A 56,141-nucleotide genomic window follows, 5' to 3' on the forward strand; every position below is an offset into this window, starting at 1 on the left:
CCTAGGACACCGCCCTTTCACGGCGGTAACAGGGGTTCGAACCCCCTATGGGACGCCATTTCTTTGTTTATTTCTTTAATATTCTCTTCGCTCTTAGCCTGTCAGCAGTTACGCTTTTCGGGTATCATCTGTCGTATTTAATTAAGCAGTAATTTTATGTCTTGGTATGTGAATTATCAGCCTTCTTGCCAAATTTCAGTGGCAGATAGAGGGCTGGCATATGGTGATGGGTTATTTGAAACCCTTGCTTATCAACATGGGCACCTAAACAATCTTAATGCCCATTTAAAACGTTTGTTTTTGGGCCTTGAAAGATTGGCAATGGCTTTTTCTGATCAACAGAAGCAACAGCTGCAAACGTTTCTTGATGAACTAATTCTCACTCTTTCTGATAAGCCAAAAGTTATTAAGATTATGGTCACCCGTGGCGAAGGGGGGAGAGGCTATTTACCTCCTTCCAACTGCCATCACAATATCATTATTGGGGTGTTAGAAAGTCCAGATTATCGTGATATCCAAGAGAATGGTGTCAGTCTCACGGTGTCCAATGTGCCTATCAGTGAAAATCCCTATACGGCGGGGTTAAAACACCTCAACAAACTTGAGAACATTCTTGCTAAACAAGCACTTGTTGAACCTTACTTTGAGGCCGTTATGCTTACTCAGGAAGGCAACGTTATAGAGTGTATTCAAAGTAATATATTTTGGTTCAAAGACGGAGTGCTCTTCACCCCAAGCTTGGAGTTTTCAGGGGTGAAAGGGACCGTTCGAGAATCCGTTATTAATCAGCAAACGCTTTTCTCAGTACACCAAGGATGCTTTAAACTAACGGATTTAAAAGCTGCAGATGAAATTTTCATTACCAATAGTTTGATGCGCATTGTTCCTGTTAAGCAGTTTCAAGAAAAAGCATACTCTAACCCTGTTCAAACACAGCAACTAATATCATTACTTTATTAGGACACTTTATGAGACTACTAAATTGGCTGTTAAAAGCCAGTGTATTGGCCATTACGTTATCTGCCATCTTGGTTGCGGTAATTTATCATTATCTTTCAAAGCCCATTAACCTCTCCCAAGATGCAGTGTTTCGAGTCGAAGCGGGGGACAGCTCCATTAAAATAGGTCAAAAACTTCAAGATCAAAAAATTATTGAATACCCACAATTAACACGAATTGTGAGCCGTTTAGATCCCACACTCGTCCCTAAGGTTGGAGAGTACCAACTAGAGCCAGGCATGAACGTGTTTGACGTCATGGCACTGATTAATTCCGGTAAATCGATTTTTTACTCAGTCACCTTGTTGGAAGGTAAGACGACTCAAGAATTCATTAACTTATTGGCGGCCAGAGGTAATATTGAAATGACCTTGACCGATCTGAATAACGAGCAGATTGCTGCTAAATTAGAACTGGATGTTAACAATGCCGAGGGTGTGTTTTTCGCCAACACATATCGCTACCATGACGGTGATACAGACCAAGATATTCTGCTACGTGCTTATAAAATGCAGCAACAAGTATTGACTGAACTCTGGCAAGAGAAAGCCAAAGAGCTTCCCTATGAGTCACCTTATGAAGCGCTAATCATGGCTTCAATTGTAGAAAAAGAAACGGGTGTGGCATCAGAAAGGCCGCTCATAGCCCGCGTGTTTATTAGCCGTTTAGAAAAAAGAATGCGTCTACAAACCGACCCAACTGTTATTTATGGGCTTGGTGATGACTTCAACGGCAATTTAACTCGTAAAGGCTTAAGGCATGATTCGCCTTACAATACCTACCGAGTGTTTGGGTTGCCACCAACACCTATTGCAAATGTAGGGAAAGAAGCCATTGCAGCAGCTCTGAATCCTGGTGAAACTAAGGCCTTGTATTTTGTTGCCAAAGGCGATGGCTCTCATGCGTTCTCCAATACGTTAAAGCAGCACAATCAAGCTGTGGCCAAATATCAATATAAAAGGCGTTCGGACTATCGTTCAAGCCCTAAAGCGGAATAAGAAGAAACCAACATGAAAGGCAAATTTATCTCATTAGAAGGTGGTGAGGGCAGTGGTAAGTCCACTGCCTTAGAGCACATGGAAACCTGGCTTACAGCTCAGAATATCCCTTTTCTTATTACCCGTGAGCCTGGTGGTACCCCATTAGCAGAAGAAATTCGCGAACTTGTGCTAACTAAAAGAGCGGAACCCGTAGCAGAGATGACCGAGCTGTTATTGGTGTTTGCAGCGAGAGCTCAACATTTAACTCAAACCATCATACCTGCCTTAGAAAAGGGCCAGTGGGTGATTAGCGACCGTTTCATTGATTCAACTTATGTATACCAAGGCGGTGGGCGGGGGATTGATACAAGTTTACTAGATACTTTGACCCATCATATTGTGACGGACTTTTTGCCAGATGCTACATTTTTGCTAGACGTACCAGTGTCAGTTGGTCAGCAGCGAGTTGCTCAGCGTAATCAATCTGATCGTTTGGATGATGAAAGTGTTGCTTTTCATGAAACGGTCCGACAAGGCTTTTTAACACTCGCAAAGCAGTCAGAAGAACGTTTCAAAATCATTGACGCGACCCAGAGCATTGACGAAGTCAAAGGGGCCATTAGCAAAGAATTGGCTCTGTTACGACACGTTTGGGATGAGAGGTAGCTATGGATAATCTTGCCCCTTGGTTGCATGCTTCAATACAGCAAATACAAGCTCTTAAACACAATTCGAGCTTATCCCATGCTCTCTTAGTGACGGGTGCTCAAGGAGTGGGGCAAGAAATTTTGGCTCAGCATGTGGCTGCGGATTTAATGTGCCAAAATGCAGCCAAAGCGTGTGGCCAGTGTCATTCCTGCCAGCTAATGATGGCAATGAGTCACCCAGACTTTCATTATTTAAATGGTGAAGAGGGCGCTATAAAAGTCGATAACATTCGCGATTTGGTGCGTAAAATCAACCAAAAAGCGCAAGTAGGGCATAGTAAAGTTGTTTTAATTAGCTGTGCTCATAACATGAATATCAACGCTTCGAACGCCGTACTTAAAGCCTTAGAAGAGCCTGCAGACAACACCTACTTTATTTTAACGACGTCTTATTCTAGCACCTTACTGGCGACCATACGGAGCCGTTGTTTATTGGTTAATCTACCCACTCCGAGTAGACAAGAGGTTGAAAACTGGTTGATCAACCAGTCTGATCAAGCAGAGATTCGAACCTTATTTTGGTTAACGACCCAACCTTATCAACTGCTGGCCTTGCAAAAGGCAAATAAAGTTGAGCTTTATTCCCAGTTACTCATTAATCTAACGAACTTCCTGCAAGGCAATACTTCAGTGGAGGAGGTTGTTAAAAAATGCGATAGCAAAACAATTGCTGACTATTGTGATGGTTTATTAGCCATACTTCATGGTGCTCTTTTACATACTACGGGGGCACCATTAGACCCTACTTTGTCAGAGGTTTTTCAGGCAATGATGACTAAGATGTCCGTAAGAGCTTTAATGCAACGTTATGACGCCATACAAAAATTGAAGCAAGACCTTCAAAAAACCAATTTGAACCCCCATATTCAACTGATACACGAATTAAACCAATGGTAAATAGTTATGTTAATTGATACACACTGCCACTTAAATATGCTGGATTTAGAGCCTTATGATGGCAATTTACAAGCTGCAATAAACGCAGCGGTAGGCCAAGGTGTAGAACAGATCTTGAGTATCAGTGTTGATTTGAAAGATATGGACTTACTGCACAGTTATACCCAAAGAGACGGTGTGTTTGCTAGCTCTGGTGTCCATCCTTTACACAAAGAGGGTTTGTTAAAAAATCAAGATAAGTTAGTTGAGCATGCTCAAAAAGATAAAGTTGTCGCAATTGGTGAAACAGGTTTAGATTACTTTTATGAAGACGATAAGTCGGTGCACCTGGCTCAGCAAGAAAGCTTTGCACTTCATTTAAGTGCGGCGGGTCAGCTTAATATGCCTGTTATCGTCCATACCCGTCAGGCTAAACAAGATACTCTGTCTTTAATCCGCGAGCACGGTAATACTAGTAGTGCTGGTGTGTTGCACTGCTTTACCGAAGACTATCAGATGGCTAAGGCGGCGCTGGATTTAAACTATATGATTTCTATTTCCGGTATTGTGACATTCAAAACAGCTCAAGAGTTAAGAGAAACGGTTCAAAAGTTGCCATTAGACGCGTTATTAATCGAAACAGATTCCCCTTACTTGGCTCCAGTTCCCCATAGAGGCAAAAAAAATGAGCCCAAATACGTAAAAGACGTGGCGCAATTTGTGGCAGATATTAAAGGCGTACGCTATGAAGAGCTGGTTGCTACCACCGCTGCCAACTTTCATCGCCTTTGCCCAAAAGTTGATCCACATAATAGATTGGCGGTTGTTTCGTAAAAAAGCTTGAACTAGCGCTAGAATTTACTTCTGGCGCTTAGCTATCAGTCAGTGCTAATCTAAAAAAATATATATAAAACAACGTACAATTAAACGTTGTTGGTTCGGTATAAGCGTACCGACGAATTCTAGAAGGAAGTATTTATGTCTAGTATGGTTAAAGCTCTCCCATACGCAGCCCTTGCCGCGAAAGTTCCCAGTAATCACCTACCTTTTGATACCTTAAACGACATCGAACCTTTAAGCGGCATCCTTGGCCAAGAACGTGCTGTAGAAGCCATTCAATTTGGTGTTGCTATGCAGCGCCCCGGTTATAACGTGTATGCTATGGGCGACTCTGGAACCGGCCGCTCTTCATACGTGATGAACTACCTGAAAAGTGAAGCGAAGCGCAATACTGCGCCAAATGAATGGGTTTATGTTAATAATTTCACTGAGTCCCATCGTCCTAAAGCGCTTGAGTTTCAACCTGGTCATGCCAGCATTTTCGAAAATGAAATACGCACTTTAATCGACGGATTAATGGTAACTTTCCCAGCGGCCTTTGAAAATACCTCTTACCAGCAACAAAAAGGAGTGATTGATAGAGCTTTCAATGAGCAATATGAAGCCGCTATCAATAAAGTAGAACGAGTATCTGTGAAAATTGGTGTGGCGATGTTCCGTGATGCCTCATCAGTCAGTTTTGCTCCTATGAAGGAGGGCAAGGCTCTTGAGGAAAGTGAATTTGCTGCCCTAAGTGATGAAGAAAGAGATGCCTTTCAAGAAGGGGTTTCAACTCTTGAAAGTTTGCTCAATGAAGAACTGCTTAGCTTACCTCAGTGGAAGCGTGCTACTTATGAGCAAATTCGCCAGCTAAATAAAGATACCGTAGAAGAAGCATTAGGCCCTTTAATGGCTGGCTTATTTGATAAGTATCAAGACAACACTGAAATCAGTGCCTTCTTAACTGCGATGCGGGAAGACCTTGATAAAGTCATTATTGATCAGATGGGGGACGATAAGGCATCAGAAAATCGCGATGAGATCGGTCGTCGTCAGCTATACGAAGAACTTTATCTGCCAAACATTGCGGCCACTCATCAAGAAGATGGAGGTCAGCCTGTTGTTTATGAGCCCCATCCAACTTACCGTAATTTATTTGGACATGTAGAGCACAGTAGTGATCAAGGTATGCTCATTACAAGCTATCGCCTTATTCGTTCTGGCAGTTTGCACAGAGCAAATGGTGGCTACTTGATTCTAGATGCTGAAAAGCTGCTGACAGACCATTACTTATGGGAAGCATTGAAGCGAGCTCTCAAAAATAAACATCTTAAAATAGAGCACCCTTATGCGGACATGGGCTTAATGAGCACCATGACCCTGTCGCCGCAAGATCTGCCATTGCAAGTCAAAGTGATCCTAATAGGCTCAAGAGATATTTATTATTTACTTCAAGATGCCGATCCAGATTTTCAAGAGATGTTTCGGGTATTGGTTGACTTTGATGACACCTTAAAGCGTAACAAAGATTCAGAGCTGGCTTTCGCTCGACTCATGAAAGATCGAGTTGATAAAGAAGAATACGCCAATGTTACCCGTGATGGTGTGGCTTCTTTGATTGAATACAGTAGCCGTTTGGCCGAGCATCAAAGAGAAATGGCCGCTAAAATTGGTGATGTATTTGAGCTCCTTGGTGAAGCAGATTTTGTTCGTCAAATGGCAAAAGATGAACAAATTACACAAGTCCACATAAAACGAGCGCTGACGGCCAAAAAGCACCGTACGGGGCGAGTAAGTGAAAAGATCATAGAAGAGATCTTAGAAGGTACTGTGCTATTAGAAAGTGATGGTCTTGCAGTGGGTAAAATTAATGGACTCACGGTGATGCAAATTGGCGACAGTAGCTTTGGCGCTCCAGCACGTATTTCCACAACGGTTTACCCTGGTGGCAAAGGAATCATCGACATTGAAAGAGAATCCAACTTAGGGCAAAACATTCACTCAAAAGGGGTTCTGATCTTATCCGGCTATCTAGGTAACAAGTACGCTCAGCGTTTTCCACTGGACATTTCTGCCTCTATTGCCATGGAGCAGAGTTATGGTTATGTGGACGGTGACAGCGCTTCTACCGCAGAGCTTTGTTGCTTATTGTCTGCCTTAATTCAAGTTCCCTTGCGACAAGACCTAGCCATTACAGGCTCTTTGAACCAATACGGCGAAGTTCAAGCCATTGGTGGCGTGAATGAAAAAATTGAAGGTTTCTTTAATGTCTGCCAAGCCCGCGGTTTAACTGGCCAACAAGGAGTAATTATTCCAAAGTCCAATGCCAATAACCTGATGCTCAATGACGAAATTATTGCTGCTGTTAAAGAAGGGCAATTCCATATTTATGCCATCTCGACGGCGGATGAAGCTTTACATCTTTTGACCGGTATTGAGCCAGGTCAACTCGATGAAGAAGGTCAGTATCCTGAAGGCTCTTTATCTGCTCGTGTGATTGATCGCTTAGAAGAAATTTCCAAATTGGGTGATGACGAAGATGAAGAAGACGAGGAAAGTGATGACCAAGACAACCAAACTCAAGATAAGCACAATAACAAAGAAAGTTAGTACTTTCCTTTTGTGCGCTTGATAATTTGCCCGTTACACTGAGTATCAATTAATAAGAAAACCGTATAATAGAGGTCGTTTATCTGTATATAGGTAGCGACCTCTTTTCTTTTACTCGGTAAATGCTTTTTTAAGACAAGGGCGGCTCGAAACACCTTACCATTATATTGGCTGGTGACAATTTTATTTGCTGTTTGTCGTGCTTCAAGATCTGGGCACTCAGCGTAAGCGCTCATCGCAAGCAAACTGATGAGGCTGGCGCTCAAAAACCGTATCATGGTATTTTCTCTTTGTTAAATTCACTCTTTAGTGCTATTTAATCATTTGATTGCTCAGTTTAACAGATGAACTTGCTAGCATTGACTGATACAATGCCCGCGCACAAGAGAGGAAATTATGGCTCGTTTGAAAAAATCACGCACCATGCGCGGAAAGCTTGGAAAAACCGGTTCTAAAGAAATGATGAAAGAGCAAAATAAAGCTCGTAAGTCATCGTCTTTGCGTAAATTTGCAGCTAAAAAAGCTAAAACTCGTAAAGAGCAAGCGCATCGTAAATTAGAAAGACTGGGCTTATTGCCTGAGCAAGAACAAGAAGCTGCGCCAGTAAGGCCACGTCGTTTTGTTTTTGAAGCACCTAAAAAAGAGACTGAAGAAAACAAACAACCGGTGCAAAGCACCTCGACCACAAAACAGTCTAGTGAGTCAGATGAACTGACCATGGACGATTTGCTGTCGGCGTTTACTGAACAACAGTAGTTTGTTGTTACTAATAAAAAAGGCTGCTCTGCAGTCTTTTTTTATGCTTAAAAATCCTTAAGATAAATACATAAAATCTCTAACTTGCTTACGTCTGGATAGCCGGATGGCGAGTATAGACAATACACACACTCATTTAATTAAGCAGTTTTTATGAATTTAACTACCTCTGTTCCAATGTCTAGCGTTCGATATCTTTTGAAATCCGCGGAAAACCACGGGCTCAATAGCCAAGATATTTTACACAGCGTCGACATTGACCCTGCATTAGTTGAAGAGTCGGAACAGTTTCCGGCTTATGAATATGGCATGCTGTATCAGAAGATCATGTGGTTAATGCAAGATGAGTCTTTTGGTATGTTAAGTGGCGGTAAAATGCCAAATGGTGCATTTAGAATGATGTGTCTAAGTATCATTCATGCTCCATCGTTAGGCCATGCTTTGCATCGTTGTAGTGATTTTTATGAAATCTGCCGTGGACCTAAAATAAAACCCGTACTGATTAAAAAAGGGCGTTTTGCCCTCGTTACATTTGCTCCGGTTAGCGCCGCTCAAGCAGAAATAACCTCTTTGTTGAAAACAGAGTCAAACGAGCGCCTAAGAACCACCTTGTCCATGTGGCACCACTTTATTTGTTGGTTAATAGGTCGCAGATTAACCCTTAAAGCAGCGTATTTTACGACCAGCCGCCCTCATGACATAGAGTACGATAAAACCCTCTTTCAATCGGAAGTAAAGTTTAACCAACACGCCAATGCGCTGGTTTTTCCAGCCAGTTATCTTGAAATGCCTGTGGTACAGACTGAAGACACTCTTCGCAGCTTTCTCAAAACAGCCCCTTATCAATTACTGGTGATGGTACAAAACGATAACAGTTTGAAATCACGTGTTATAGCCATTTTAGGCAAAGATTTTTCGCGTGAAATGCCCAGTGCCGATGAAGTCGCCTCTAGTTTGAATATGAGTGTATCTACCCTCCGTAGAAGACTGAGTGAAGAATCCACCTCTTATCAGCAAATTAAAGATGAATCTCGCAAAGAAGCGGCTATCACCTATATGAATGTACCAAGGTTAAGTATTAATGATATTGCCAGTCTAATGGGATTTGACGAACCTAGTGCTTTTTTCCGTTCCTTTAAAAAGTGGACTGGAATGACACCAGGGGAATACCGCAAAAGTGATGAGTATCTTAAAAAAGTAGAAATGGACCCGCTTGGCCAACATAGCGCTTAATGATTAAGTTGGTGGTAAACAGGGCAGCTTCTGATTGAAAATATAAGTTATTATCAAAACAGAAACCTAGTCTGCATGGCACTTGAACCCGCTAGTGAGTGTATTTGTTAGAAATTTAGCCTCCTTTTGTTATTGAGACACAGCGCATATTTTACGATTCTATAGTGAATCATCCGCTCGGATAATCACTGGAGAATAATAAAATGAGCGAGTACCATTACCCACAGAACGATATTCAATTTAGCCTTCAAGCGATTGCCAAATTTGATCGCCTTGATCCCTTCTACGAAGAAGAGCTTAGCCAAGATCTCATCGAAGCCATTTTATCTGAAGCTGGCAAACTGACAGAACAAGAATTTGCTCCCATTAATAGCAGTGGCGACCAGCAAGGTAGTCGTGTTGAGAAGGGGGAAGTATATGAAGCGAAAGGTTTCAAAGAAGCATTTCAGACTTACGCTCAAGGTGGCTGGTTGGCCCTAGCAGGCTCTCCTGAATACGGTGGGCAAGGCTTACCATCCAGCTTGGCAACGGCCGTGAACGAAGGCGTTCAATCTGCTAACCTTGCATTGTCCCTATGTCCTTTATTAAGCCAAGGAGCAATCGAAGCCATAGAATCCCATGCCAGTCATGAACTAAAAGAAACTTACCTGCCAAAAATGTTATCTGGCGAGTGGACTGGCACAATGAACCTCACGGAACCCAATGCGGGTTCGGATTTAGCTGCAATTGCTTGTAAAGCTTTTGAAGAAGGCGATCACTTTAAAATCAAGGGTCAGAAAATCTTTATTACTTGGGGTGATCACCAAATGAGTGACAACATCATTCATTTGGTATTGGCCCGCTTACCTGATGCGCCAGCAGGTGTAAAAGGGATTTCTTTGTTTTTAGTTCCTAAGTTCCTACTTGATGAAAATCAACAGCCCGCAGAGAAAAATGATGTTCAGGTTGTGTCTGTAGAACACAAAATGGGGATTCATGCATCACCCACTTGTGTCATGAGTTTTGGTGATAAGGATGGGGCCGTTGGTTATTTGGTGGGTGAAAAGCACCAAGGTATCAAGGCAATGTTTACCATGATGAACAACGCTCGCCAAGGGGTAGGCTTACAAGGCTTAGCCATCTCTGAGCGCGCTTACCAACAAGCACTGGTCTATGCTCACGAACGAAAACAAGGTATGCGTGCTGATCAATCAGAGCGTGCAGCAATTATAGAGCACCCTGATGTGTTACGCATGCTGATGGTCATGAAGTCTCAGATTGATGCCATGCGTTCGCTGATCTATGTCGCCGCAGTTGAAAACGATTTATCAAGTAAAACAGAAGGGGAAGCGCAGAAGGCGGCCAGTCGTCGTACCGCTTTGCTGACTCCAATTGTTAAAGGCTGGATCACTGAGCAGGCTCAAGAAGTCACTTCTTTGGCTATTCAAGTGCATGGGGGCATGGGCTTTATTGAGGAAACCGGCGTAGCGCAACATGCACGGGATGCCCGTATTTTACCTATTTACGAAGGTACAAATGGCATTCAAGCCATTGACTTGATTGGTCGTAAACTTGCTTTTGATCAAGGCGCAGCTATGTTTGAACTATTGGCTGAAATTAAAGCTGAACTTGAAAGCTATATTGATTCTGGTGTTTCCAATAATGCTAAAAAAGTGCTGGCTTATGATGACCACATTCAACAAGCGACACAAAACTGTTTACTGGCAATGAAAGATAATGCGGTATTAGGTACTGCATCTGCTTATGCTTACATGATGGCAATGGGCTACTACATAGGTGCATGGTTGCAAGTAAGAGGACAATTTGCGGCTCAGTCTTCAAAGCTATTGCATGATGGTCAAAAAACTTCTTGGACACATTCAGCAGACTTTTATTGTGATCATGTTTTATCCAGAGTACAGGGCTTCATTCTTGCTATTGAAGAAGGCCAAAATTCGGTAACACAATTGAATGCAGCGAGCTTTGCACGAGATTAAAAGAAAAAATAAGAACGGAGTACATTGTTATGATAGACAGAGAAGTAATGGAGTTTGATGTAGTCATTGTAGGTGGTGGACCTGCGGGGCTATCAGCTGCATGTCGTATCATGCAAAAAGCGCAACAAAACGAACAAGAAATTAGTGTCTGCTTGGTGGAAAAAGGTTCAGAAATTGGCGCCCATATTTTATCTGGTGCCGTAGTGGAAACCACCGCCTTGGCAGAACTCTTTCCAGATTGGCAAGCAATGGGTGCGCCTTTAACCACACAAGTTAACAGCGACCAGTTGCACTGGTTATCGTCCGAACAAAGCAGCAAACAAATGGCGAACTGGATGGTGCCAAAAACTCTTCATAATGAAGGCAACTATATTATTAGCCTGGGTAATTTAACTCGTTGGCTTGCTGAACAAGCTGAGGGCTTGGGGGTAGAAGTATTCCCAGGATTCGCAGCAGCCCAAATTGCCTATAATGAAGCCGGTGAAGTTGAAGGTATTATCACCGGCGATATGGGGGTAGGGGCAGACGGTTCAGAGAAAGACGGCTACATGCCAGGCATGATTTTAAAGGCCAAATACACTTTATTTGCCGAGGGGTGCCGTGGCCACCTTGGTAAAGAGCTGATGGCGCGTTATGAACTCGACAAAGATTCTGCTGTGCAACATTATGGCCTAGGCATTAAAGAGCTATGGGATGTGCCTGCCGAGAACAGTAAACCAGGCACTGTAATACATACGGCTGGCTGGCCCTTAAGTAAAGAAGCGGGCGGTGGTGGCTTTTTATATCACTTAGAAAATAACCAAGTAGTGGTTGGGTTGATTGTCGACTTAAACTACAAAAACCCACACCTTAGCCCTTATGAAGAATTCCAGCGCTATAAACATCACCCATTAATTGCTCAGCACTTACAAGGAGCCAAACGCGTCGCCTATGGTGCTCGTGCTATTGCTAAAGGAGGCTGGGCATCTTTGCCTAAAATGTCTTTCCCTGGTGGGCTACTCATCGGTTGTGATGCAGGTACCCTTAACCCTGCAAAAATTAAAGGTACTCACACAGCAATGAAAAGTGGCATATTAGCCGCCGATACAGTGTTAGAAAACCTGTTAACGGAACAAAGAGATTTGCAGGTATTCAATGACAGAGTCGCGCAATCGAGTTTAGGTAAAGAGCTTAAGCAAGCACGTAATTTTGTCCCTGTAATGCACAGCTTAGGCACATTTTGGGGTGGCGCTTACAACTGGCTTGATCAAAACCTATTTTCAGGGGGGCTACCCTTTACCTTTAAGGATGAAACCCCAGATTATGCAACCCTTGAACCGGCTGCAGACCATGCTAAACCAAGTTACCCTAAGCCTGATGGTTTATTAAGCTTTGATCGTTTGTCTTCAGTGTTTTTATCCAATACTAACCATGAAGAAGACCAACCGTGTCACTTACAACTGAAAGACCTCGATACACCGATTCGATCGAACTTACCCAAGTTTGATGAACCTGCTCAAAGATACTGCCCAGCAGGAGTGTATGAAGTTGTTGAGCAGGAAGGGGAGCATAACTTTCAAATCAATAGCCAAAACTGCCTGCATTGCAAGACCTGTGACATTAAGGACCCGGCACAAAACATCACTTGGGTGACGCCAGAAGGTGCAGGTGGGCCAAATTACCCAAACATGTAACCAATAAGAAACTTAAGATTGATAGGGGGCTTTATTGCCCCCTTTGTCCATTCAAGTCTGGATTTAGTGAGCTCCATGTTTGATAATAGACCTTTCGAATCTGAGGTATTGTCATGCGATTATGGGTTGATGCAGACGCTTGTCCAAATGTGATCAAAAACATTCTATTTAAAGCCGCCGAGCGTGTTGAAATTCCCTGTATTCTTGTAGCAAATCAAGCTATCTCAATCCCACCTTCAAAATGGATCGAACGTCGTGTTGTTTCGTCTGGTTTTGACGTTGCTGATAACTACATAGTAGATGAATTAGATTCCGAAGACATTGTTATTACGGCGGACATTCCACTAGCGGCCGATAGCATTGAAAAAGGCGCCATCGCAATAAACCCAAGAGGTGAGTTGTACACCCGTGAAAACATTCGACAGCGTTTAAACATGCGTGATTTTATGGAAGAGTTACGATCTTCTGGTGTACAGACCTCAGGCCCTGCTAGTTTCAGCCAACAAGATCGTATGGCATTCGCTAACACCCTTGATAAACTTTTAGCTAAACGAAGAAAATAGACCTCATAACTTGAGTATTGAGAAAAGCGCTCATTGAGTACTTTTCTGAATATTTAAGTTTATGGGTATCAATATGAAAAAAATTGTTGTGGTAGGCGGTGGTGCCGGTGGTTTAGAACTGGTTACTAAACTAGGCCATGGGTTCGGTAAGAACAAACAAGCTGAGGTCATTCTGATAGATCGCAGCCAAACGCATATCTGGAAGCCGCTTTTACATGAAGTAGCGACAGGCTCGTTGGACATTAATAACGATGGATTAAACTATCGTGCACACTCTGCTAAGCATCATTACCAGTTCCAACTTGGCAACCTGATTGATGTTGACCCGAAAGAGAAAGCGTTAACCCTTGAAGCCCTGACTGACGACATGGATCATGTCATTTTACCTGAACGTAAGGTTCATTATGATATTCTCATCATGGCCGTTGGAAGCATTAGTAATGATTTCGGCACACCTGGCGTTGCTCAGCACTGTTACTTCTTGGACTCTCATAAACAAGCTGAACGTTTCCAACAGGCTCTACTAAAACACTTTATGCGCGTGCATCAGGCTGGGGCTGAAGAAAAACTGAAAATAGCCATTGTTGGGGGCGGTGCCACAGGGGTGGAGTTATCCGCCGAGCTTTTCCACGTTGCCGATTTACTCAAGGCCTATGGCATGCCAGAAATGTCAGGCAAGCGAGTGCAAATAGAACTTATTGAAGCTGGACCAAGAATTTTACCCGCTTTACCAGAACGAATTGCCGCCTTGGCCAGTAAAGAGCTCAGTCGTTTAGGGGTTAGTATTAAGCAAAATACCCGTGTTACAAAGGCATTTGATGGTGGTTTTGCAACGGCTGATGAAGGCCAAGAGATTCAAGCAGACCTTATGATATGGGCTGCTGGAGTAAAAGCACCAAACTTTGTGGCAGACATTGAAGGCCTGGAAACCACCAGAAACAATCAGATTCTGGTAAGTGGTACTTTACAGACACCGCAATTTGAAGACATTTATGTGATTGGCGATTGTTGCGCTTGTAAACAGCCAGATGGCACCTTTGTCCCTCCAAGAGCTCAGTCCGCCCACCAAATGGCGAGTTTAGTATTTAGCAATATTAAAGCATCGTTCAGAAGTGAGCCTCTAAAAGAGTATCAGTATAAAGATTATGGCTCCTTGGTAAACTTAAGTACTTACAGTACAGTCGGAAGCCTCATGGGGAACTTAACCAGCCGTTCTATGTTTATAGAAGGGCGTATAGCTCGCTTTGTCTACATTTCTTTGTACCGTCTTCATTTGATCGCCATCCATGGTTGGCTGAAAGCCAGTGTTATCATGGCGGCACAAAAAATTGGCAAAGTGGTGAAGCCGAAACTAAAACTTCATTAATTTAATGATTTTTACCCAAGCTTGACGCTAGTTAACCTTAGGTCAATGCTGATTTACCTAAAAGCGCTCATTTTGAAGCGCTTTTTTATTTTATTTTTTTAAGGAATATTATGCTTGCTTATCAGTGGGGGATTTTTGCTCTCGCCTTAGGAACATTTGGTTTAGGAACAACAGAATTTATGCCCATGGGCCTACTACCTGTTATAGCGGATGGCGTGAATGTCTCCATTCCTGCGGCAGGTCTAATCATCAGTGCGTATGCCGTTGGTGTTATGGTTGGAGCGCCGGTCGTAACGCTATTTTTGAATCGTTATAGTCATAAGACCGCATTATTGGCGTTAATGGTTATTTTTGTGGTCGGCAACACCGTTTCTGCTTTGTCATTCAACTATGAAACTCTAATGGTGTCTCGGGTTATCACCAGTTTATCGCATGGTGCTTTTTTTGGTATTGGTGCGGTCGTGGCGATGAATCTTGCTCCTTATCATAAAAAGGGCTCTGCAGTGGCCGCTATTTTATTGGGGCTTACTATCGCCAATATTATTGGCGTGCCAATCACCACATGGATAGGGCAAACGTTTGATTGGCGTATGGCCTTTGCTGTGACAGCCGTGTTAGGTGTGGTTGCCATGCTAGGACTACAGAAAAGCCTACCAAGCATGCCGCGAGCAGACAAAGTAGATGTAAGAAGTGAACTTAAGGTTATCATGCAGCCGGATGCGTTGAGAGCCTTCGCGACCACAGTGATGTGCGCAGGCTCTATGTTCACTTTATACAGTTACATTGCGCCTATAATGCAAACTTTGGCTAATACCAGTGATAACGGCATTGCCATTATGTTAATGCTAACTGGCATAGGGTTTACGCTAGGGAACTTCATAAGTGGTAAAGTAACTGATAAATCGCCAGATTTAGCTTTATTCGTATTTTTAACCCTGCAAGTGGTGGTGTTACTTTTGTTTAGCTTTACGGCAACCAGCTTTGTTGGAGCATGCATAACCATACTCGCTTGGGGAACAGTGATTTTTGGCAGTGGACCGCCATTGCAGATGCAAGTGATGAAGATCGCAGCTGCAGCGCCAAGCCTAGCATCATCTGTGAACATTGGTGCCTTTAACCTTGGAAATGCATTGGGTGCTGCACTTGGAGGCTTAGTGATAAGTCTCGGTTTTAGCTTTAGTTGGATTCCAGCTACGGCAGCGGCGTTATCCTTGATTGGTTTAATCATGGTCTGGATTAATAAATTGAAACGACCAACAGAGGTAACAGCTTAGACTGATAGGTTTTGTTTTGCAGCTCTGTACCATGCGGAGCTGCAATGAAACTTGCTTAAGCATAGCAATGGGTTTCTTATAGCGGTTTTTAGATAAAAACTAGGAAACATGGGAAGAAACTTTGCAATTAGCTAATATACACTATATTTCCGATAATAACATTTATCGGAAATAGTAAGAGTGAAACCGCTGCACTACAACGGCGTTTTTATTAATGCTGAGTTAACCATTCTCTTAGTTGATCCAGGTGTGTCACTTCTATTGTTGGTTTTATTTCGCTGTCATTCAGTCTGTCTTTCGCATTGAGCCAGCAAGTATCAAATTGCATTTGATTGCCCCCTAATATATCGGACTCTAAAGTATCACCAACCATTAGTATTTGCTCTGCAGTTACTTGTCCCATTTTGCTCAAAGCAAATTCAAAGATTCGTTGATCGGGTTTGGCAAAACCAACGAGCTCAGAAATAACTAGAATATCGATGTATTGGCCGAAATTTGTTTTGTTCAGTCGTATCTCTTGCAGTTGTTCAAAGCCGTTGGTAATGATGCCAATGTTGACTTGTTGCTCTTGTAAATACTCTAGTAAGTTTTTTGCGCCTTCAATGGGCTCACAAATTTCTGCCATTGCATTTAAAAATGCGCTGTTTAAACTCAGTTCATCTGTACCGAGTTTTTTGGCCCATTCGCTGAATCTTTGTGTCTGTAATTCTTTTGCGCCAATTTTACCGTTTTGATATTGAACCCATAACGGCTTATTTACTCGCTGATATTGTTCAAAATCGGCCTGTGTGAAATCAATTCCATAATCCTTCATCATGTGTTTCATGCCCTGAAAATTATCAAAATGAAACAAGGTTTCATCGGCATCAAAAAGAATCCATTTATACTTCATATTATAGTTACTCATAAATAATGTTCAGGATGTAAATAAGGCGCTAACGCCAGAATCATGGCTTGCTGATAAATGGAGCCCCTTGTAGCATGGTTATTTGTAAATAAACCAATCGCGCCGCCTTTTTGTTTAATATTGTCTGTGCCGAATACATCGTCCATTACTGGCCCTAATTCTTCACCAGATTTAAGGCGCTGATAGATGCTAATAGGCAACGGCAAGCTGGCGGTTCGACCAATTGACAATTGCTCGTTCTGATCAATGATGGCCATATAGGCAAAGGTATAAGCGCCCTTTTCTTCGCAATCTACACCTGCTTCCATGGCAACGTAGAAATCAAATTGTGTTTGCTCATCTGAGTTTTGGCAATGCCAAGCTCTATTGATTGCCCCTTGTTTTGTTTCCTCTGCCGACATAGGTTGTTCTGCAACGTTGGAAGGAGCGTGCATGCCTTGGGTAATGACTTTCTTACCTTCAAACAAGGTGCTAAAAGCCTCTTTCGCTGCGTTTATTTTCACTGGGTTCAGGGAGCCCACACAGACTCTAATGATTTGGGTCATAATTCACTCTTAAAATAGAAAATGCCACTAAAAAGTGGCATTTTAAGTAACCGTATTAGGCTTTATCTTTGGCTATTAATAACCGGCGTGGGACACGACACTTCGGCATTTTGAGCTCTGTGGCGCATTAGATGATCCACCAAGGTTAGTGCCAGCATTGCTTCCGCAATCGGTGTGGCGCGAATACCCACACATGGGTCATGACGGCCTTTGGTAATGACTTCAATGGGTTGTCCTGAACGGTCAATACTCTTACCAGGTATTGTAATACTGGAAGTTGGTTTCAGTGCCATATTAACGACAATGTCTTGGCCTGAAGAAATGCCACCTAAGATGCCGCCAGCATGATTAGACAAATAACCTTCTGGAGTCATTTCATCACGGTGTTCGCTGCCCTTTTGCTCAATGACATCAAAGCCATCACCAATTTCTACCCCTTTAACAGCGTTGATGCTCATCATCGCTTTAGCAATATCTGCATCAAGGCGGTCAAATACCGGCTCACCAAGTCCCGGCATAACATTGCGGGCAATCACGGTGATCTTGGCACCAATGGAGTTCCCTTCACGGCGAAGGGCTGTCATATAGCTTTCTAGTTCAGGGATAGCATCAGGATCTGGGCTGAAAAAGCTGTTTTCATAAACCTGGCTAAGGTCTTTCACTTCCAGTTTGATTGGGCCTAACTGAGATAGGTAACCTTGTATTTCAATGCCGAAAGTTTGCTTTAAATATTTTTTAGCAATTGCTCCAGCTGCAACTCGCATGGCTGTTTCACGGGCAGAAGAACGGCCACCGCCGCGATAATCCCGAAAGCCATATTTTTGGTCGTAAGTATAATCTGCGTGGGCTGGTCGGAAAGTGTCTGCGATATTTCCGTAGTCTCTCGATCTCTGATCTTTGTTTTCGATTAACAGGCCAATCGGTGTGCCGGTTGTTTTGCCTTCAAAAACGCCAGATAGGATTTTTACTTCATCAGGTTCACGGCGCTGTGTTGTATGCTTAGAGGTGCCAGGCTTTCTTAAATCCAGGTCTTTTTGTAAGTCCGCTTCACTGATTTCAATTCCTGGCGGGCAACCATCTACAATGGCTCCCAAAGCTAAACCGTGGCTTTCGCCAAACGTGGTCACACGAAAGATAGTTCCAAATGTGTTGCCAGACATAGTGTGTCTACTCTTCTATTAATGCATTTAATTGTTCTTTGGTTAAAACGAACACCCCATTTCCGCCCGCTTCTAATTCTACCCACATAAATTCAACCTGAGGGTATGCAGCTTGTAATGCTACTTCACTGTTGCCTACTTCATAAACCACAATGCCATTGTCAGTTAAGTGGTGTGCAGCTTGTGTTAAAAAGCGGCGAGTAAAATCTAATCCATCAAAGCCAGAGGTTAATGCCAATTGAGGCTCGTTATGGAACTCTGCAGGGGCTTCTTGATAGTCTGCTTGGTCAACATAAGGAGGGTTGCAGATAATTAGATCGTATTTTTTCTCGGTTAAGTTTGCAAACATGTCAGACTCGATGCAATCTACTCGATCCGCCAGCTGGTGATACTCTACATTTTGCTGTGCTACGTCCAGTGCGGCCGTGCTTATGTCTGTAAGATCTACTTGAGCATCTTCAAACATTAATGCAGTAGCAATCCCGATACAACCACTGCCTGTACACATATCAAGAATATGAGCTGGGTAGTGATTGAGCCAAGGAGAGAACTCACTGTCGATTAAAGCCATAATGGGGCTACGAGGTATCAAGGTGTCTTGAGTTACTTTGAATTTAAGTCCCATGAACCAAGCCTCACCTAATAAATAAGGTAAAGGTTGGCGCTCTTTGATGCGCCGCTCAACTAATTTTAATAACTGTTTCTTTTCATTATGCGTCAGCCGGCAATCTAACATATCCCGGTCGAAATCCAGAGGTAACTTTAAACCTCCTAACACGAGGTGTATGGCTTCATCCCAAGGGTTATCAGTGCCATGGCCGTAGAAAAGTTCAGCTTGGTTGAAACGCGAATAAGTCCAGCGAAGGAAATCTTTAATGGATATTAAATCCTTAATTGCGGTTTGCGAGCGGCTCATATTAACTCATGTCTCTCAAAGGTTTGCGCATTATACCCATTATTGTTCTGATCCTCTATTGCTACGCTTGAGATCCAGCAATTGATTCTGTATATCATTCAGTTTGTCATTAAAAGCCTCATTATCGGACTTCTTAACTTGCTCTAATTTTTCTTCTAACGTGCTAATGAGTCGTTTTTTTTCACTTAATTCAGATTGCTGCGATTGAATTTTGTGGTCTTGCTTTGCGAGGTCAAATTGATACTGACTGTTTGACAGATTCAACTTTTTAATTTGCTCATCCGCTTGTTCAAGTTGACGGGATAAAACACGATTTTGATTTAATGCATCATTAGCTTTCTGTTCGGCTTGTTGATGCTCAAGAGTACGTTGTTTGAGCTGTTGTTCTGCGATGAGATGTTTCTCTTGGAGATACTCATAACTTTCTTGAAGTTCACATAAGGCACTCGCCAATGAAAGCTGACCTGTATGGGTAGCTTGTTGCTTAAGGAGTTGTGTTTGCTCAAGATCACGTTCCTTCTCTTCTAAAAGTGTCCCAATCAGTTTCGTCACTTCTCGATTAAAGCGCTCTATAGAAGGTGTTAATAAGCCTTCAAGCTCAGCAAGTTCGTGTTGCTGTTGGAGCTTATATTCTTCCTCCCATTCTGCAATGGCATTCATGAAGGTGGTGTTGGAACATTTACGACCATCCAATTCTACAAAGTAGTTAGCTAATCTAGGAATATTGGGGAAGGTGTTTTTTTCTAATAACTCCCAACAAGCTTGATGTATCTCTTCTTTTGAAATATTAGCTTTACGCGCCATTGAAAATTCCAAATGTAATTTAAATAAATAAAGTATCTTAATTATTTTATTGTTACTTAATCGCTAGTGCAAACTCTGCTTGAGCAAAAAGCTGTCCATTAACTCAACGCCCAACTCTTTAGCAAAAGAACGCCAAGATTCTTCATAAGGTTGGTAAACAACAGTGTTTGTTGTATTAAAGCGCTCTTGCAATAGCTTATTAGTATTGGAAATACCATCAATCAAACCGTTTGATACAGCGGCATTGCCTGTAAACACGAGGCCAGAGAACACATCTTCGTCGATCGTTAATCTGTCGCCCCTTCCTGACTTCACAGCCGCAATAAATTGCTGATGCGTCTCATCTAAAACACTCTGCCATTTTTCTTTTGCTTCATCCGTTAAGGCACTAAAAGGGTCTAAAAAAGCCTTATTGCGCCCAGCGGTGAATATTCGTCGCTCAACTCCGGCTTTATCAAGCAAGCCTGTAAAATCAAACCCTGCAGACACAACACCGATAGAACCGACCAAACTGGCCTGATTGGCGTAAATTTCGTCTGCTGCAGAGGCAATGTAGTAACCACCAGAAGCTGCCATGTCTTCGACTATCACGATGACAGGTATAGTTGGGAACATTGCCCTTTTTTCTGAAATGGCATCATAAAGAATGCCAGAATGTACAGGGCTACCCCCTGGACTGTTAAGCTGAATCAACACGCCTTGGGTGTACGGATTGTTGTAAGCCTCGTTAATGATTTGCACATACTCCGTTGAGTCTATATCTTGCTCAGAACCAATGACTCCTCGCATAGGAATCACCGCAACAGAAGGTGTCGCATCAACAAACTCATCAAGGTCTTGGGCAAGGAAACCACCAATCAAAGCGGCAACTATGATGACCATTAAAGACAGTCTAAAGAAAATCTTCCAGCGCCGTGCACGACGTTTTTCGACAATACTATCCTTGAGCGTATCTTCCAGTAATTGCCACAGCTTTGACTGATCCGCCTCAGGTGTTGCTAGCATCTCTTTTGAAGTTTGTTCGTTTGCTGTTTTGTCTGCTTGTAATTGATCTTCTTGCTCTGTCCAACTCATTACCGGATCCTACTGATAGGGAAAAAGATTTAAAAGGCAGTTTCCCTTTAATCTGCTTAAGTAAAATGGCTTAAAAGTGTAACATAGAGGCAAATTATTAATAAGGAACTAGCATGACAAAGAGTATACAACTCAATGAATTAACCCTAGATCAAAGTGCTGAGCTAACTCGTATTGTAAGCCAAGACGATGTGCAGCTCTTTGCTCAGGTCACAGGTGATTGCAACCCTGTACACCTAGACGAAGACTACGCTGCCAACACTAGTTTTGAAAAACCTATCGCCCATGGCATGCTTACCGCCGGTTTTATTTCTGCCGTCATAGGCACTAAATTACCTGGGCCTGGCTGTATCTATCTTGATCAAAGTTTAAAATTCAGGGCACCCGTTTATATTGGTCAGGAAGTGACAACACGAGTGACTGTTTCTGATATTAACGAGCGCCGCCGTAGAGTCACCCTAAAAACCGTTTGTGAATGTGAAGGCAAAATCGTAGTAACGGGTGAAGCAACCATCATGATCCCTGGTTAGACCAATATCATTAGATGCATAGTTTGTAACATTCTGGATTTAGCGTGCAAATGTTAAGCATATGGAAAATAGGTCTAGGCTTTTCTTATGGATGAGCCTATATTATTGAGTATGTTTAAAAGATAGAGACAAAGGGGGCAACATGAGATTAAGTGCGTTATTGCTTGTTCTATTGATAAGCGCCCTTTCATCCAGCCTCCAAGCAACAAGCTTTGATAAGATTGATCAGCCAAACTGGCTGGACAATGCCGCACCTCAACTCCTACTCGAGCTTCCCTCTACAGATGTTGAAGGTGACGAACCTTCATTAATTCCCATAGATTACTCATCCAGTAGCATTCTAAAGACTGCTAATGCAGCATTATACTGGCCTTACTTTAAGCCAAGTAATACCTCAAATACCCAACAAGCTAGAGCTCCACCAATCGTTTTCAGTTAATTCGTTGTTATTAATTTCAATTGATATTAAAGGATTTTCTTATGAAAACGCTAACTTATGTTTCTACTAAAAATACTAATGAACTGACTTTTCCTGTACTTGTTGAAAATACTGATTTATACAGCTCTGCTTTATCGGTCTTTACCGATTTTAAAACCGTTGCTCCTAGGCTCATTGAGTCCAATACCCGTGCAGAAGAATTAGTTCGTTTAATGCGAAAAGAGCACGTTCGAATGAAGGTAGTGGTGGATGCCAATAATCGCTTTGAAGGCATCATCAGTCTGAAAGATTTAAGCGATGAGGCTTTTGTGAAGAAAGTAGCGCAAGGTGTTGCAAGAGCAGACATTTTAGTTGCTGACTTAATGCGCAATAAAGAGGATCTACTGGCGCTCTCTTACACCTCTTTGCGTAAATCCGATATTGAATCATTACTTTTTAGTCAAAAAAATAATCAATTTCAACATCTGCTTATCATTGATGAAGATAGCAAACAAATTTGCGGCTTAATCTCATCTAACGACATTGCGAGAAGATTAAAAATCGACATTAATGTTGGCTCATCAAGTTTTGCTGCCGTTTATAAAAAGGTGAATGAAGGCTATATCACACGAGACAGACAAAAGGTCGCTTAATTGAGTTCAATCTAGAAAAGAGGCTGATCAAGCCTCTTTTTTTTGAATCCAATAACAGTAAACCCCATCCGCTTCTTCTTGCTGAACCAATGAATGCCCTAAAAAGTTACAAAACTTGGCGATATCTCTCGTGGTAGAGGGGTCAGTTGCCAGAACCTTGAGCACTTCTCCAGGAGCCAATTCCCGTATCTTCACATGCAACATCATCACAGGTTCAGGGCAGTAAAGCCCTTTTGCATCTAAAATTTCGTTATGATTCATTTTACTCAACTTATTTAAAGGTTTTCTTGACCCATTCGTGAACAGTAATTGCCAGTTCAGACATGGTTTCTTCTATGCTTTTATTGTGCTTTTTAAGGCGCTTGAAATCGTGGTCAGCCCCATCAACCCATACCACTTCTACATTTTTAGGAAGGCTTTGAGAATTTACCCAATCGAAGTTCCCCATTGTGTCTCTGGTTCCCTGAATTATTAAACAAGGGCATTCCATGTTTTCAAGAAATGATAATCGGTGCTTTTCCTGTTTGCCAGCTGGGTAAAATGGAAAACCGAAGCAAATAACACCTTTCACACTAGAGAGATGGGTAAGCTGTGTCGCCACCCTTCCCCCCATAGACTTGCCTGCTAGAATGTAGTTCTCGTCATCTTCCTTGATTAGATTGCTTTGCCACTCTTCAACCAAGCTGTCGAATTTATTAGGAGGACGCTTTTTACCGGTCAGCTCCTGCTCTTTCATGTAATCAAAAGTATAAGGCACAACCTCAAAAGAGTGATCTCGTAAGGCGGTTGTTAACAGCCGCAAGCTTTCGCTAAGGTGGCCAACGCCTGCACCATGTGAGAGTTTAACTAGATTTGCCATGAGCGAGAGATACCAAGTAAAGATTAAAAAAATCTATTCTAACATGACTGTTCAAGTCTTTTCTTAAGACTTAAAGCCAGTTTTTGCGGTATTGAGCAAAATTTCTAGAGAGATAACGGATTTTAGTAAATTATTGTTTTGTAAGACAAAATACATAAAAGCAAAAGTCTTTAAGCATATTGATAGCCCTGTCTAGGTGTAATATTGTACACTAGCTTATCATTAGTATCGCTAATAATAGGCTATCGATTTAGCCATTTAATCCGCACAAGTTTAACGGAGAAATGCAATGTCATTTGCAGGTTCGTCAAAGCCTCACAATCACCTTCATTCTCAATGTCAAAATTGCAGTTTGAGCTCTTTATGCCTCCCTATTGCTCTTGCTGGAGAAGACATTAGCCTGCTTGAAGAGATTATAGAACGTAAAAAATCGCTAAAAAAAGGCGAAATACTCTTTCAACAAGGTGAATCCTTTGAGTCTATTTACGCCGTTCGCACAGGCACGATCAAAACCTTTAAACTGACCGATGCGGGTGAAGAGCAAATAACAGGATTTTACTGTCCCAGTGAGCTAGTTGGCCTGAGTGGCATTGATAAGGATATTTATCCTGTTTCTGCTAAGGCGCTAGAAAGCACTGCGGTGTGCGAGATTCCATTTGATCGTTTAGAAAGCTTATCTTCCAGTATACCTTCATTAAAACGCCAAATATTTAAACTCATGAGTCGTAAGATTTGTGATGACCAATTAATGATGGTCCTTTTAGGTAAAAAAAATGCAGAAGAAAAAGTTGCTTCTTTTTTACTGAACCTATCTAATCGTTTTGAACAAAGAGGCTATTCTGCCACTTCTTTTCGCTTATCTATGTCTCGAAATGAAATAGGCAACTACCTTGGTTTAGCGGTTGAAACCGTCAGCCGCGTTATCACTCGTTTTCACAAACAAGGCTTAATTAAGGTCGAAGGTAAAGAGATTGCCATTATTGAATTGGCAAAAATCCAAAAACTCGTGGGTATCACAGACGAATGTGCTAAAATGCCGTAAAAATGACACTTATTAAAGGCACTATTACACTATGATCTACGATGATTTCTATATTAAGTCATTAATCAAAACCGTTGAAGACTGGCCAAAAGATGGTATCAGCTTTAGAGATATAACCCCAATCTTTAGTGATCCAAAAGGCATGAGAATGGTGGTTGATGCCTATATACACAGATACATAGACGCGGATATTACCCATATTGCATGCATCGACGCCCGTGGTTTTCTAGTTGCAGCAGTATTAGCCTATGAGCTGCAAAAACCTCTTATTCTGATTCGCAAAAAAGGTAAGTTACCAGGTAAAACAATTTCTGAATCTTACCAATTAGAATACGGTGAAGCAGAATTAGAAATTCAAGAAGGCGCCGTTAGCGAAGGTGCAAATATTTTACTATTTGATGACCTCATTGCGACTGGTGGTACATTATTTGCAGCGATAAGCTTGTTAACTGGCCAAGGTGCAAACATTAAAGAAGTGGCTGCAATCATTGATTTACCCGACCTTGATGGTAGTGAAAAACTACGTGCAGCTAATATTCCTGTGTTTAGCTTATGCGCGTATGAAGGCGAATAAATACATCCCTTTGTATAAAAAAAGGTGGCTAAATTAGCCACCTTTTTTTATGTCTCATTTAGGAATTAAAAATCGACACTAGCACCAACAGAAAGCCCTGTATTCAGTTCTTTATGACCACCATCATCAAAGACAATAACTGTTTTACCGTAGCGAATAAAAGCACGTGCATTACGCATCGTCATGTACTCACCGCGCAACTCATAAGTGTAAGTGTGATGTAGATTGGTGATAGACAAAATTTCAGGGGAGTAATACGCTGAGCCATATATGCTCAAACGGTTTGCTTGAGGTAGCGTATAACGATACCAACCACCTAAACCAAGAGCTAAAGCAAGATCGTTGTCATCATCTTCCGTATTTGTATCAATAACATAAAAGCGTGTGCCGATACCTGCTTGTAAAGGACCACTGCCCCCTTCTGAGTCTTCAACGCCTAAACCAACATAAAAGGTACTTGCATCAGCATCTTCATCATAGGTACCGCCAGCGCTAGCAGTAAAGCTTCCTAAATTAATATTGGCATTACCATTGATACGATCGTTTGTCATATTAATGCTGGCATTAGACGCATAGGTAAAAGACGCTCCTAAAACACCAACACCCAAAACAAGGGCTTTATATAAATTTGCCATTTCCTTCATCCTATAATGAAATAATATTTAATTTGTTAAAAGCCTCGTCAGACTGAGTAAGGCTTTTAAAATCGAACAATTCTGTATCAGCTAAGTGAGATGGTACAACATTTTTCAAGGCTGTGAACATGGTATCCGTACGACCCGGATAGTCTTTTTCCCATTGCTGTAACATATCTTTTGCAACCTGGCGTTGTAAGTTTTCTTGAGAGCCACATAGGTTGCATGGAATGATTGGGTAGCCCTTTGCGATTGCGAAAGCTTCTATATCGGATTCTTTACAGAAAGCCAAAGGGCGGATAACAACGTGCTTACCATCATCACTTAGTAGCTTGGGAGGCATGGATTTTAGTTTGCCACCAAAAAACATATTCAAAAAGAAGGTCTCGAGTATGTCGTCTCTATGATGGCCTAAGGCGATTTTAGTTGCCCCAATTTCTTCAGCAAAACCATATAGCGAGCCACGTCTTAAGCGAGAGCATAAACCACAAGTGGTTTTACCTTCAGGTACTACCTCTTTAACAATGCTATAAGTGTCACGTTCTAAAATATGGTAATCAACACCAATACTTTCGAGGTACTCAGGCAGTACATGCTCAGGGAAGCCTGGTTGTTTTTGATCTAGATTAACCGCCACAATAGTGAAGTCAATCGGCGCACTTGCTTGAAGGTTTCGTAAAATATCTAGCATGGTATATGAATCTTTACCGCCAGATAAACATACCATGACTTTATCGCCATCCTCTATCATATTGAATTCGGAGATAGCTTGCCCTGTTAAACGACGAAGGCGTTTCTGTAACTTGTTAAGCTCAAGTTTGGCTTTAGGTTGTGTTGAAAGATCCATTAAATTTCTTACGCGAGTTAAATTAAATGCGACTATTTTACTATAAGCAGGAGCACATCGCATTAAAAATGCAGGCCGAGCCATTAAAGAAGCTGTAAATTCGAATCTTGCTCCTAGCTTTCTTACTATTTCATTTGATATAGCTAACCGTGTTAGGTTTAAGCGCTTCTGTTCTGACTCTCGGTAAGTTGAACCAGGGGCTGTTTGCACTTTTTACAGATGTACTGACGTCCCTGAAGGGCGTAATTATGACGCCTTTTTGTGAATAGATGAGTTTGGCAGCCACACTGATAGGTGAAGCTTTGCTTAGGTGGCGGCACATCGAAATCATGAGTTCTAGCTGGCGTTAAATCAAACACCTTCTTCATTACCGCGCGCCATTCTTGACCGTGAGGGGAAACTCCTGAGCCATATATTTGATAAACAATAATATGAGCGACTTCATGGGGAACCACTTCCGCCAAAAATTTTTCTGGACTTTGCTGAAACATAAAAAGATTGAAACGCACTTGGTTTGTATGCAGATAAGCCGTGCCAGCAGCCCGCCCTCTTTGTTTTAAACTAACTGTAGGACGACGAAAACGCCCTTTGAAAAAATCATCGGCTTGATCAAAACAACTGGCCACCTTTGTTTCAATCAGCCTAGTAACTTCTTCTAAAGGAATCTGTAATGGTTCAGCGCGATTCATTATTTGTCACCGCCCTAACTATGATGGATTCCAACTGTGTCCAGAATGGAGCAATGGCTGACTGAGCCAAACCCGTTAAGCGACTTAAAGAGGCAATGCTATTGGGCTTATGCTGAAATATATTTTTTAACTGTTTATCGCTCATAACTAACTCTGGGTTATCTTGCTTCCACCCCATTAGTTGGTGCCATATAAGCGCATCATTATCAATTTGTGACTCTTCTAAATAAGGGTAAAAACCATCCTGCGAAAGTAGCACTTGGTCTTTACCTTGTAGTAAAAGACGAGATTTATCGTTTAAGAAGAAAATGGTCTTAGGTTCCATTTGGACCTCAAGGTATTGAAAGGCGATGAGGTACCTTGCTATCGATTTCCATTGGACCTGTGTAAGCTCTCTTCCTTTATTAAATAAACTGAGTTTCTGGCCCTGAATTGCTTTTACGGCTTTTGTGTCTTTACCAAGAAGAACCTGAATAAGTGCGGAGATGGGCGCTAAACCTTTGGTGTAGTAAATCAAGGAAAGCAACTTTTGTGAAGCAACAGTTGCATTATATTCTGAGCTTTTCGTTAAACAGCGGTCACATTCCCCGCATTCAGCAATACTTTCATTGAAGTGCTCCAAAAGGTTTTTCTTGCGGCAACCTCTACTTTCAATAATTTGCAAAAATTCATACAGTGCTTTGGTTTCAGTATGGGATTTGTAACTCTGGCGCTGATGAAACTGAATGAGTTTTAATACGTCTTGCAGGCCATAGAGAAGCAGGCTTTGAGCTTTTGTCTTGCCACGACCTGCTCGCCCAACTTCTTGCCAATAGGACTCAGGACTGCTTGGTAAATCTAGATGAACCACAAAGTGAACATGTTTTATATCCAAACCCATTCCATAAGCAGTGGTAGCGAACATGATTCGGCCCGTCTGCGTTTCAAACTCACGATGAGATTGAGCGCGCTCACTTTCTGTCATGCCAGCATGATAGCAACAAGAGTGGAACCCTAGTTCTTCCAACCAGACAGCCATTTGTTCTGTTTTTGCCCGAGAGCGACAATAAACAATGCCACTTTGACCTGGAACGTCATAATGTAAAAAGTGCAATAACTGTTGTTTGGCTTTGTGTTTTTGCGCGACTTTTAACCTAATGTTTTCTCTATTAAAGCCATCACTGATCGTCACACTGCTTTCAATCGACAAAGATTCCTTAATGCTGGTAATCGCTTGTTTACCAACAGTGCCTGTCAAGGCGATAACCGGCACCTTAGGAAAGCGCTCTTTTAACTTGCCCAACTGCTGGTATTCGGGCCGAAAGTGACCTCCCCACTGCACAATACAATGAGCTTCATCAATGGCAAACAAGGAAACATCGATGCTCTCTAATACCCCAATGGTCGAAGCCTGAATCAGTTTCTCAGGGGATAGGTATAAAAGTTTGATATGCTGATTACGTATTGATTGAATTAAGTCAGCTTGCTCGCCAGGGTTTAAGTTACCATGGATAAAGGCAGCAGCAATGCTCCGTTTATTCAACTTGGCAACTTGCTGTTCCATGAGGGCAATAAGAGGGCTGACAACGATTGTTACTCCTGCACTCATTAACCCTATGGCTTGATACACCAAAGATTTGCCCCCGCCAGTTGGAGCAATCAAAAGTACATCTTGTTTTGCCATTAGGGCATCTAGAGCTTCTTGCTGAAACGGCCTAAACTGCTCATACCCTAGTTTATCGAGACAATACTGCAAATCATTCATATGAGAATTATCCCTTAACCCAGTCCATAGTGCATCGATTTTTAGCGGTTTTTTGGATAGAATAATGACAAAAATTAATTAAGGATATGCAACACATGGCACACCAACCACTTGATGATCTTGAACTTGATACTTTGGAAACTTTCTTAGACTCTGATCAGGTGCATGAAGAGTGTCAAAACTTTGTGATGGCCCACGGTTTTTTAACCGCACTCGCCATTTGCCCTTTCTCTCTTGACCAACAGAAATGGCTGCCAGTTATTTTTGAAGAGACACCTAATTTTACCTCTGAAAAAGAACAGTTAAAAATCACCCAGTTAATTTCTCGCCTGTTTGTAGACATTCAAAAAGAGCTAGAGTCAGAAGATGAGTTTGTGATCCCTTGTGAACTTGAAATGGGGGATGGTGAAGAGCTATCTGAGTTACAAGAGTGGGCCAGTGGTTTCATGGAAGGCGTTTTCTTAACAGAAACAGCTTGGTTTGAAAGCGATAAAGAAGAAGTTGTCGCAGAATTACTGCTCCCTATTATGGTGGCTTCTGATTTATTCGATGACGAAGAAGTCGTTCAGATACGTGACAGTGAAAAACTTACTCAATCCTGCATCAACCAAATTCCAGAAGTGGTGACTGATCTATTTTTGGTCTTGAGGACTGAACCCGAGAAAAAGCCGGCTAATAAACGACCTACGAACAAACACAAAAACAACAAAAAGAAAGGCGCAAAACGTAAATAAAGCCAAATTCAATCTATTCCTCAATGTGCACTAGGAAGCGCGCATTGAGAATACAGTAATGTCATCCTTGCGCTCGGTATCCTTCGAGTAAGCTAATAATGCAGACTCAAGCTTTTCCTGCCCCTCACTAAGTAAGCCATCACCAAAAGATTGCTGCAGTAGTTTTTCGGTTTGTTCGCTACCTAGCATGACTTCATGTTTGTTGAGTAACTCCACGACCCCATCAGATAAAATGGTTAATGTGTCACCAGACTCTAAAGTGGCAACACCTAACTCAGAATCAAATTCGTCATCACTTAACACCCCTAAAGGCATATGTTGTGATGACAAGGCTTCTAATTCCCCTGAGGATCGAAGAATGTACGCATTAGGCATCCCCCCCCCCCAATAATGCACTTGGTTAGAAGCGTCAACATGTATAAGGAAAGCAGCGCAAAACATGTAATCTGGAAGGACGCTGGCTAGGGTACGGTTAAGCTTGCTAGCGATACCGCGCACTTCAATATGTTCATTCACTGCATCGAAAAACGTTTGCGCAACAGGTAATGCGCCAATGGAAGCGGATAAACCGTGCCCCGTAAAATCACCAATGAAGATTAAACGTCCACCATCAGCTCGGGTTTTGGTAAGCGCTAAATCACCGTTAAAACTAGCAGCTGAAATGCGTGTGATGGCGATATTATCGTCTTGCTCTTCATTGCTGTTTAAAATGTGATCCAACACTTGATGAGCCATATCTAACTCACGCTCATTACGGGTTTGATAAAAAGTCAGAATTTTATTCTTCTGATACATTTCTTGAATGAGGTTGACGTGCTGAATATGTGTTTTTAAACGAATATTGAACAGTACTTCATTAAAAGGCTTGGAAATAAAATCATCTGCTCCAGCCTGGAAACAGGCATTCATAACCGAATCAGAAGCATGGGAAGTTAGGAACATCATAGGGACATATAAGTCCCCAGCTAATGACTTAAGCGCCTTAACTAAATCTAAACCGCTGCCTCCTTGAATTAGGAAGTCTAAGCAAACAATGTCTGGCTGCCAACCTAAAAAACTTTCAATAGCATCTTGATAGTTAGAGACTGTATGAACATCTAAGTTAGCATTTCGCGCGCACATAGCGACAATTTCTCGATATACCGGTTCGCTGTCGACACACAATAACTTCATTCGTAGTCCTTACTTAAGAGATGGTAAAGAGTTTGTCGAATCGAGAGATCATTAAAATATCCTTAATGAAACTGTTCGGACCCCGTAGCTCAATATGACAATCTTCACCAACCGCCTTTTTCATACTAAGTAACATACCTAAGGCAGCACTGTCTAAATACTCTACTTCGCTCATATCTACTAAATAGTATTTATGTTCAGGAATGTATTGGCTATAAGCCGTTCGAAAATCATTGAACAATGAGAAGTCAAAACTTCCTAACACCATTAATTCAACACAATCATTATTAACTGAAACTGAAACACTCATAAGCTATCGTAGGCTGACCTACTCCCCTCCATGGCATTTTGGCGAATTCGGCGCCATAAACTGATTGTCTTGCCATTCTGCCACTGTGTATAAATGCATTGCAAGTGCATGTATTAAAGTCATTTCCTCTTTTAATGCGCCATACACCTTTTGGTGACGCTGAACTTTTCGAAGAGCATCGAATTCATCCGTAACTAACACTAACTTAAAATGTGACTCACTGCCTGGAGGTACGTTATGCATATGACTCTCGTTTGTGAGAATCATATGCTGTACTTGAAAGTTCGCTTGTAAAGAAGCTTCAATTTTGTTTTGTATAATCATTTAAATCTCTACTTAAGTGCTTTTAGCGGTGTCGTCTTGGCGACCACTTAATAAGCTTTGGCCTTTCTCTTTAGGGTATGCAACATCTATCGACACCGCACCACCTTCACGCCAAACACTGATAATAGTATCCATATTTGCCGCCATCACAGCACGTTTGTCATCTGGTGCAGCCGCTATGACCTGAAGCCCTATATCTTTCATAAAGCCCATACAAGTGGATGTTTTAACCATATCTATCTTGTTAAATGCTTCATCAAACATGGCCAATGAGAAACCACCAACGATATCGCCATCCATTGTTTCATGAAGACGGTAGGTGGTTGAAAGTGCAGCAGCAATTGCCAAATAGAATGGAATCTGGTGCTCACCACCCGAACCGGTTTGAATACGCTGGCTTAGGGTCGTTTTCTTATTACCTTGAGTATCTAATATGTCTACTTCAAAGTTATAGAATTTACGATAATCCGCCAAGTCTTGTTGTTTTTCATCATCGCTAATCAATTCCTGTATGGCATTGATCGCACGCAGATGATCTTCATCACCAGACAATTCTGGATCAAACAATCCACCAACATTGGCTTGATCTTGAGCGCTAAACTTTTCAACCAGCTCTAAAATATCTTTCATATCACCGTTAGGGTAATATTTAAACTGATAGATTTCTTGGTTAAAGGGTCTACGTTTCAAGCTATGGTTTAGCTCGCGAATGATATGAGCCACCTGGTCCAGTGAGTCTTTCAACTTCGACACATAGTCAGAACGGAACGTCTCTTCCGCCTCTTTACGAGCAATTTCAGCACGTTTGGCGTATTTAGCGAGTTCGGTGTCTCCTAATACGTCAATCTGATAAGACACATAGTGTTCAAATTCCTCGAACTTAGACTCCAGATAATCTAATTGAACATCATCATCCAAGCTTGCTTGATGATATTTGGCATAGTGGTCAGCAACTTCTTTACGAACCTTTTGATCAAAACTTCGCGCTTTATCATTTGCTTTATCCGAGCGACTAATGGCTTCTTTATAAATTGCAGCGCCATTAACCATGCTGGCTTCTAATAAGGCATACCGTTCACTTGCATACTCAGCATCGTATTTAGGGTTAGAGGTAAGCTTATTTCGCTCTTCATCTAAGGCGGACAGAGCAGCACTCAACTGATTCTTTTGGGTGTTCAAAGAGCCAAATTGTTCGGCTATTTGCTGTCTTTCTCGGTCCAGTTTCTTTTGTTCCAGCTCAACAGTACCGATGCGCTCTTTTAGGCTATCTATACGTTCTTGCAACTCAGTATCATCGTGTTGTTGCAACTGAGCAATTTCTGACTCTACATGTTCAAGCTCTTGGTTCAGCCGAGTTAATGTGTGGCCTGCATTGGTGAGCATTTGGGCATCAAATTGGTTATTGGCCATGACTTTAGCCAATAAATTGTCAGCTTGCTCAAGGCGCTGGTCTGATTTTAGGTGCGCCATTAACTCATCAGTCAATTTGCTTAACTTGGTTTCCCTTGATTGGCGCATACCTTCTGTATTGATGCCCACCATCATATGTGGAGAGAAACGAATCGTAGAAATGGTGCCAGACAGCTTCAACATTCCGTCGGCCGTCATGGCGCTGTCTTCTCTTAATAATTCACGTTCAGTTTCCACCGGCTTAATGCCACCAAGGCGACGGTTCAAATAAGCTTGGGCATGGTCATTAGAACAGCGTATGAACTTCAGCGCTGAACGGTGATCACCACGGTTTAGCCAAAGACGCGTTTGAGTGGTATCCACCACACGACACCCCATTAATTGGCGACGGTGAGCCCTAAAAATTCGAATGGCTTCTTCGGCATCTTCCGGCTCTACAATTAATGCTTCGCGCTGTGCGCCAAGGTAACCTTCAATGGCATCTTGCCATTTTCTATCCGTCACTTCAGCTAGTTGGCATAAAGGAGTCGCGTCAATGTCTGCTTGTTTGAGCAAACTTACTAAGCGCTTCGTGTTTTGAGATAGCGGGCTAACTCCGCCTTTCAGGGAGGAGACGTCTTGCTCTAACTGTTTGCATTCATCTTTCAGATTCAAGATATTGCGGTTAAGTTCAGAGCGCTGACGGAATACCGTAGACTTTTCCTCATCCAAAATATCGTTGAGCTCGCTCAATTTTGCTGTTAGAGGCTTAATGCTGCCAACTATCTCTCCTTCTTCTGAGATAATACCGGCAAAGTCAGCAAACTCTTCCACCAGCTTATTAACTCGATCAGATAAAACTTCTTGATAGCCGCTTAAGGTAGCCATCAAGCTGATTAACTGGCGAACCTGCTTGACCCCTTTTTGATCTTGCTGGCCTTGCAACAGCAACAGTTTTTTATTCTGCTCAAGTTGTTGCAATTTAAGCCCCACATCTGAATGCTCATATTGTTGCTCTAAGCGTAAAAGCTGGCCTTGAAGCTGTTTGAGTAGACTGGCTTGGGTGGTTAACTCTTCATCAATTTCTTCTTCACGTTCTTTGTGAAGCTCGTATTGATCTTGAATGTCATCTTGCTTAGAACCAAGCTCGTCAAAACGAGCTTCTGTAGCAATCCATTGATAATTAATGGCGGTTTGTTCTTGTTGATGTTTCTTTTCACAGTCCTGCTGAATAAGCTTCAAGTCATCTATACGCTTTGCCACTTCTTGCGTTTTTGCTTCAAGCTGGCGGTATTCGTTTAGAGACTTTTGATAAGCACCCACCTGAAGTGGCGCTTCCGCTAGAACAAAGTCTTGAACAAAACGAGTTGGCGAGGCAATTGGCACAAACTTCAATGCGTTTTTGAAGTTTTTAAGGAAGCCATCCAGGGTAATCAGCTGCTCAGAGCTTGGGCTTAACTCTTCTAGGTAACGGTTAATGTACTGAGTAGCCGAAGCACTGCCAGATTTAATGTAAGGGTTTAAACATAAGCGTTTAAGGCTTTCACGTACTTCTAACCACGGTTTGGCTTGATAACTTTTACCTTCTAGGGCGTCGATAAAATCGTTTTTCACTACACCATAGTCAGGCAATACAAAACGGCCCAAAATATCTTCTTCTGGCGATGCTAGAGACGCGCTTAAACACAAACCAACGGTAGATTCTTTACCGGTTATGCTGTCTTCAAACACCAACCCCAGATAGCAGACCGCATCTTGACGAGGCTCAGTACCAAAGACTTTAGCGTTGGCCTGCCCAGAGTCAATCATACCCAATATATAGGAGCGGATACTGCGGCCACTGGCTTTACCGTCATTGGCACTGGCGTTGTAATTTAGATGACGTTTACTGGCACCTGTCAACACAGTTTGCACCGCATCAAGTAATGAAGATTTACCAGAGCCAGTGGGCCCTATGATGGCCGTATTACCACGGATATGAATTTCTTCTGCACCCAAAAGATACCAGTTTACCAATACAATACGATTTAACTTTTTCATGCTAAGGCCTTAATCCTGAATCTCTTCTTCACTAGCTGTTGCGGTATCATCCTCGGTCGCATCATCTTCTTCTGGATCAGTACCGTTAAAGGCTTCAAGTTGCCTTAAATAAGCTTCTGTAACCACCAATCGAACAACTGGGGTGATATTAATCATCACGTTTTTGCTGTCTTCATCGTATGCTTTGCCGCGGATCAAAATCCCATGACGACTCAATAATGCCAAGATATCTTTGAAGCGTGTTTCAGATGGAATCTCACGTTTTACCAACTGCACATAACGATCGAGTATGGTGTGAGTATTGGTAGCGACAAAGCCATTATCTACTTCAAAATTTTCGATTTTCTCTTCATAAATTTGTCTTAGTACTAACAAGAACAAGGTCTCGTCAGTCTTTAGACGAACAAAGGCTTCTCTTTGCACTGGTAAGATACCCACTAAACGCTCATTTTCATTGACGTAAAGTTTCATGCCTAATGCATCAAACAAAGAAGCAAAATAATCTTGGTAGGATTCAATTAATAGGTAATGTTTACGCTGACCGTGCTTATAAGCACTGGCGAATTGATTAGCCACTAGGTAGTTAGCGGTTTGCTGAAAGTCGTGCGCTTCTTTGCCAGACTCTTCGACTGCTTTCTTTAATTCTTTTAGCATTATTTAGCGCTCCTGCGAACGACATTAAACTCACGACACTCCACAAAACCATTCACATCTAGGTAGCGGTCCGTAAATTCAACAACAAATTCATTTTCAATTTTTTTCGCGTTAACCCCTAAAGAACCTATGTATCTTAAGTGATCAAAACAAACAAAGTCTTCAACGCTGTTGATCGCGAAATCTAAAATATGTTTTTTATTATGACTGCCAAGCTGACGGTCCATATAACCTTGTAACTTAACCACAGTCACTTGTCTGGCATCATGGAAACGTCTTTGCTGTTCACGCAATTTGATGGCATCAACAGAAATTTCAGCGGGGGTCATAACTCTCGGCGGGGGCGGTTCCCTGCGTTTGCTAGGCTGTGCAGCTGATTCCATACCCACTAACTTTGAGCCAACAACTTGTTTTAATGTTGGCAGACGCTCGTATTTGGCGACATCACTGATAATGCCAGAGATTTTATTTGCCATTCCGGGACGGGAACTGTCCATGTAACGGGCTGTATCGGCAGCACGTTTTTCCAATCGGTAGCGATATTCATCAATCCGCTCTAAACGCTGTTCTATGCTATTAAACGTTTGAATAATATCTTGGCAATCTTTCTCTATCATGGCCTGAGCTTTGGCCATAGAAATGAGCTGCTGATCCATATAACACTGAGCAATATCGCCTTGCAACTCATGGTCGTTAATAAAGCTTTGCGCTAACTCTAAGATTTGGCGGCGGAAGCGAAAAGGGTTATTACTGGTCTTAATGGTTTTGTAATCAGCAATTAAGATGCCTTCTACAAAAAGGTCAAAAAAGCCAGCCACAATGGATTTTGGATCGCGGCTTGCAAAAAGTTCTTTTTGTAAGCTTCTGATACCCAGTAAAATCTGGTTCAAGTGAGCCGAGAATTCACGCGCGGCTTCAGCAGATTGGCTTAAGGTTACGCCCCGCTCTTTAGGGTTGTTTGCCACGGATTCTAAGTTACTTAAAATACTGAGCACCGTGGCACCATAGTTTCGTTTGCCATGTCGGCTAATTTCCACTAATGCTCTCAATAACATGGAAATTTGCGGACTCATTAGCACACTAACACGGTACAGCTCTTGTTCTTCAATGAGCCAGCCAGTTTTTACTAATCTATGATAAATACGCAAAGCATAATCATGAATGGACTTAGGTGACTCGAACGATTCTTTGTGTTCATCATGCCAAGCCAAGGTGTCTAGTTTATGAAGCGTGTCCTCAATGGACTCAATAATGGTGGACTTGTCCTTTATAGGGTCTTCAGCATGATCATAAAAAATTTCAGACAGATCAAATAACACAGGCTCTATGAGCGTTTTGTTTGTTCCACTTAAGGCTTGAAATATTTCGTCAGGTAGATGTTTAAATAACATGCCTGCACCCCCCTACAAGTTCTGAGGCAATGGCCTTCATATTATATCCTTTAAGCATTCACCAATCGCTGTTTGCATTGCAGTTTGAACATTCGGGTTGTCCCCAATAGGAGCAAGTAACTCAATGGTAAGGCCATCATGCTGTAGGGCAGCTATTTGGGCAGGAACATCTTTTCGTAAGTGTCGCCCTACGGCCAAGAACAAAGGCAATACTGCCACATTTGAATCACTCTCAGGTAGTGCTTTAATCGCTTCTTCTAAGGTGGGTTCAGTAAGCTCCATGTAGGCCAGACTTATGTTAGCGTTGCCATAGCGCTGACTCACCCTTTCAAAAAGAGATTCAAACGGTGCTTTCCATAATGGGTCCGGGCTACCGTGGGCAAGTAAAACCACATGATCAAACTGATTACTCTGCATGTTTTCCCCTAAAAAAATCAATCATTTATTCTAACGAGCCTTCCACATAAAAAGAAGCCTAATTAGTGAAAACTCTAGCCTCAAAGTACTTATACGAGATGTTTTTAGAATCGGTTTTCCAGATTGGCACACATAATGACTAATATTTGTACTTAGGCTACAGTATCACCCCATGATCGACTAAAAGTAACGATATCATGATGAAATTACTCATTACAGGTTTGACTGGTTTTATTGGACAAAACCTTTTAAAGAAATTGGATTTTAATCACTATCAGATTTATGCGCTTGTGAGAGAACCAAGTACAAGGCTACCCTCCAAAGTCATTCAAATCACACTTGATGAAATGCCGAACGAAAAGTTTGACGCACTGATCCACCTCGCCGGTGAAAACATTGCCGCAAAGCCTTGGTCAAGCAAGCGAAAACATGCCTTAATGGAAAGTCGCGGCGGTTTATTAAGGGCCATTCAAGCCCGTTTAACGACACCGCCCGATCAAGTTATTTGCTTTTCTGCTATGGGATACTATGGTATTCGTAATGATGACTTTATTGATGAGAGTACCCCAGCGATTAACGATTTTTGTCATCAGCTTTGTGAAGACACAGAAACCGCAGCCTGTCAATTTAAAGCCAACAGCACCTGGGTATTCCGATTAGCTGTCGTACTTGGCAAAGGTGGTGCATTAGAAAAAATGCGCCCGGCTTATCAGCTTTGCCTTGGCGGTGCCATAGGCAGTGGGCAACAGTGGTTTAGTTGGATTCATATTGAAGACGTGATCAAGCTAACACTCATGAGTTTGAATCAAACACTTCCACCAGCCACCTATAATCTGAGCTCGCCGCAAAGTATTAGGCAAAAACAGTTTGCCAAGGCATATGCCTTATCAATCAATCGCCCTTGTCTATTTAAGACTCCTAAGTGGTTGTTATCGCTCATTTTGGGGGAGATGTCTAACTTACTGACAGAAGGTGCCAACATGCAATCGGCACATTTAAAAAAAGCAGGTTATAGTTTCGAGTTTGAAAATTTAACCGATGCACTAAATAGCTTAACGGGTTAGGTTTTCTTACGCAGCTGCGGTAGACCATTATCGTCGTTTAAGGTGTGAGTGCAGGTTGGATAAGTAATGCAGCCCCAAAAATAACCGTTGCGGCTTTTTTTTCTAACAAGGTAATGGCCGCAAGCACGACAAGGGTATTTCTTGGTACTTGAAGGCTTACCTTTATCGTCTTCCACTGTAACCTTACATTCAGGGTAGGTAGAACAGCCCCAAAATACACTGTTACCTGAACGGCGCTGTCTTAATGGTGCTTGGCAAGCTGGGCATAGATAGCGCTTCTCTCTAACGGGTTTGCCATTTACATCGCTAGCGCTATAGTCACAGGTCGGAAAAGATTCACACCCCCAAAAATGCCCTTTTTTGCCTTCTCGTTTAACTAACATAGCTTGGCATTTGGGGCAACGATATCGCACTTTAGCTTGGGTGATTTGGGCGTCAGCTTGCTCTAAAAACTCCTCTACCCAATAGTCTTTTTTGTCGTTCGTACGGTCATCACTCATGGTTAGGGCTCTTGCTCTTCATTTTGCTTGAAACACCATGTGCTATTTTCCTGACATTTTTCCTTGTTGGCCCACTCTTTCAATTCACCAATGCCTTGCTGAGTACGATCCATTAACGACTCTGTTGCACTGGCCCCAGATTCAAACAATTGTTTACCGGCCTGCTTTGCGTTTTCATAGGCTTTAGCACTATCCTTTGATACTTGCTCTGATATTTCACCCGCCATTTCTTTTGTGCCTTGCCACAATGTTTCTGAACCTTGTTTAAGGTTGTCAAGCCAGTTGTCATTTTCAGCATAAGCATTCAAAGATAAACACAAAGTGACAATACTAAAGGCTAATGACTTTTTCATGAGTACTTCTCTTCTTATAAGTCCAATTGTTCTATCGACTCAAGGCGCGTAATTTTAGGATAATCAGTTAAAAAAGCATCATCTACAACCTCATGATCCCATGTTAAATGGTATGGAATATGAATTGCTTGGCCACCAAGGTCATAAATAGGCAACACATCCGACTTCATTGAGTTACCAATCATAAGAAACTCTTCAAGCTCAATCTTATGCTTGTTCAACAAGGACTGATAGGTCACAGGATTTTTTTCACTTACCACTTCTACTAAGTCGAAATATTTCGCCAAGCCCGATTTTGCCACTTTGCTTTCTTGGTCGAGTAAGTCCCCTTTGGTTATCACCATTAACCGATATTTGCCATGCAATTGCGCTAAGACCTTCTCCACTCCTGGTAATACCTCAATGGGTGAGGCCAGCATGCGTCGTGCTAACTCTATGACCTGATGAATCTCTTTTCCTGTAATCCGCCCTTCTGTCAGCTCGATAGCGGTTTCTATCATAGATAACGTAAATCCCTTAATGCCGTAGCCAAAGTCGTTTAAGTTCTTTATTTGAACTTTAGCCAGATGTTGGCGAATAAACTGATCATCATGATAACCCAATAATAAGCGCACAAACTCGTCTTGAGCACTTACGAAGATATCTTCATTGCGCCATAAGGTGTCATCTGCATCAAATGCGATGGTGGTCAGGCCTTCGGTATGTACCGTCATATTATTTCCAATGTAGCGTGTGTTGTTCAATTAAAGACAGGTATAAATTAACGTGATTAGTTTGATCGTTTAATGCTTCAACATAATCAAATGCCAAGCCGCCAGCGCCTTTAAATTCCTCAGCCAGCTCTATGGCAATTTCTTCAAGAGTCTCAATACAATCCGCAGAAAAAGCAGGGCTGATCACATTAATTTTTTTCACGCCCATGCCTGGCAAGGCTTTTAAAGTCGCGTCGGCATAGGGTTGCAACCATTCTTCTCTACCAAAACGTGATTGATAAACATGTGTCCATTCATCGTCTGTTAGTTCCAGGTGCTGGGCAACCAATTGACTGGTCTGCTCACACTGTTGTGCATAGGGGTCACCCTTAGTGACGTAACGTTTTGGAATGCCATGATAAGAGAACACAACATGGCGCTTTTCACCTTGTTTAGCCCACTGGCTTTGTATCGATTGCGCCAGTGCTTGAATATACAAGGGGTGATCAGCGTAGCTTTTTATAAAGACTATACCGGGGATATTCACCTGCTTAGCCAGCACTCTAGAGACTTTGTCATAGACTGCGGCGGTAGTGGTACTAGAATATTGCGGGTACATAGGAAGAATACAAACTCGATCCACTCCAGCAGCCTGAAAACGTTTAAAAGCAGACTCAACACTGGGGTTACCATAGGTCATGGCCAACTCTATTTGCAGATTTTGTTCTTCTAAGTGAGCCGAGAGTTTATCTTGCAGCCGTTTTGAATACACCAGCAGTGGCGAGCCCACTTCCATCCAAACCTGCTCATACACTTTGGCCACCTTGGATGGTCTAAAATTAAGGATCACGCCATTTAAAATGGGTTTCCAGAGCCAGGGTGACAGATCTACCACCCTTGTATCTGATAAAAATTCATTTAGAAACTTGCGCACATTAGAGCGTTTAGGTTCGTCAGGAGTGCCTAAATTAACCAGTAAAACACCAATTTTCTGTTTGGACATGGAGTTACGCCTAAATTAAAGTCAAAATAACTATTATCTTTATATAGTGACGACTGTTTAAAAACCAAGGTTGAAAACCAACCTCAAACCAGCCAACAAACAAAATATCGCCACTGAAAACTGGATGATTTTATGCTCAAGTTGATTAGGGCGCAGACGAATAATGGAGTACCCAACCAGCAATCCAACAGACAAGGCAAGACTAATCGGCCAATGAATAAGACCTAATGTCCCAATATCATTGTGGTGCTCAAGTGAAATAGCAGGGAATAAAAAGCCTATCAAAGCCGCTATAGAAGCAAATAATGCAATACCACTGGCAAAGCCTGTTAATGGTTTGTCTTCTAGAGAGTGTTGGCGTCCATAAGAGTGGCTTAAACTGTACCCAGAATTTGCCCCCATCAAGGACAAACAACCTATCGCCATAGCAAGTGGTTTAATAAAGTCAGTAGGCATTTTCTTCTCACGAGTAATGTTAACCGCCCCTAGTATTTGCGAGATGGAAGGCAACAACAAAAAAAGACCTAAAAGCATTACTAAGCTAGTTAGCGGCACAATAGTATACAATTGCGCTCCAATTCCCCCGCCAATTGCACACCATGGGCCTAATTTAACAAGTAGATTAAGCCCCTCTTGTGAGTGACGGCCAAAGCGCATCCACAAGTACAGATTTATCGGCATGGTCCCAATGACGACACTCGCCATCCAAATCAACCAAGTATTATGTTGCTCAGGATATACCGCTCCCAATAAAAACAACCCACTGGGAACCAGCAGCAAGGTCACACAAATATTCGCGACGGCTCTGACCATACCAGCAAATAACCCAGCGATAAGTACGAGTAGATAGGCTGTTAAATCCAGCAACACATTCTCCAAGGAAAGAATAAAGTGAAAAAAAACAGGCTAGAAGCCTGTTGATTGTATACATATAAAAAGCAGTAAGCGTTACTCTTTTTCCATTACAGCTCTTATGCGATCTTGAATGATGGTAGCCAGTTTATCTGGTTGAAACTTAGACAAGAAGTCATCACAACCTACTTTTTGAACCATGGCTTTGTTAAAGCTACCACTGAGTGATGTATGAAGCACAATGTGCAGATCTCTCATGCTTTGGTCTTCCCGAATTTCACGAGTTAACCTGTAGCCATCCATTTCTGGCATTTCCGCATCCGTGATCATCATTAGAAGCTTTTCAGGAACAACTTCACCTTCAGCAGACCACCTTTTGAGCTTTTCTAGAGCGCGTTTACCGTCTGTAGCTTCGTGAACCGTAATACCCATGTAATCCAAGGTAGAACGACACTGAGCCAAACCGACGGAGGAGTCGTCAACAATTAAAACTTCTAAACCTTTCGCAAGTGCCAACAAGTCATTATCAATAACATCATCACTAATGGTACTGTCATAAGGAGAAATTTCTGCTAACACCTTCTCAACATCAATAATTTCAACCATACGCTCTTTTACTCGCGTAATAGCGGTTAAATAATGCTGGCGTCCTGCACCTTCTGGCGGCGGTAATATTTCATTCCAGTTCATATTGATAATACGGTCTACTTCCCCAACCATAAAACCTTGAACCGAGTTGTTATATTCAGTGACGATTAAATTGCAAGGCTCGTTGCGATCAATGGGTCTCATACCAATAGACTGAGACAAGTCTACGACAGGTATGGTTCTCCCTCTAAAATGAGTAACACCAGCAACAGAGGGGTGACGATGGGGCATTAAGTTTAACCGTGGCAACTGTACAACTTCTTGTACTTTAAACACGTTGATGGCAAATAACTGCATTCCATTAAGTCGGAACATCAAAAGCTCTAAACGGTTTTCACCAACCAATTTTGTTCTTTGGTCAACGGCGTCTAACATGCTCGCCATACACTACTCCAAATTTGTGCGTTATGTCTTTCTTATATAATATGGTAAGAAACAAACTGTTACAGTATTTTTTTATCAAAAATTCCATATCTGTCCAATATGAACAACCAAAAGATCCATTTTCCTTTATGATAGACATTGGCGTTAATATTAATCACCCTTACTTTCTAAATGACCTAGAGCAAACGTTACTTGACTGCTCTAGTGCGGGAGTAACAGATTTAATTTGTATTGCTTCTGACCTAGAAGAAAGCGATTTAGTTCAATCACTGAGTCTAGAACACTCTGCTATCTGGTGCACTCTAGGATGCCACCCTCACCAAGCTAAAACTTGGAATTCGGACTCTAGCGAGCAAATTCGCAAACTAATTGCTCAGCAAAGGCCTGTTGCAATTGGTGAAACGGGATTAGATTTTAACCGTAATTACTCAACACCAGAACAACAAATTTTAGCCTTTAGAGCCCAAATTGAATTAGCACGAGAGTTTAGTTTGCCCCTTTATTTGCATGAGCGTGATGCACATGCAACGTTCGTAAAGATTTTAGAAGAAAATCAAGATGTTGCAAGCAGATCAATCTTGCATTGCTTTACTGGTAATACTGACGAACTTAACCGTTACCTACAATTAGGGCTTCACATTGGCATCACAGGTTGGGTTTGTGATGAGCGCCGTGGAGAAGAACTGCAACAAGCCGTGCCTCATATTCCAATAGATAAGTTACATTTTGAAACGGATGCACCGTATTTATTGCCTAGAACCGTACGTCCACGGCCAAAGAAAAACCACCCTAAATACTTGCCCTGGGTCGCTGAAAAAGTGGCAGAACTTAGAAATCAGCCTCTTGATGAGTTAATTGAACAAACTCGCCGCAATAGCCAAGGCCTGTTTCGTTTAAATGGGTGTTAAAGGAGTGTCATTTGTTTTGACAGTAAACTGGCTGTGTCGGTTTCATAAAAAGCCAGTATGCTGTCAGCAATAGGAGCTAGTTGCTTATCTATATAATGCTGATAGTCGATTTCTTTGAGATCTTCCGGCCCCAGATAGGGAGCTACGCCTAGATATGTATACACATATTCAATTCGCTTACGACCCTGCTGATACTCTAAAGGCATCCCTTGTTTGGCTCGCATATCATCAAAGATTCGCGCTGCTCTCACGTGTGGTGGTTGGGTCTTTGTGTAATAACTCAGTGGCCGACTGAGCTGTTTTGAATAAATAAGCTGGTGGTCTAGCTTCCCTTGATACAGCTGTTGCACCTTGGTTTGAATAAAATCAATGGGTGACACATCGGCAAAGACTTTTTCAAACAGCTCGCGCTGAAAGACTCTAGCAAGCTCTGTCCAATCGCTCCTAGCCGCTTCTAAGCCTTTAAAAATAAGTTTCCCGTTCGTAAGGCCTGCATAGCGTTTTTTACTACCCTCTTCACTACCGCGAATGGTTGGCATATAAAAACGCTCATACATGGTTTCAAACTCGAGTTCGAGTTTGGAGTCCAAGTTGGCGTACTCAAGACACCATTTCTGCCATTGTGTATTCAACTCTTCGCACAACTTTTGTCCAGCTAAGTTTGGGTCATGGTCTGCCCCTTCAAGAGTAATAAACAGTGAATCGGTATCGCCATAAATCACCCTGGCCCCTTTTTCTTCCATCCACTCCTTCGTCGTGGCTAAGATCTGATGACCGCGCATGGTAATGGAGCTGGCGAGTTCCGCATGATAGAAACGGCAAACATTAGACCCTAATACCCCATAAAACGAATTCATTATGATTTTTATGGCGTAACTTAAAATATCCTTACCCTGTTGTTTTGCCAATTCCCTTGATTGAGCAAGCTCAGTAACCATTCGTGGAAGAATAGCTGAGTCTTTGTCGAAAGCTGCCCCAAGAAAGCCGGGCACCACTTTTTTTTGTTTGGTTGCATGTTGTTGCGCGACTTTACGAGCAAAGGGATCAACACAAAAGGTTCTGATAATACTGGGGTACAGGCTTTTAAAATCAAACACTAAGACCTGTTTATAAAGACCAGGCTTAGATGACATAACAAAGCCTCCTGGACTGGGCACAAAGGCTTCATCCCGCCAAGCAGGTGCAACCTTTTTTAGTTGATGGAGCCTAGGTAAATACAAATTTTCAAATGCGGCCACTGAGCCGCCCATTTGCTCAAGGGGAATACCCGTTAGATCAACCCGAGTTTGTTGCAGCTCAAGTAGGTTTAGTTTGTCAAAAATTCTTAGCACCAAATCACAGTCTTGCAGGTTATAAGCAATAAAGCTGGGTAAGTCTTCTTTGTGCATGCGTTCTATTTCTTGCCAGCGCCCCCCTCCTTGCAAAAGCTTTTGGTCTTTTAAAATTTCCTTGCTAACAGAGTTAAGGCTGTAAGATTCGAAATGATAGCCGCCAACTTTTAATAAGCTGATACCATCTAATGCGACCCGCCCTGGAATGGTGATGAAGTAACGGCCTTGCACTTCACTTTCCCGAATATCCCAAGGTAAGCCATTAACACCAAAGCAAGGCTTAATCCCATAATACATACAGCGTTTATGAATAAAGCTAAGGTCAAAGCCAATCAGGTTCCAGCCTATAAAAATATCAGGACCACTCTGTTTTACTAAACGAATAAAATCCAGCAGGAGACTTTTTTCATCTTGGTAGACCTGAACATTAGGGTAGGAAACCGATTGCTGGCTCACTAATAAAACAAACTGTTCCGTTTTACTAACTACCCCAATAGAGAGCAACTGATTAGTACTCACAGAGGTCTCGATATCGAGTGACCAAACCTTCCACTCTGGCTGATACTCTGCAGGTAGTAGCTTAGCCTCACGAAACACTGTACCTGACACATCGGGGCGACCAATAAAACGTACTTTGCCCCGTATATTTCGTTCCATCAAATATCTATCCGGGGGCTTAATGTCTTCTTCAAATACTTGGTAGCCAGATTGTTTGAGCTGCTTAACTAACTGCCTATGCACTAACAGACTATTACAGGTAACCAAATTCACTCTTTGGTTATCAAGAGACGTATAACTGTCGTCAATGATTGAAATGGAAGGGTGATGGCTAGGAATAGACTTTAAAGGCGCATCGGTAAACAGTGCATAACATTGGATCTGTGGGATCACCTGCACTGTGGCTTGTTGGGTTTTAACAAAGAGACTCATTTCGAGCCGCCCATTCACATCGGTAGAATGGCGACTCAAAATATAGCCTTCATGTTGTTCAAATTGTGTTTCTAGCATTGCGGCCTTGTCCAGCTAGACACACCTTGCCCTAAAACAGTTACAGCCCTCTTAGTAAATGCATGGGAGGCACGTTTAAAACGGTGCGGCTAGCAAATAATCCAATAACACTGATAATACTAACACCAATTAGTGGGCCAAGAAGCCACAAAAGCGGGTGAAAGCTCATTTCATTGTTAAATATAAATACTTGCAGGCCCATTAAACAGGCTTCAGCCCCTAGTGCTGCAATTAATCCAGAAAATACACCGAGCGCACCAAACTCCACCATCAGTGCCTGTTGAATTAGGCTCTTCTGAGCACCTAGCACTCTTAGCAATGCCCCTTCTTCCAACCTTTCTTCTAAGGTTGATCGAACACTGGCAATCAGTACTAAAGCACCAGCGGCCAAGATACACACTAACACTAGCTGAATCGCTTGCGAGAGCTGACCAATCACCGCCTGAATCTGCTTTATTAAATCCCCCACGTTCAAAATGGAGATGGTTGGAAACTCAGCCATTGCCTGATAAAAGCCTTGTGCTTTTTCATCACTAATATAAAGACTACTAACATAGTTGGCAGGATAGTCTTCTAAGACTTTCTTAGGAAGAATGAGATAAAAGTTTGGTTGCATTGAGCCCCAATCAACACTGCGTATTGAGGTGATTGGCAATTGATAAACAATGCCGCCAATATTGATTGTTAAAACATCTCCCAAGCCCACATTGATCTCAGCTGCAGACTCTTGTTCTATTGATAAGCCATCCGCGTGAAAATCACCCGTTAACAACTTACTGCCTTCCCCTATTTCGTTCGCCCAACTTAAATTTAACTCTCGGGACAAAAGCTCAGGTTCTTCACGATCTTCTGGGTACAATAAATGAGCGTCTTCTCCATTGATGTGTGTGACACGACCACGGACCATAGGGTACCAATCTGATTTGATCACTTGTAATTGCTCGGAGGCTTTATTTATTCCTTCAACTTGATCAGCCTGTACATTGAACAAATAGTGATTAGGAGCATCTTCAGGAACTTGTTGTTGCCAATCTGAAACCAAATTTGACTTAATACCAAATAGAATAAGCCCCAGCATGATAATCAGAGTAAACACCAACAACTGAAATAAATTCGGTAATAAGCGTCGATACAATGACGCCAACCCGATTTGCCAACCATTTGTTGCACCCGATGTTAAGCTGCGCCCTAATTTAAATGCACACCAGCCTAAACCACACACAATCATAGCAACACAGGCAATAGCTAAGGTCATAACACTTGGCAGAATAAAGCCCCCCGTGTATAGGCACATCAAACCATAGAGCCCAACAAAGCCGATTAAATAAATCGCTAAAGTATTGCTTTCAATTCGAGCACTAGGTTGCAACACAGATAACGGGGATATTTTGATTAACCTAATAATCAGGGGTAAACAAAAAGCCACCATGGAAATAAATCCTGTTGCGACACCTAACCAAAGTGACATGACACTCGGTTCAGGTAGTTGAGTCGACATTAAACTGGCTAACAAGGAAGAAATGGCTAATTGAATTAACCAGCCTGCCGCCAGGCCTGACACACTTCCCACAACAAAAATGATGAACAGCTGAATGGCAAAAATTTGCGTCAATTTATTTGGAGTAGCCCCCAAGGTTTTTAGTACAGCTACTTGCATCAAATGGCGCTTAACATAGCGAGAAGACGCTAACGCCATCGCTACACCTGACATTATAACGGCCAAGGTGCCGGCCAATAATAGAAATGATTCTGCTCGCTGAATAGTGTTACCAATTCTTTCACCTTGTTGTGTGGGAGTTCTGAGCCTTTGCCCATCTACTAATTGCGGTGTTACCCAGTCAGTGAACTGATCTAATTGTGTTTTGTCACCAGCCAACAATAATGAGTAACGTACTCGGCTCCCTGGGATAATGACATTGGTTGCCTGTAAATCCGCTAAATTCATCACGGCTCTAGGAGATATAGCAAATGCTGAGGTAGTTGAACCTGGGTCACGAACTAAAAAGCGGCTTAATGTAAGCGTTGCATCACCGACTTCAACACGATCTCCTAGTTGCACACCAAGCAAGCTTGCCAAACGGGAAGACAACCATACATGACCTTCTTTAGGGGCTTGCTGGTAAGCATAGCCGGTACCAAATACGCTATCGTCAATCAAAAACTCTCCACGTAAAGGGTAATTATTGGTGACCGCGCTAATTTGGCCAAGCTGTAAATTGTCATTAGCAAACAACATGGTAGCAAAGGACACTCGCTCGGCTTGTTCTAATTGATTTTTGTTTGCTTGCTCAAACCAGGTTGGGTCAATGGGTTTGTTGGAACGTACTAGTCTATCTGCTGCTAACAAATTTGCAGATTGCTGTTCAAATGATAATTGCAATCTATCCACAAAAAGACCAATCGCCGTAACGGTAGACACTGAAATTAATAAGGCAAAAATCAGTGTAACTAGATCACCGCTTTTCAAATCCCTCAGCATTAACTTTAAAGCAATATTCATGATTGATTTTCCGTAAGCTGACCAGCAGACATGACCAATTGTCTATCACACATTTTCGCTAACTCGTTATCATGAGTTACCATTACCAAAGTGGTGCCTTCAGACTTATTAAGTTCAAACAAAAGATCAATGATTTTATGACCATTGGCTTCGTCTAGATTACCTGTTGGTTCATCTGCAAACAAAATTCTAGGCGCCGAAGCAAAGGCTCTAGCGATCGCAACCCGTTGTTGTTCACCACCAGACAATTGGCGTGGATAATGGTCCATACGATGACCAAGTCCCACTTTTTCTAACAAACTTTCCGCTTGCGCACGAGCATTGGCATCCCCTTTTAATTCGGCAGGTAGCATGACGTTTTCAATCGCTTGCAAGCTTGGCAATAAATGAAAAGACTGAAAAACAAAACCAACATAACGGCCGCGTGTTAGCGCTCGCTGCTCTTCGTCTAAATTGGAAAAAGCTTCACCGTATAATGAAATTTCACCACTAGTGTTAACATCTAAACCGGCTAGAAGCCCTAATAGGGTGGACTTGCCAGAACCGGAAGCCCCCACGATAGCAACGGACTCTCCATCCTTAACTTCCATATTTATTCCCTTTAAAAGAGTCAATTGGCCTGTATTTGAAGAGACAGAATGGGTTAAATTAGATACTTTAATAGCAATGTCATTCATATAAATATTCTCAAAGGTTTAATATGTATCGTAAACTTGCGGTTTGGCTAAGCGCCATCTTCTTTACATTTATTTGCAGTTTGGCAAACGCCTCAAACCTACTGGTACTAGGCGATAGTTTGAGTGCGGCTCACAACTTAAAGGAGCAACAAGGCTGGGTTAGCCTATTATCAGAACGATTATCCCAATCTCACCCAAGCATTAAGGTTATTAATGCCAGCAGCAGTGGCGAAACAACCCAAGGTGGATTATCAAGAGCGCCAGCCCTTTTTAAAGAGTACAACCCTCAGTGGTTAATATTAGAGCTTGGGGCCAACGATGCGTTACGGGGCTACCCATTACAGCAAACTCGAGCAAACCTAGGTAAAATAATTGAGCTTGCTCAATCTAGCCAAACTCAAGTCCTTATATTGGGTAACCAGATTCCACAAAACTACGGTAAACGCTACACGCAAATGTTTTTTGGCCTCTTTAAGGATTTAGCAGAGCAATACACGACTGCCTATGTTCCTTTTATGTTAGAGAATGTGGCCTTGAATCCAATCCTCATGCAGAGCGATGGTTTACACCCAACTGCAGAAGGCCAACCCATAGTGCTAGACAACATATATCCAACCCTAATTGAATTATTAGACTAACAACGAGAACAAATAATGAAAGCTGTATTACTCGATAGAGGCGCATTTCCTCAAAACATTCATATTCAATTACCCACAGAAATTAGTGAATACATTGAATACGACATCACCTCACCTGAACAGGTGGCAGAGCGCATTCATGATGCAGACATCATTTTGACGAATAAAGCCTTGGTACAAGCAGCTGACATTCAAAAAGCCAATAAGCTTAAATACATTCAAGTACTGGCGACGGGCACAAACAACATTGACCACCATGCTTGTCGCAAAGCAGGCATTCAAGTGGCTAATGTAGAGGGCTACTCCACAGAAACCGTACCTGAACATACCTTTGCTATGCTGCTGAATTTGCGCCGTAGTATGTTTCAATATGTGCAAGACGTAAAACAGGGGCAATGGAGCAACAGTGACCATTTCTGCTTCTTAGATTACCCCATTAAAGATCTAAAAGGGTCGACGTTTGTTATTGTTGGTAAAGGCTCATTAGGTTCGCAAATTGGCATTCTTGCCAAGGCTTTTGGCATGCAGGTGATTTACGCAGAGAGAAAACATGCCAGTGTCATTCGTGAAGGTTACATGGCATTTGACGAGGCCATCAAACTGGCCGATGTTTTAGGACTAAACTGCCCTCTAACCCCAGACACTAAGGATATGATTGCTGCTTCGGAATTATCTCAACTAAAACCCAGTAGCTTGCTTCTCAATCTTGGTCGCGGTGGGTTAGTCAATGAGCAAGATTTAGTTGTAGCTCTGAAAGAAAAGCAAATCGCTGGCGCAGGCTTTGATGTTGCCAGTGTTGAACCTATTCCTAGTGACCACCCTTTTAATGAGATCTTAGACTACCCCAATTTCTTACTGACCCCTCATATCGCTTGGGCCAGTGAAGGTGCAATCGACAAATTGCTGGCTATTGCCATCAATAATATTAAGCAGTTTCTGGCCGAGCAAAAATGACATTACCCATTCTTTTTCAAGATGAGCACCTAGTAGCCATTAACAAACCTTCTGGCTTATTAGTGCACAGAACACACCTTGCCAAAGGGGAAGAAGATGTTGTGGTGCAAAGATTGCGAGATCAGATTGGGCAATGGGTGTTTCCTGTGCATCGATTAGACCGTGGTACATCAGGGGTATTACTGTTAGCTTTCACCCCAAGTGTGGCAAAGCAACTTGGTGAGCAATTCTCCCAAGCAAGGTCACAAAAAACTTACCATTGCTTGGTGCGCGGGCACGTTTGCGATGAAGGCTTAATTGATTACCCACTTGCTAAAGTGAACGAGGTGAAAGGAAAAGCAAGATACAAGGTAGAGGGAACTGAAAAGGAAGCCCAAACCCAGTTTCATTGCCTTGATCAGATAACGCTTCCTGTCCCAGTAAGCAAATACCAACAAATGCGTTTAAGTTGGCTTGAAGTAACTCCTAAACAGGGTCGTAAACATCAAATTCGCCGACATTTTAAGCACGTATTCAATCCTCTTGTTGGCGATTCACGTTATGGTTGTCGCCACACCAATCAAGCATTAAAGCCTCTATTACAAAATGACTACAGATTAATGTTGCATGCTTCAAAATTATTGATCGAACATCCTATAACTAAAGGAAAAATTACTTTAGAAGCGGACTTAGACAACAAAATAGTCAACACTCTCAATAAGTTAAACTCTATTCGCATTTAGTTTACATTAACAATTACTTAAGGTTACAATTTATTAAAGTCTTATCAAAATGGTCCGATAACACTAATAGCTTGTGCCTGAGATCACGGAACATCGTTATGAAAAAAAGAAATTTGGTCTACTCAACTGAGCTCGGTACCACTTGCCCAGAATGTGAGCAAGCAGTAAATGAATGTAGCTGTAAGCAAGGTCAAATCATTGGCGATGGTAATGTAAAAATTCGCCTAGACACCAAAGGTCGTAAAGGCAAAGGGATGACCCTAGTTGAAGGGCTTGCGAAAACAGACAAAGAGCTAAAAGAATTAGCAAAAAAACTCAAGTCACTATGTGGGACTGGAGGTTCAGTAAAGAATGGAGTGATTGAGATTCAAGGAGATAACCGCCAAAAAATACAAGGCTATCTTGAGAGTATTGGCATTAAGAGCAAATTATCTGGTGGTTAAGTTACTTTAAACCACTGTAAAAATCTAAAGCAGATATTTGATATGGGACGTCTAATATCGCTTTATTAATAGAGGTATGCATGTACCAAGAAGGCAGTAAACAAGCAAATCAATTTATGCGTCAGGCCGTCCCCTTGATGCAAAAATTAGATATTGCACCGAGTCCCTACAACTACGGTATTTGGTATGAATATGTGTCGAATAGGAATCAACAGCTTAATGCTTTGATGGACGATACGTTAAGAAAATACGGCACTTTCCCAAGTTTTGTTGCAAAAGAGTTGTTTCACGAATATTTACTCTCAGATGAGTTTAGTTTCCAAAAAGATCACAAGGACCGCATTACTAATTTAGCTGAAAGCATGGAGCATTCCTCTTCAAGTATGTCTAGTGATCTTAAGCAACTTACGACGACCATTAAAAAAAGTCGCAATGCGCTTTCTAAATGCGAAAGCCCAGCACAAGTAGAAAAGATTTTAAGTTATCTTGATAACGGCAGCAAAAGAGCCATTCATTCCGCTCAAAAGTTTCAGCATTCTTTAGAATCCGTTCGCAATGAAGTCCAAAAACTTAATGAAGAGATTAACCAAGTAAAACAAAACCTTGAGCTTGATCAACTAACATTGCTGGCTAATGAAAAGGGATTTGAGCGGCACTTATGTGACACTCTTCCCTATGCTGAAGACGACTTATCACTGCTTATGATAGACATCGATAATTTGGCCATGATCAACACAGAATATGGCAAACGAGCTGGTAATGCCTTGATACGTTTTGTTGCTCAGAATTTAAAAACCTCTGGTATTCCCCATGCTCATTTGGCTCGTCTTAAAGGCGGTACTTTTGCTATTTTGGTTCAAGAAATGGAACTGGTCGCAGCCAAACAGCATGCTGACAAGATCAGGGATAACATTGCATCACAACGGGTTCGATATAAAACGACAAAAGTATTGTTCAAACCCATTACTGTTTCTATTGGTGTGGCAACCTGTTTGGGTGATGAAAGCTCCAACGAGTTTGTTGAGCGCGCTCGACAACATCTGTTAGCCGCGAAGGAAGCAGGCAAAAATTCAGTATCAACCTGGACAAGAAGTTAACAGGACGCCAAATGGAATCAATTACACCGCCTAATGAATGTAAGTTTATAGTTCGTGATTACGAATGTGACATGCAGGGTATAGTGAACAATGCCGTTTATCAAAATTACCTAGAACATGCTCGTCATGAATTCATAAAATCTAAAGGGTTAGACTTTGCAGAGATCACACTATCGGGTATCAACTTGGTATTGATTAAAGCTGAAATTGACTATAAGCGCTCTCTTAAAAGTTCTGATAATTTTGTCGTTAGAACCCATGTACAGCGTTCTTCTAAGCTAAAGTTTGCTTTTATTCAAACCATTCATCGCCTTGAAGATGATAACTTGATTTTAAAAGCAGTGATGACGGTGACCGCCACAACAGCGCAAGGACGCCCAATTGTATTTGAACAAGCTCATAAACTTCTAGATGAACCTTTGGGGTAACAATGTTTCGACTGCTGTTGTTAACCTTAGTGCTGTTTAGCGGCCAAGGTTATAGCCAAACAATTTTGGTTGATCGCATTATCTCTGTGTATGATGCGGATACCTTTAGAGTCGATATATTGAACTGGCCTGATATTATCGGCAAAAATATGTCCATACGAGTGAATGGCGTTGATGCCGCTGAAATTCGCGGTAAATGTGAAGGCGAAAAGCAACTTGCCCGTCAAGCAAGAGACTTTACCAAGCATATGCTTGAAACGGCGGATTCTATTGAATTGCGAGACATCCAGCGTGGTAAATATTTCCGTATTATTGCCGATGTTTATGCTGACGGTGTTTCCTTGTCTGATAGTTTAATTGAAACCGGTTTAGCTCGCCCCTACCGAGGTGGAAAGCGCCAACCTTGGTGTTAACCATTTAGTTTGTTGCTTTACCCGTATACAGCTCTACCATGCTGGTTACTTCATTGATTACCTCTTGGGTATGAGTTAAATGAATAATGTGACTGGCATTCTTCAAAAAGGTGACCTTGGGAAAACTATCCCTAAAGATAGAGGGAGCCCTTGCTGCGTTATCCGGTCTTACCAAACCGTCTTTATCACCTTGCAGAATATGAATGGGCGTTGTCATGTTCGCAAATTCGGTTTGCAACATGGCCAAATCCGGCTGGATCGCCATAACCTCTTTATTTGAGTGAAACCATTTTTCTGGTAGCAGCCAACTTGGCACGGCATCAAGCAGTTGATTGAACCAACGCGCTTTGGAAAGTTCAGCGTCCATATCACCTGCAAGCACCAATACCCCCGCCACATATTCTGGATAATCTTTGGCTAACACGGGGACCAATGACCCACCGTAGGAGTGCCCTACTAAGAGGATTTTTTTGTTATGTTTTTGATGAACAAACTCAAGTAACGGCCCAAGCAACTTAGACTGCTCAGACATACGATAGTTAGAGCCTCTGTCAGTGAGCACAGACTCGCCCCAACCTGGCCTGTCGGCCACGTAAATGGCAAAATTCTTGGCGAACTCTGGTGCCAGTAAATAGCGCCCAAAACTCCCCCAGCTGCCTGGTGTACCATGAAAGAATAAGACTGGCGCTGACCCAACGGTGCTATTCTGTGAAGCAACCATATGTAAAACATTTTCCTTACAGGTTAGAAAATGATGCTCGATTAATCCTTCCTCTGTGAGTAAGCGGTTTTGTATTCTTTCATTGAGTTTGAACTGCTGTCGCCTAGTCGCAATGGATGCTCTCATGGTTTACCTTTTAGAATTTGTTTGCTTATCAGACCTCGCTTAATCTCAATGGTTCCGCTACTGTCTTAAACCCACTGAAAACAATGTAATTTATTCATATGTTGATCTTAAGCAATTTAACCTTGCAGGTAGATTCAGTACAATAAACAAAACAACACCAAAGGTTTAACCAAACATGTCTCAACTCGATACGCAAGCGATCATCTCTCAGTTTCAGTCTATCGTTGGTAAGCAATACACCTTGACGGATCCGAGTAAAACCCAACCTTATTGTAAAGGGTTTCGATTAGGTTCAGGTCATGCACTAGCCGTACTTCGCCCCAGCAAGCTTGCTGATATTTGGCGTTTGCTAGAGATCTGTGTGAAAGCGGACATTATTGTCATCATGCAAGCTGCGAACACTGGCTTAACAGGTGGTTCAACACCAAACGGCGATGATTATGACCGCCCAGTAGTCGTGATTAGCACCATGCGAATTAGCGACATTCAGCTGATTGATCAAGGTCGTCAGATTATCGGACTTGCAGGTAGTACTTTATTTGGTCTTGAAGACACCTTACGCCCTTATGGTCGTGAGCCCCATTCTGTTATTGGTTCTTCTTGTATTGGCGCTTCTATTGTTGGTGGTGTGTGTAACAACTCCGGGGGTGCGCTGGTTCAACGCGGCCCAGCCTATACGGAATTAGCGATTTATGCGCAAGTGACGGATCAAGGCGAACTTGAGTTAGTGAACAACCTAGGCATTCACCTTGGTGATACCCCTGAAGAGATTCTTAATAACTTGCAAAATGCTCTATACACGGAAAAAGATGTCGAGTTTCCAGACAAACTCGCTTCTGACAATCAATACCATGAAAGGGTTCGTGAAGTAGATGAAGACACCCCTTCTCGCTTCAACGCAGACCCAAGACGCCTGCACGAAGCGTCTGGCTGTGCGGGCAAATTGGCCGTGTTTGCTGTACGACTAGACACCTTTGCAATACCTGAGAAAAAACGTGTGTACTACGTGGGCACCAAT

59 protein-coding genes (1 of these 59 cut by a window edge) are annotated in these 56,141 nt (G+C 42.2%); 29 read left to right on the plus strand and 30 right to left on the minus strand.

Translation table 11 applies throughout. The features are described 5' to 3' along the window. The first annotated feature begins 156 nt into the window (after positions 1-156). From pabC to ACYVGZ_RS00910, 6 genes are all read left to right on the plus strand, one after another. Positions 157-960: an aminodeoxychorismate lyase gene (gene pabC, locus ACYVGZ_RS00885; protein WP_460749863.1), complete on the plus strand. Its 804-nt coding sequence runs from the start codon at positions 157-159 to the stop codon at positions 958-960. Between the two features lie 8 nt (positions 961-968). Next, positions 969-1,997 (plus strand): endolytic transglycosylase MltG, encoded by a 1,029-nt coding sequence (mltG, locus tag ACYVGZ_RS00890; RefSeq protein WP_460749866.1) that lies wholly within the window; start codon positions 969-971, stop codon positions 1,995-1,997. A 12-nt stretch (positions 1,998-2,009) separates the two neighbouring features. Continuing rightward, the gene (gene tmk / locus ACYVGZ_RS00895; protein WP_460749869.1) at positions 2,010-2,645 is read left to right on the plus strand and encodes a dTMP kinase; all 636 of its coding nucleotides are present in this window, start codon (positions 2,010-2,012) and stop codon (positions 2,643-2,645) included. Positions 2,646-2,647: 2 nt separating this feature from the next. After that, positions 2,648-3,583, plus strand: coding sequence for a DNA polymerase III subunit delta' (holB, locus tag ACYVGZ_RS00900; protein ID WP_460749871.1), 936 nt, complete (start codon positions 2,648-2,650; stop codon positions 3,581-3,583). A 6-nt stretch (positions 3,584-3,589) separates the two neighbouring features. Beyond that, a complete protein-coding gene (locus ACYVGZ_RS00905; protein ID WP_460749874.1) occupies positions 3,590-4,396 on the plus strand; it encodes a TatD family hydrolase in 807 nt (268 codons plus the stop codon). 144 nt (positions 4,397-4,540) lie between these two features. Further along, positions 4,541-6,991 (plus strand): Lon protease family protein, encoded by a 2,451-nt coding sequence (locus ACYVGZ_RS00910; RefSeq protein ID WP_460749876.1) that lies wholly within the window; start codon positions 4,541-4,543, stop codon positions 6,989-6,991. Here ACYVGZ_RS00910 and ACYVGZ_RS00915 read toward each other — a convergent pair. After that, on the minus strand, positions 6,988-7,269 hold the full coding sequence (locus tag ACYVGZ_RS00915) for a hypothetical protein (RefSeq protein WP_460749879.1): 282 nt from the start codon (positions 7,267-7,269) through the stop codon (positions 6,988-6,990). The genes ACYVGZ_RS00910 and ACYVGZ_RS00915 overlap by 4 nt on opposite strands. 118 nt (positions 7,270-7,387) lie before the next feature. Here ACYVGZ_RS00915 and ACYVGZ_RS00920 point away from each other — a divergent pair, with 118 nt between their 5' ends. From ACYVGZ_RS00920 to ACYVGZ_RS00950, 7 genes are all read left to right on the plus strand, one after another. Then, a complete protein-coding gene (locus ACYVGZ_RS00920) occupies positions 7,388-7,747 on the plus strand; it encodes a hypothetical protein (protein WP_460749882.1) in 360 nt (119 codons plus the stop codon). A gap of 153 nt (positions 7,748-7,900) precedes the next feature. Continuing rightward, positions 7,901-8,980 carry an AraC family transcriptional regulator gene (locus ACYVGZ_RS00925; protein ID WP_460749884.1) on the plus strand — a complete coding sequence of 360 codons (1,080 nt, stop codon included), beginning with the start codon at positions 7,901-7,903 and terminating at the stop codon, positions 8,978-8,980. Between the two features lie 203 nt (positions 8,981-9,183). Further along, entirely contained in the window at positions 9,184-10,956 is a 1,773-nt protein-coding gene (locus tag ACYVGZ_RS00930; RefSeq protein WP_460749886.1) for an acyl-CoA dehydrogenase, read from the plus strand. Between the two features lie 29 nt (positions 10,957-10,985). Continuing rightward, on the plus strand, positions 10,986-12,629 hold the full coding sequence (locus ACYVGZ_RS00935) for an electron transfer flavoprotein-ubiquinone oxidoreductase (RefSeq protein ID WP_460749889.1): 1,644 nt from the start codon (positions 10,986-10,988) through the stop codon (positions 12,627-12,629). A gap of 113 nt (positions 12,630-12,742) precedes the next feature. Next, entirely contained in the window at positions 12,743-13,192 is a 450-nt protein-coding gene (locus tag ACYVGZ_RS00940; protein WP_460749891.1) for a YaiI/YqxD family protein, read from the plus strand. A 73-nt stretch (positions 13,193-13,265) separates the two neighbouring features. Continuing rightward, a complete protein-coding gene (locus ACYVGZ_RS00945; protein WP_460749894.1) occupies positions 13,266-14,558 on the plus strand; it encodes an NAD(P)/FAD-dependent oxidoreductase in 1,293 nt (430 codons plus the stop codon). A gap of 110 nt (positions 14,559-14,668) precedes the next feature. Continuing rightward, on the plus strand, positions 14,669-15,832 hold the full coding sequence (locus ACYVGZ_RS00950; RefSeq protein ID WP_460749897.1) for an MFS transporter: 1,164 nt from the start codon (positions 14,669-14,671) through the stop codon (positions 15,830-15,832). Positions 15,833-16,043: 211 nt separating this feature from the next. Here the strand turns inward: ACYVGZ_RS00950 and yjjG are convergent, their stop codons facing one another. The 6 genes from yjjG to ACYVGZ_RS00980 form a co-directional block, all read right to left on the minus strand. Then, entirely contained in the window at positions 16,044-16,724 is a 681-nt protein-coding gene (yjjG, locus tag ACYVGZ_RS00955; protein ID WP_460749899.1) for a pyrimidine 5'-nucleotidase, read from the minus strand. An 11-nt stretch (positions 16,725-16,735) separates the two neighbouring features. After that, positions 16,736-17,284 carry an inosine/xanthosine triphosphatase gene (gene yjjX, locus ACYVGZ_RS00960; RefSeq protein ID WP_460749902.1) on the minus strand — a complete coding sequence of 183 codons (549 nt, stop codon included), beginning with the start codon at positions 17,282-17,284 and terminating at the stop codon, positions 16,736-16,738. A 62-nt stretch (positions 17,285-17,346) separates the two neighbouring features. Continuing rightward, positions 17,347-18,444, minus strand: coding sequence for a chorismate synthase (gene aroC / locus ACYVGZ_RS00965; RefSeq protein ID WP_460749904.1), 1,098 nt, complete (start codon positions 18,442-18,444; stop codon positions 17,347-17,349). Positions 18,445-18,451: 7 nt separating this feature from the next. Beyond that, the gene (prmB, locus tag ACYVGZ_RS00970; protein ID WP_460749907.1) at positions 18,452-19,360 is read right to left on the minus strand and encodes a 50S ribosomal protein L3 N(5)-glutamine methyltransferase; all 909 of its coding nucleotides are present in this window, start codon (positions 19,358-19,360) and stop codon (positions 18,452-18,454) included. A gap of 39 nt (positions 19,361-19,399) precedes the next feature. Continuing rightward, complete coding sequence (locus tag ACYVGZ_RS00975) at positions 19,400-20,164, minus strand: hypothetical protein (RefSeq protein WP_460749909.1); 765 nt, start codon at positions 20,162-20,164, stop codon at positions 19,400-19,402. A gap of 63 nt (positions 20,165-20,227) precedes the next feature. After that, positions 20,228-21,238 (minus strand): S49 family peptidase, encoded by a 1,011-nt coding sequence (locus ACYVGZ_RS00980; RefSeq protein WP_460749912.1) that lies wholly within the window; start codon positions 21,236-21,238, stop codon positions 20,228-20,230. 113 nt (positions 21,239-21,351) lie between these two features. Here ACYVGZ_RS00980 and ACYVGZ_RS00985 point away from each other — a divergent pair, with 113 nt between their 5' ends. The 3 genes from ACYVGZ_RS00985 to ACYVGZ_RS00995 all read left to right on the plus strand — a co-directional run bounded on the left by ACYVGZ_RS00985 (position 21,352) and on the right by ACYVGZ_RS00995 (position 22,839). Then, on the plus strand, positions 21,352-21,768 hold the full coding sequence (locus tag ACYVGZ_RS00985) for a MaoC family dehydratase (protein WP_460749915.1): 417 nt from the start codon (positions 21,352-21,354) through the stop codon (positions 21,766-21,768). A 142-nt stretch (positions 21,769-21,910) separates the two neighbouring features. Then, the gene (locus ACYVGZ_RS00990; RefSeq protein WP_460749918.1) at positions 21,911-22,207 is read left to right on the plus strand and encodes a hypothetical protein; all 297 of its coding nucleotides are present in this window, start codon (positions 21,911-21,913) and stop codon (positions 22,205-22,207) included. A gap of 41 nt (positions 22,208-22,248) precedes the next feature. Beyond that, on the plus strand, positions 22,249-22,839 hold the full coding sequence (locus ACYVGZ_RS00995; RefSeq protein WP_460749921.1) for a CBS domain-containing protein: 591 nt from the start codon (positions 22,249-22,251) through the stop codon (positions 22,837-22,839). A 27-nt stretch (positions 22,840-22,866) separates the two neighbouring features. On the opposite strand, the gene tusA is transcribed toward ACYVGZ_RS00995, so the two are convergent. Next, the gene (tusA, locus tag ACYVGZ_RS01000) at positions 22,867-23,100 is read right to left on the minus strand and encodes a sulfurtransferase TusA (RefSeq protein ID WP_460749923.1); all 234 of its coding nucleotides are present in this window, start codon (positions 23,098-23,100) and stop codon (positions 22,867-22,869) included. A 10-nt stretch (positions 23,101-23,110) separates the two neighbouring features. Then, entirely contained in the window at positions 23,111-23,698 is a 588-nt protein-coding gene (locus ACYVGZ_RS01005) for an alpha/beta family hydrolase (RefSeq protein ID WP_460749925.1), read from the minus strand. A gap of 289 nt (positions 23,699-23,987) precedes the next feature. On the opposite strand from ACYVGZ_RS01005, the gene fnr reads away from it, so the two are divergent. Both fnr and ACYVGZ_RS01015 read left to right on the plus strand, forming a co-directional pair. Beyond that, the gene (fnr, locus tag ACYVGZ_RS01010) at positions 23,988-24,740 is read left to right on the plus strand and encodes a fumarate/nitrate reduction transcriptional regulator Fnr (RefSeq protein WP_460749927.1); all 753 of its coding nucleotides are present in this window, start codon (positions 23,988-23,990) and stop codon (positions 24,738-24,740) included. 31 nt (positions 24,741-24,771) lie between these two features. Continuing rightward, the gene (locus tag ACYVGZ_RS01015) at positions 24,772-25,314 is read left to right on the plus strand and encodes an adenine phosphoribosyltransferase (RefSeq protein WP_460749930.1); all 543 of its coding nucleotides are present in this window, start codon (positions 24,772-24,774) and stop codon (positions 25,312-25,314) included. Positions 25,315-25,379: 65 nt separating this feature from the next. Here the strand turns inward: ACYVGZ_RS01015 and ACYVGZ_RS01020 are convergent, their stop codons facing one another. From ACYVGZ_RS01020 to ACYVGZ_RS01035, 4 genes are all read right to left on the minus strand, one after another. Continuing rightward, entirely contained in the window at positions 25,380-25,949 is a 570-nt protein-coding gene (locus tag ACYVGZ_RS01020) for a YfaZ family outer membrane protein (RefSeq protein ID WP_460749932.1), read from the minus strand. A gap of 10 nt (positions 25,950-25,959) precedes the next feature. After that, positions 25,960-26,796 (minus strand): tRNA 2-thiocytidine(32) synthetase TtcA, encoded by an 837-nt coding sequence (gene ttcA / locus ACYVGZ_RS01025; protein ID WP_460749935.1) that lies wholly within the window; start codon positions 26,794-26,796, stop codon positions 25,960-25,962. A 158-nt stretch (positions 26,797-26,954) separates the two neighbouring features. Next, complete coding sequence (locus ACYVGZ_RS01030) at positions 26,955-27,485, minus strand: SprT family zinc-dependent metalloprotease (protein WP_460749938.1); 531 nt, start codon at positions 27,483-27,485, stop codon at positions 26,955-26,957. Next, on the minus strand, positions 27,472-29,229 hold the full coding sequence (locus ACYVGZ_RS01035) for a RecQ family ATP-dependent DNA helicase (protein WP_460749940.1): 1,758 nt from the start codon (positions 29,227-29,229) through the stop codon (positions 27,472-27,474). The genes ACYVGZ_RS01030 and ACYVGZ_RS01035 overlap by 14 nt, the downstream gene beginning before the upstream one ends. 95 nt (positions 29,230-29,324) lie before the next feature. Here ACYVGZ_RS01035 and ACYVGZ_RS01040 point away from each other — a divergent pair, with 95 nt between their 5' ends. Further along, positions 29,325-29,963 carry a UPF0149 family protein gene (locus ACYVGZ_RS01040; RefSeq protein WP_460749943.1) on the plus strand — a complete coding sequence of 213 codons (639 nt, stop codon included), beginning with the start codon at positions 29,325-29,327 and terminating at the stop codon, positions 29,961-29,963. Positions 29,964-29,993: 30 nt separating this feature from the next. On the opposite strand, the gene ACYVGZ_RS01045 is transcribed toward ACYVGZ_RS01040, so the two are convergent. Genes ACYVGZ_RS01045 through ACYVGZ_RS01075 form a run of 7 tightly spaced genes read right to left on the minus strand, consistent with a single transcriptional unit; the run spans position 29,994 to position 37,661 of the window. Continuing rightward, the gene (locus ACYVGZ_RS01045) at positions 29,994-31,136 is read right to left on the minus strand and encodes a SpoIIE family protein phosphatase (RefSeq protein ID WP_460749946.1); all 1,143 of its coding nucleotides are present in this window, start codon (positions 31,134-31,136) and stop codon (positions 29,994-29,996) included. Between the two features lie 13 nt (positions 31,137-31,149). After that, positions 31,150-31,446, minus strand: coding sequence for an STAS domain-containing protein (locus ACYVGZ_RS01050; RefSeq protein WP_460749948.1), 297 nt, complete (start codon positions 31,444-31,446; stop codon positions 31,150-31,152). Between the two features lie 18 nt (positions 31,447-31,464). After that, the gene (locus tag ACYVGZ_RS01055) at positions 31,465-31,770 is read right to left on the minus strand and encodes a BolA family protein (RefSeq protein WP_460749951.1); all 306 of its coding nucleotides are present in this window, start codon (positions 31,768-31,770) and stop codon (positions 31,465-31,467) included. Positions 31,771-31,782: 12 nt separating this feature from the next. Further along, on the minus strand, positions 31,783-35,199 hold the full coding sequence (locus ACYVGZ_RS01060; RefSeq protein ID WP_460749953.1) for an SbcC/MukB-like Walker B domain-containing protein: 3,417 nt from the start codon (positions 35,197-35,199) through the stop codon (positions 31,783-31,785). Between the two features lie 9 nt (positions 35,200-35,208). Continuing rightward, positions 35,209-35,853: a DUF4194 domain-containing protein gene (locus ACYVGZ_RS01065; protein ID WP_460749956.1), complete on the minus strand. Its 645-nt coding sequence runs from the start codon at positions 35,851-35,853 to the stop codon at positions 35,209-35,211. Next, positions 35,853-37,244: a Wadjet anti-phage system protein JetA family protein gene (locus ACYVGZ_RS01070; protein ID WP_460749958.1), complete on the minus strand. Its 1,392-nt coding sequence runs from the start codon at positions 37,242-37,244 to the stop codon at positions 35,853-35,855. The genes ACYVGZ_RS01065 and ACYVGZ_RS01070 overlap by 1 nt, the downstream gene beginning before the upstream one ends. A 36-nt stretch (positions 37,245-37,280) precedes the next feature. Beyond that, on the minus strand, positions 37,281-37,661 hold the full coding sequence (locus tag ACYVGZ_RS01075; protein WP_460749961.1) for a sirohydrochlorin chelatase: 381 nt from the start codon (positions 37,659-37,661) through the stop codon (positions 37,281-37,283). Between the two features lie 197 nt (positions 37,662-37,858). On the opposite strand from ACYVGZ_RS01075, the gene ACYVGZ_RS01080 reads away from it, so the two are divergent. Next, a complete protein-coding gene (locus ACYVGZ_RS01080; RefSeq protein WP_460749964.1) occupies positions 37,859-38,725 on the plus strand; it encodes a TIGR01777 family oxidoreductase in 867 nt (288 codons plus the stop codon). Here the strand turns inward: ACYVGZ_RS01080 and ACYVGZ_RS01085 are convergent. From ACYVGZ_RS01085 to ACYVGZ_RS01110, 6 genes are all read right to left on the minus strand, one after another. Next, entirely contained in the window at positions 38,722-39,225 is a 504-nt protein-coding gene (locus ACYVGZ_RS01085) for a DNA topoisomerase family protein (protein ID WP_460749966.1), read from the minus strand. The genes ACYVGZ_RS01080 and ACYVGZ_RS01085 overlap by 4 nt on opposite strands. A 2-nt stretch (positions 39,226-39,227) precedes the next feature. Then, positions 39,228-39,578: a hypothetical protein gene (locus tag ACYVGZ_RS01090; RefSeq protein WP_460749969.1), complete on the minus strand. Its 351-nt coding sequence runs from the start codon at positions 39,576-39,578 to the stop codon at positions 39,228-39,230. Between the two features lie 14 nt (positions 39,579-39,592). After that, positions 39,593-40,291 carry an HAD family hydrolase gene (locus ACYVGZ_RS01095; protein ID WP_460749972.1) on the minus strand — a complete coding sequence of 233 codons (699 nt, stop codon included), beginning with the start codon at positions 40,289-40,291 and terminating at the stop codon, positions 39,593-39,595. Position 40,292: 1 nt separating this feature from the next. Next, positions 40,293-41,273 carry a ferrochelatase gene (gene hemH, locus ACYVGZ_RS01100; RefSeq protein ID WP_460749974.1) on the minus strand — a complete coding sequence of 327 codons (981 nt, stop codon included), beginning with the start codon at positions 41,271-41,273 and terminating at the stop codon, positions 40,293-40,295. Between the two features lie 57 nt (positions 41,274-41,330). Next, positions 41,331-42,140: a TSUP family transporter gene (locus ACYVGZ_RS01105; RefSeq protein WP_460749977.1), complete on the minus strand. Its 810-nt coding sequence runs from the start codon at positions 42,138-42,140 to the stop codon at positions 41,331-41,333. 81 nt (positions 42,141-42,221) lie between these two features. After that, entirely contained in the window at positions 42,222-43,157 is a 936-nt protein-coding gene (locus ACYVGZ_RS01110; protein WP_460749979.1) for a chemotaxis protein, read from the minus strand. Positions 43,158-43,285: 128 nt separating this feature from the next. Between ACYVGZ_RS01110 and ACYVGZ_RS01115 the strand changes: the two genes are divergently transcribed. After that, on the plus strand, positions 43,286-44,065 hold the full coding sequence (locus ACYVGZ_RS01115; RefSeq protein ID WP_460749982.1) for a TatD family hydrolase: 780 nt from the start codon (positions 43,286-43,288) through the stop codon (positions 44,063-44,065). Here the strand turns inward: ACYVGZ_RS01115 and ACYVGZ_RS01120 are convergent. Genes ACYVGZ_RS01120 through ACYVGZ_RS01130 form a run of 3 tightly spaced genes read right to left on the minus strand, consistent with a single transcriptional unit; the run spans position 44,062 to position 49,581 of the window. Continuing rightward, complete coding sequence (locus ACYVGZ_RS01120) at positions 44,062-46,404, minus strand: DNA polymerase II (RefSeq protein ID WP_460749984.1); 2,343 nt, start codon at positions 46,402-46,404, stop codon at positions 44,062-44,064. The genes ACYVGZ_RS01115 and ACYVGZ_RS01120 overlap by 4 nt on opposite strands. A 40-nt stretch (positions 46,405-46,444) precedes the next feature. Then, positions 46,445-48,904, minus strand: coding sequence for an ABC transporter permease (locus ACYVGZ_RS01125; protein ID WP_460749987.1), 2,460 nt, complete (start codon positions 48,902-48,904; stop codon positions 46,445-46,447). Further along, complete coding sequence (locus ACYVGZ_RS01130; protein ID WP_460749989.1) at positions 48,901-49,581, minus strand: ABC transporter ATP-binding protein; 681 nt, start codon at positions 49,579-49,581, stop codon at positions 48,901-48,903. The genes ACYVGZ_RS01125 and ACYVGZ_RS01130 overlap by 4 nt, the downstream gene beginning before the upstream one ends. A gap of 23 nt (positions 49,582-49,604) precedes the next feature. Here ACYVGZ_RS01130 and ACYVGZ_RS01135 point away from each other — a divergent pair, with 23 nt between their 5' ends. From ACYVGZ_RS01135 to ACYVGZ_RS01165, 7 genes are all read left to right on the plus strand, one after another. Next, complete coding sequence (locus tag ACYVGZ_RS01135) at positions 49,605-50,219, plus strand: arylesterase (protein WP_460749992.1); 615 nt, start codon at positions 49,605-49,607, stop codon at positions 50,217-50,219. Between the two features lie 15 nt (positions 50,220-50,234). After that, entirely contained in the window at positions 50,235-51,173 is a 939-nt protein-coding gene (locus ACYVGZ_RS01140) for a D-2-hydroxyacid dehydrogenase (RefSeq protein ID WP_460749994.1), read from the plus strand. Next, a complete protein-coding gene (locus ACYVGZ_RS01145; RefSeq protein ID WP_460749996.1) occupies positions 51,170-51,895 on the plus strand; it encodes a pseudouridine synthase in 726 nt (241 codons plus the stop codon). Before ACYVGZ_RS01140 ends, ACYVGZ_RS01145 begins: the two co-directional genes overlap by 4 nt. Before the next feature lie 98 nt (positions 51,896-51,993). Further along, positions 51,994-52,338: a translation initiation factor gene (locus ACYVGZ_RS01150; RefSeq protein ID WP_460749999.1), complete on the plus strand. Its 345-nt coding sequence runs from the start codon at positions 51,994-51,996 to the stop codon at positions 52,336-52,338. A gap of 80 nt (positions 52,339-52,418) precedes the next feature. Continuing rightward, positions 52,419-53,435, plus strand: coding sequence for a GGDEF domain-containing protein (locus ACYVGZ_RS01155; RefSeq protein ID WP_460750001.1), 1,017 nt, complete (start codon positions 52,419-52,421; stop codon positions 53,433-53,435). An 11-nt stretch (positions 53,436-53,446) separates the two neighbouring features. Then, positions 53,447-53,863, plus strand: coding sequence for an acyl-CoA thioesterase (locus tag ACYVGZ_RS01160; protein ID WP_460750004.1), 417 nt, complete (start codon positions 53,447-53,449; stop codon positions 53,861-53,863). A 2-nt stretch (positions 53,864-53,865) separates the two neighbouring features. After that, positions 53,866-54,276 (plus strand): thermonuclease family protein, encoded by a 411-nt coding sequence (locus ACYVGZ_RS01165; RefSeq protein WP_460750007.1) that lies wholly within the window; start codon positions 53,866-53,868, stop codon positions 54,274-54,276. Positions 54,277-54,280: 4 nt separating this feature from the next. On the opposite strand, the gene ACYVGZ_RS01170 is transcribed toward ACYVGZ_RS01165, so the two are convergent. Next, the gene (locus ACYVGZ_RS01170; RefSeq protein ID WP_460750010.1) at positions 54,281-55,123 is read right to left on the minus strand and encodes an alpha/beta fold hydrolase; all 843 of its coding nucleotides are present in this window, start codon (positions 55,121-55,123) and stop codon (positions 54,281-54,283) included. Positions 55,124-55,298: 175 nt separating this feature from the next. Between ACYVGZ_RS01170 and dld the strand changes: the two genes are divergently transcribed. Beyond that, positions 55,299-56,141: the beginning of a D-lactate dehydrogenase gene (gene dld, locus ACYVGZ_RS01175; RefSeq protein ID WP_460750013.1), read on the plus strand. Its footprint extends 903 nt past the window's final position; only the first 843 of its 1,746 coding nucleotides appear in the window; its start codon is at positions 55,299-55,301; its stop codon lies off the right edge, out of view.

It is taken from the genome of Marinomonas epiphytica (assembly GCF_054780655.1).

What these genes read in the sequence shown, in the direction of transcription:
- pabC (WP_460749863.1), top strand. Translation starts at nt 157, where the DNA reads ATGTCTTGGTATGTGAATTATCAGCCTTCTTGCCAAATTTCAGTGGCA.
- mltG (WP_460749866.1), top strand. Translation starts at nt 969, where the DNA reads ATGAGACTACTAAATTGGCTGTTAAAAGCCAGTGTATTGGCCATTACG.
- tmk (WP_460749869.1), top strand. Translation starts at nt 2,010, where the DNA reads ATGAAAGGCAAATTTATCTCATTAGAAGGTGGTGAGGGCAGTGGTAAG.
- holB (WP_460749871.1), top strand. Translation starts at nt 2,648, where the DNA reads ATGGATAATCTTGCCCCTTGGTTGCATGCTTCAATACAGCAAATACAA.
- ACYVGZ_RS00905 (WP_460749874.1), top strand. Translation starts at nt 3,590, where the DNA reads ATGTTAATTGATACACACTGCCACTTAAATATGCTGGATTTAGAGCCT.
- ACYVGZ_RS00910 (WP_460749876.1), top strand. Translation starts at nt 4,541, where the DNA reads ATGTCTAGTATGGTTAAAGCTCTCCCATACGCAGCCCTTGCCGCGAAA.
- ACYVGZ_RS00915 (WP_460749879.1), bottom strand. Translation starts at nt 7,269, where the DNA reads ATGATACGGTTTTTGAGCGCCAGCCTCATCAGTTTGCTTGCGATGAGC.
- ACYVGZ_RS00920 (WP_460749882.1), top strand. Translation starts at nt 7,388, where the DNA reads ATGGCTCGTTTGAAAAAATCACGCACCATGCGCGGAAAGCTTGGAAAA.
- ACYVGZ_RS00925 (WP_460749884.1), top strand. Translation starts at nt 7,901, where the DNA reads ATGAATTTAACTACCTCTGTTCCAATGTCTAGCGTTCGATATCTTTTG.
- ACYVGZ_RS00930 (WP_460749886.1), top strand. Translation starts at nt 9,184, where the DNA reads ATGAGCGAGTACCATTACCCACAGAACGATATTCAATTTAGCCTTCAA.
- ACYVGZ_RS00935 (WP_460749889.1), top strand. Translation starts at nt 10,986, where the DNA reads ATGATAGACAGAGAAGTAATGGAGTTTGATGTAGTCATTGTAGGTGGT.
- ACYVGZ_RS00940 (WP_460749891.1), top strand. Translation starts at nt 12,743, where the DNA reads ATGCGATTATGGGTTGATGCAGACGCTTGTCCAAATGTGATCAAAAAC.
- ACYVGZ_RS00945 (WP_460749894.1), top strand. Translation starts at nt 13,266, where the DNA reads ATGAAAAAAATTGTTGTGGTAGGCGGTGGTGCCGGTGGTTTAGAACTG.
- ACYVGZ_RS00950 (WP_460749897.1), top strand. Translation starts at nt 14,669, where the DNA reads ATGCTTGCTTATCAGTGGGGGATTTTTGCTCTCGCCTTAGGAACATTT.
- yjjG (WP_460749899.1), bottom strand. Translation starts at nt 16,724, where the DNA reads ATGAAGTATAAATGGATTCTTTTTGATGCCGATGAAACCTTGTTTCAT.
- yjjX (WP_460749902.1), bottom strand. Translation starts at nt 17,284, where the DNA reads ATGACCCAAATCATTAGAGTCTGTGTGGGCTCCCTGAACCCAGTGAAA.
- aroC (WP_460749904.1), bottom strand. Translation starts at nt 18,444, where the DNA reads ATGTCTGGCAACACATTTGGAACTATCTTTCGTGTGACCACGTTTGGC.
- prmB (WP_460749907.1), bottom strand. Translation starts at nt 19,360, where the DNA reads ATGAGCCGCTCGCAAACCGCAATTAAGGATTTAATATCCATTAAAGAT.
- ACYVGZ_RS00975 (WP_460749909.1), bottom strand. Translation starts at nt 20,164, where the DNA reads ATGGCGCGTAAAGCTAATATTTCAAAAGAAGAGATACATCAAGCTTGT.
- ACYVGZ_RS00980 (WP_460749912.1), bottom strand. Translation starts at nt 21,238, where the DNA reads ATGAGTTGGACAGAGCAAGAAGATCAATTACAAGCAGACAAAACAGCA.
- ACYVGZ_RS00985 (WP_460749915.1), top strand. Translation starts at nt 21,352, where the DNA reads ATGACAAAGAGTATACAACTCAATGAATTAACCCTAGATCAAAGTGCT.
- ACYVGZ_RS00990 (WP_460749918.1), top strand. Translation starts at nt 21,911, where the DNA reads ATGAGATTAAGTGCGTTATTGCTTGTTCTATTGATAAGCGCCCTTTCA.
- ACYVGZ_RS00995 (WP_460749921.1), top strand. Translation starts at nt 22,249, where the DNA reads ATGAAAACGCTAACTTATGTTTCTACTAAAAATACTAATGAACTGACT.
- tusA (WP_460749923.1), bottom strand. Translation starts at nt 23,100, where the DNA reads ATGAATCATAACGAAATTTTAGATGCAAAAGGGCTTTACTGCCCTGAA.
- ACYVGZ_RS01005 (WP_460749925.1), bottom strand. Translation starts at nt 23,698, where the DNA reads ATGGCAAATCTAGTTAAACTCTCACATGGTGCAGGCGTTGGCCACCTT.
- fnr (WP_460749927.1), top strand. Translation starts at nt 23,988, where the DNA reads ATGTCATTTGCAGGTTCGTCAAAGCCTCACAATCACCTTCATTCTCAA.
- ACYVGZ_RS01015 (WP_460749930.1), top strand. Translation starts at nt 24,772, where the DNA reads ATGATCTACGATGATTTCTATATTAAGTCATTAATCAAAACCGTTGAA.
- ACYVGZ_RS01020 (WP_460749932.1), bottom strand. Translation starts at nt 25,949, where the DNA reads ATGGCAAATTTATATAAAGCCCTTGTTTTGGGTGTTGGTGTTTTAGGA.
- ttcA (WP_460749935.1), bottom strand. Translation starts at nt 26,796, where the DNA reads ATGGATCTTTCAACACAACCTAAAGCCAAACTTGAGCTTAACAAGTTA.
- ACYVGZ_RS01030 (WP_460749938.1), bottom strand. Translation starts at nt 27,485, where the DNA reads ATGAATCGCGCTGAACCATTACAGATTCCTTTAGAAGAAGTTACTAGG.
- ACYVGZ_RS01035 (WP_460749940.1), bottom strand. Translation starts at nt 29,229, where the DNA reads ATGAATGATTTGCAGTATTGTCTCGATAAACTAGGGTATGAGCAGTTT.
- ACYVGZ_RS01040 (WP_460749943.1), top strand. Translation starts at nt 29,325, where the DNA reads ATGGCACACCAACCACTTGATGATCTTGAACTTGATACTTTGGAAACT.
- ACYVGZ_RS01045 (WP_460749946.1), bottom strand. Translation starts at nt 31,136, where the DNA reads ATGAAGTTATTGTGTGTCGACAGCGAACCGGTATATCGAGAAATTGTC.
- ACYVGZ_RS01050 (WP_460749948.1), bottom strand. Translation starts at nt 31,446, where the DNA reads ATGAGTGTTTCAGTTTCAGTTAATAATGATTGTGTTGAATTAATGGTG.
- ACYVGZ_RS01055 (WP_460749951.1), bottom strand. Translation starts at nt 31,770, where the DNA reads ATGATTATACAAAACAAAATTGAAGCTTCTTTACAAGCGAACTTTCAA.
- ACYVGZ_RS01060 (WP_460749953.1), bottom strand. Translation starts at nt 35,199, where the DNA reads ATGAAAAAGTTAAATCGTATTGTATTGGTAAACTGGTATCTTTTGGGT.
- ACYVGZ_RS01065 (WP_460749956.1), bottom strand. Translation starts at nt 35,853, where the DNA reads ATGCTAAAAGAATTAAAGAAAGCAGTCGAAGAGTCTGGCAAAGAAGCG.
- ACYVGZ_RS01070 (WP_460749958.1), bottom strand. Translation starts at nt 37,244, where the DNA reads ATGTTATTTAAACATCTACCTGACGAAATATTTCAAGCCTTAAGTGGA.
- ACYVGZ_RS01075 (WP_460749961.1), bottom strand. Translation starts at nt 37,661, where the DNA reads ATGCAGAGTAATCAGTTTGATCATGTGGTTTTACTTGCCCACGGTAGC.
- ACYVGZ_RS01080 (WP_460749964.1), top strand. Translation starts at nt 37,859, where the DNA reads ATGATGAAATTACTCATTACAGGTTTGACTGGTTTTATTGGACAAAAC.
- ACYVGZ_RS01085 (WP_460749966.1), bottom strand. Translation starts at nt 39,225, where the DNA reads ATGAGTGATGACCGTACGAACGACAAAAAAGACTATTGGGTAGAGGAG.
- ACYVGZ_RS01090 (WP_460749969.1), bottom strand. Translation starts at nt 39,578, where the DNA reads ATGAAAAAGTCATTAGCCTTTAGTATTGTCACTTTGTGTTTATCTTTG.
- ACYVGZ_RS01095 (WP_460749972.1), bottom strand. Translation starts at nt 40,291, where the DNA reads ATGACGGTACATACCGAAGGCCTGACCACCATCGCATTTGATGCAGAT.
- hemH (WP_460749974.1), bottom strand. Translation starts at nt 41,273, where the DNA reads ATGTCCAAACAGAAAATTGGTGTTTTACTGGTTAATTTAGGCACTCCT.
- ACYVGZ_RS01110 (WP_460749979.1), bottom strand. Translation starts at nt 43,157, where the DNA reads ATGGCGAGCATGTTAGACGCCGTTGACCAAAGAACAAAATTGGTTGGT.
- ACYVGZ_RS01115 (WP_460749982.1), top strand. Translation starts at nt 43,286, where the DNA reads ATGATAGACATTGGCGTTAATATTAATCACCCTTACTTTCTAAATGAC.
- ACYVGZ_RS01120 (WP_460749984.1), bottom strand. Translation starts at nt 46,404, where the DNA reads ATGCTAGAAACACAATTTGAACAACATGAAGGCTATATTTTGAGTCGC.
- ACYVGZ_RS01125 (WP_460749987.1), bottom strand. Translation starts at nt 48,904, where the DNA reads ATGAATATTGCTTTAAAGTTAATGCTGAGGGATTTGAAAAGCGGTGAT.
- ACYVGZ_RS01130 (WP_460749989.1), bottom strand. Translation starts at nt 49,581, where the DNA reads ATGAATGACATTGCTATTAAAGTATCTAATTTAACCCATTCTGTCTCT.
- ACYVGZ_RS01135 (WP_460749992.1), top strand. Translation starts at nt 49,605, where the DNA reads ATGTATCGTAAACTTGCGGTTTGGCTAAGCGCCATCTTCTTTACATTT.
- ACYVGZ_RS01140 (WP_460749994.1), top strand. Translation starts at nt 50,235, where the DNA reads ATGAAAGCTGTATTACTCGATAGAGGCGCATTTCCTCAAAACATTCAT.
- ACYVGZ_RS01145 (WP_460749996.1), top strand. Translation starts at nt 51,170, where the DNA reads ATGACATTACCCATTCTTTTTCAAGATGAGCACCTAGTAGCCATTAAC.
- ACYVGZ_RS01150 (WP_460749999.1), top strand. Translation starts at nt 51,994, where the DNA reads ATGAAAAAAAGAAATTTGGTCTACTCAACTGAGCTCGGTACCACTTGC.
- ACYVGZ_RS01155 (WP_460750001.1), top strand. Translation starts at nt 52,419, where the DNA reads ATGTACCAAGAAGGCAGTAAACAAGCAAATCAATTTATGCGTCAGGCC.
- ACYVGZ_RS01160 (WP_460750004.1), top strand. Translation starts at nt 53,447, where the DNA reads ATGGAATCAATTACACCGCCTAATGAATGTAAGTTTATAGTTCGTGAT.
- ACYVGZ_RS01165 (WP_460750007.1), top strand. Translation starts at nt 53,866, where the DNA reads ATGTTTCGACTGCTGTTGTTAACCTTAGTGCTGTTTAGCGGCCAAGGT.
- ACYVGZ_RS01170 (WP_460750010.1), bottom strand. Translation starts at nt 55,123, where the DNA reads ATGAGAGCATCCATTGCGACTAGGCGACAGCAGTTCAAACTCAATGAA.